41 protein-coding genes (1 of these 41 only partly in view) are annotated in these 53,585 nt (G+C 40.1%); 17 read left to right on the forward strand and 24 right to left on the reverse strand.

All coding sequences use genetic code 11. The annotated features are described in order from the left end of the window. The 3 genes from gltB to AC1M9B_RS08535 all read left to right on the forward strand — a co-directional run. On the forward strand, positions 1–2,578 hold the 3' portion of the coding sequence (gene gltB, locus AC1M9B_RS08525) for a glutamate synthase large subunit (RefSeq protein ID WP_481608955.1). It extends 1,898 nt beyond the left edge of the window; 2,578 of the gene's 4,476 nt are visible here — the last part of the coding sequence; its start codon lies off the left edge, out of view; it ends in the stop codon at positions 2,576–2,578. A 72-nt stretch (positions 2,579–2,650) separates the two neighbouring features. Next, positions 2,651–4,072, forward strand: a complete 1,422-nt coding sequence (locus AC1M9B_RS08530; protein ID WP_035263992.1) for an FAD-dependent oxidoreductase — start codon at positions 2,651–2,653, stop codon at positions 4,070–4,072. A gap of 281 nt (positions 4,073–4,353) precedes the next feature. Beyond that, positions 4,354–5,244: a metal-dependent hydrolase gene (locus tag AC1M9B_RS08535; RefSeq protein ID WP_481589148.1), complete on the forward strand. Its 891-nt coding sequence runs from the start codon at positions 4,354–4,356 to the stop codon at positions 5,242–5,244. 33 nt (positions 5,245–5,277) lie between these two features. On the opposite strand, the gene AC1M9B_RS08540 is transcribed toward AC1M9B_RS08535, so the two are convergent. The 14 genes from AC1M9B_RS08540 to AC1M9B_RS08605 all read right to left on the reverse strand — a co-directional run bounded on the left by AC1M9B_RS08540 (position 5,278) and on the right by AC1M9B_RS08605 (position 21,072). Beyond that, the gene (locus AC1M9B_RS08540) at positions 5,278–5,670 is read right to left on the reverse strand and encodes a Na+/H+ antiporter subunit G (RefSeq protein ID WP_481608947.1); all 393 of its coding nucleotides are present in this window, start codon (positions 5,668–5,670) and stop codon (positions 5,278–5,280) included. Positions 5,671–5,679: 9 nt separating this feature from the next. Next, a complete protein-coding gene (locus tag AC1M9B_RS08545) occupies positions 5,680–5,955 on the reverse strand; it encodes a monovalent cation/H+ antiporter subunit F (RefSeq protein WP_035263999.1) in 276 nt (91 codons plus the stop codon). Next, entirely contained in the window at positions 5,952–6,476 is a 525-nt protein-coding gene (locus tag AC1M9B_RS08550) for a Na+/H+ antiporter subunit E (protein WP_035264002.1), read from the reverse strand. The genes AC1M9B_RS08545 and AC1M9B_RS08550 overlap by 4 nt, the downstream gene beginning before the upstream one ends. Further along, positions 6,477–8,288 (reverse strand): monovalent cation/H+ antiporter subunit D, encoded by a 1,812-nt coding sequence (locus tag AC1M9B_RS08555; protein ID WP_481608948.1) that lies wholly within the window; start codon positions 8,286–8,288, stop codon positions 6,477–6,479. Next, positions 8,288–8,653 carry a Na+/H+ antiporter subunit C gene (locus tag AC1M9B_RS08560; RefSeq protein ID WP_092767259.1) on the reverse strand — a complete coding sequence of 122 codons (366 nt, stop codon included), beginning with the start codon at positions 8,651–8,653 and terminating at the stop codon, positions 8,288–8,290. The genes AC1M9B_RS08555 and AC1M9B_RS08560 overlap by 1 nt, the downstream gene beginning before the upstream one ends. Positions 8,654–8,656: 3 nt before the next feature. Continuing rightward, positions 8,657–11,494 (reverse strand): monovalent cation/H+ antiporter subunit A, encoded by a 2,838-nt coding sequence (locus tag AC1M9B_RS08565; protein WP_481608949.1) that lies wholly within the window; start codon positions 11,492–11,494, stop codon positions 8,657–8,659. 314 nt (positions 11,495–11,808) lie between these two features. Beyond that, a complete protein-coding gene (locus tag AC1M9B_RS08570) occupies positions 11,809–13,176 on the reverse strand; it encodes an ATP-binding protein (protein ID WP_481591464.1) in 1,368 nt (455 codons plus the stop codon). A 27-nt stretch (positions 13,177–13,203) separates the two neighbouring features. Further along, a complete protein-coding gene (locus AC1M9B_RS08575; RefSeq protein WP_481586744.1) occupies positions 13,204–14,697 on the reverse strand; it encodes a UvrD-helicase domain-containing protein in 1,494 nt (497 codons plus the stop codon). A 163-nt stretch (positions 14,698–14,860) separates the two neighbouring features. Continuing rightward, complete coding sequence (gene hisIE, locus AC1M9B_RS08580; protein ID WP_092767251.1) at positions 14,861–15,643, reverse strand: bifunctional phosphoribosyl-AMP cyclohydrolase/phosphoribosyl-ATP diphosphatase HisIE; 783 nt, start codon at positions 15,641–15,643, stop codon at positions 14,861–14,863. Positions 15,644–15,734: 91 nt separating this feature from the next. After that, a complete protein-coding gene (locus tag AC1M9B_RS08585; protein WP_481591463.1) occupies positions 15,735–16,820 on the reverse strand; it encodes a patatin-like phospholipase domain-containing protein in 1,086 nt (361 codons plus the stop codon). Positions 16,821–16,878: 58 nt separating this feature from the next. Continuing rightward, positions 16,879–18,498: an ABC1 kinase family protein gene (locus tag AC1M9B_RS08590; RefSeq protein WP_481591462.1), complete on the reverse strand. Its 1,620-nt coding sequence runs from the start codon at positions 18,496–18,498 to the stop codon at positions 16,879–16,881. 19 nt (positions 18,499–18,517) lie between these two features. Then, positions 18,518–19,174, reverse strand: coding sequence for a ubiquinone biosynthesis accessory factor UbiJ (locus AC1M9B_RS08595; RefSeq protein WP_481591461.1), 657 nt, complete (start codon positions 19,172–19,174; stop codon positions 18,518–18,520). A 19-nt stretch (positions 19,175–19,193) separates the two neighbouring features. Further along, the gene (gene ubiE, locus AC1M9B_RS08600; protein WP_179998846.1) at positions 19,194–20,138 is read right to left on the reverse strand and encodes a bifunctional demethylmenaquinone methyltransferase/2-methoxy-6-polyprenyl-1,4-benzoquinol methylase UbiE; all 945 of its coding nucleotides are present in this window, start codon (positions 20,136–20,138) and stop codon (positions 19,194–19,196) included. A 223-nt stretch (positions 20,139–20,361) separates the two neighbouring features. Next, positions 20,362–21,072, reverse strand: coding sequence for a DUF8198 family protein (locus AC1M9B_RS08605; RefSeq protein ID WP_481591460.1), 711 nt, complete (start codon positions 21,070–21,072; stop codon positions 20,362–20,364). Positions 21,073–21,267: 195 nt separating this feature from the next. On the opposite strand from AC1M9B_RS08605, the gene pap reads away from it, so the two are divergent. Further along, positions 21,268–22,722 (forward strand): polyphosphate:AMP phosphotransferase, encoded by a 1,455-nt coding sequence (pap, locus tag AC1M9B_RS08610; RefSeq protein ID WP_481591459.1) that lies wholly within the window; start codon positions 21,268–21,270, stop codon positions 22,720–22,722. Between the two features lie 64 nt (positions 22,723–22,786). Here pap and AC1M9B_RS08615 read toward each other — a convergent pair whose 3' ends face one another. Beyond that, positions 22,787–23,299, reverse strand: a complete 513-nt coding sequence (locus AC1M9B_RS08615) for a hypothetical protein (RefSeq protein WP_035264037.1) — start codon at positions 23,297–23,299, stop codon at positions 22,787–22,789. A gap of 187 nt (positions 23,300–23,486) precedes the next feature. On the opposite strand from AC1M9B_RS08615, the gene AC1M9B_RS08620 reads away from it, so the two are divergent. The 5 genes from AC1M9B_RS08620 to AC1M9B_RS08640 all read left to right on the forward strand — a co-directional run bounded on the left by AC1M9B_RS08620 (position 23,487) and on the right by AC1M9B_RS08640 (position 35,125). After that, on the forward strand, positions 23,487–27,155 hold the full coding sequence (locus tag AC1M9B_RS08620; RefSeq protein ID WP_481608950.1) for an exodeoxyribonuclease V subunit gamma: 3,669 nt from the start codon (positions 23,487–23,489) through the stop codon (positions 27,153–27,155). Further along, entirely contained in the window at positions 27,152–30,871 is a 3,720-nt protein-coding gene (locus tag AC1M9B_RS08625) for a UvrD-helicase domain-containing protein (RefSeq protein ID WP_481608951.1), read from the forward strand. Before AC1M9B_RS08620 ends, AC1M9B_RS08625 begins: the two co-directional genes overlap by 4 nt. 87 nt (positions 30,872–30,958) lie before the next feature. After that, entirely contained in the window at positions 30,959–32,728 is a 1,770-nt protein-coding gene (gene recD / locus AC1M9B_RS08630; RefSeq protein ID WP_481591456.1) for an exodeoxyribonuclease V subunit alpha, read from the forward strand. 605 nt (positions 32,729–33,333) lie between these two features. Beyond that, entirely contained in the window at positions 33,334–33,621 is a 288-nt protein-coding gene (locus tag AC1M9B_RS08635; RefSeq protein ID WP_035264045.1) for a hypothetical protein, read from the forward strand. A 40-nt stretch (positions 33,622–33,661) separates the two neighbouring features. Continuing rightward, a complete protein-coding gene (locus AC1M9B_RS08640) occupies positions 33,662–35,125 on the forward strand; it encodes a S8 family peptidase (protein ID WP_481608956.1) in 1,464 nt (487 codons plus the stop codon). Positions 35,126–35,189: 64 nt separating this feature from the next. Here the strand turns inward: AC1M9B_RS08640 and AC1M9B_RS08645 are convergent, their stop codons facing one another. Next, positions 35,190–36,485, reverse strand: a complete 1,296-nt coding sequence (locus AC1M9B_RS08645) for a serine hydrolase domain-containing protein (protein WP_092767411.1) — start codon at positions 36,483–36,485, stop codon at positions 35,190–35,192. 249 nt (positions 36,486–36,734) lie between these two features. Here AC1M9B_RS08645 and rpsO point away from each other — a divergent pair, with 249 nt between their 5' ends. From rpsO to AC1M9B_RS08660, 3 genes are all read left to right on the forward strand, one after another. Further along, positions 36,735–37,004, forward strand: a complete 270-nt coding sequence (gene rpsO / locus AC1M9B_RS08650; protein WP_035264047.1) for a 30S ribosomal protein S15 — start codon at positions 36,735–36,737, stop codon at positions 37,002–37,004. A gap of 242 nt (positions 37,005–37,246) precedes the next feature. Then, positions 37,247–39,334, forward strand: coding sequence for a polyribonucleotide nucleotidyltransferase (pnp, locus tag AC1M9B_RS08655; protein WP_481589200.1), 2,088 nt, complete (start codon positions 37,247–37,249; stop codon positions 39,332–39,334). Positions 39,335–39,440: 106 nt separating this feature from the next. Continuing rightward, a complete protein-coding gene (locus AC1M9B_RS08660) occupies positions 39,441–40,673 on the forward strand; it encodes a magnesium transporter CorA family protein (protein WP_481608952.1) in 1,233 nt (410 codons plus the stop codon). An 82-nt stretch (positions 40,674–40,755) separates the two neighbouring features. On the opposite strand, the gene AC1M9B_RS08665 is transcribed toward AC1M9B_RS08660, so the two are convergent. The 6 genes from AC1M9B_RS08665 to AC1M9B_RS08690 form a co-directional block, all read right to left on the reverse strand. Beyond that, positions 40,756–41,019, reverse strand: a complete 264-nt coding sequence (locus AC1M9B_RS08665; RefSeq protein ID WP_481586754.1) for an HP1242/YdcH family protein — start codon at positions 41,017–41,019, stop codon at positions 40,756–40,758. A gap of 76 nt (positions 41,020–41,095) precedes the next feature. Continuing rightward, entirely contained in the window at positions 41,096–41,422 is a 327-nt protein-coding gene (locus AC1M9B_RS08670; RefSeq protein ID WP_035264056.1) for a chaperone modulator CbpM, read from the reverse strand. Continuing rightward, positions 41,419–42,342, reverse strand: a complete 924-nt coding sequence (locus tag AC1M9B_RS08675) for a DnaJ C-terminal domain-containing protein (RefSeq protein ID WP_481593266.1) — start codon at positions 42,340–42,342, stop codon at positions 41,419–41,421. The genes AC1M9B_RS08670 and AC1M9B_RS08675 overlap by 4 nt, the downstream gene beginning before the upstream one ends. 153 nt (positions 42,343–42,495) lie before the next feature. Next, positions 42,496–43,371 (reverse strand): Hsp33 family molecular chaperone HslO, encoded by an 876-nt coding sequence (gene hslO / locus AC1M9B_RS08680; RefSeq protein WP_092767221.1) that lies wholly within the window; start codon positions 43,369–43,371, stop codon positions 42,496–42,498. 50 nt (positions 43,372–43,421) lie between these two features. Continuing rightward, complete coding sequence (locus tag AC1M9B_RS08685; RefSeq protein WP_481591452.1) at positions 43,422–45,302, reverse strand: monovalent cation:proton antiporter-2 (CPA2) family protein; 1,881 nt, start codon at positions 45,300–45,302, stop codon at positions 43,422–43,424. A gap of 110 nt (positions 45,303–45,412) precedes the next feature. After that, complete coding sequence (locus AC1M9B_RS08690; RefSeq protein ID WP_481591451.1) at positions 45,413–47,635, reverse strand: primosomal protein N'; 2,223 nt, start codon at positions 47,633–47,635, stop codon at positions 45,413–45,415. A gap of 152 nt (positions 47,636–47,787) precedes the next feature. On the opposite strand from AC1M9B_RS08690, the gene gspF reads away from it, so the two are divergent. The 3 genes from gspF (at position 47,788) to AC1M9B_RS08705 (ending at position 50,091) form a co-directional block, all read left to right on the forward strand. Next, positions 47,788–48,993 carry a type II secretion system inner membrane protein GspF gene (gene gspF, locus AC1M9B_RS08695; protein ID WP_035264068.1) on the forward strand — a complete coding sequence of 402 codons (1,206 nt, stop codon included), beginning with the start codon at positions 47,788–47,790 and terminating at the stop codon, positions 48,991–48,993. 58 nt (positions 48,994–49,051) lie between these two features. After that, positions 49,052–49,477 (forward strand): type II secretion system major pseudopilin GspG, encoded by a 426-nt coding sequence (gene gspG, locus AC1M9B_RS08700; protein ID WP_228143111.1) that lies wholly within the window; start codon positions 49,052–49,054, stop codon positions 49,475–49,477. A gap of 281 nt (positions 49,478–49,758) precedes the next feature. Continuing rightward, the gene (locus AC1M9B_RS08705; protein WP_481591450.1) at positions 49,759–50,091 is read left to right on the forward strand and encodes a hypothetical protein; all 333 of its coding nucleotides are present in this window, start codon (positions 49,759–49,761) and stop codon (positions 50,089–50,091) included. A gap of 63 nt (positions 50,092–50,154) precedes the next feature. Here the strand turns inward: AC1M9B_RS08705 and lnt are convergent, their stop codons facing one another. Continuing rightward, positions 50,155–51,714 (reverse strand): apolipoprotein N-acyltransferase, encoded by a 1,560-nt coding sequence (gene lnt, locus AC1M9B_RS08710; protein WP_481591449.1) that lies wholly within the window; start codon positions 51,712–51,714, stop codon positions 50,155–50,157. Then, positions 51,711–52,550 (reverse strand): HlyC/CorC family transporter, encoded by an 840-nt coding sequence (locus tag AC1M9B_RS08715; RefSeq protein WP_092767211.1) that lies wholly within the window; start codon positions 52,548–52,550, stop codon positions 51,711–51,713. Before AC1M9B_RS08715 ends, lnt begins: the two co-directional genes overlap by 4 nt. A 200-nt stretch (positions 52,551–52,750) precedes the next feature. Between AC1M9B_RS08715 and tusA the strand changes: the two genes are divergently transcribed. After that, complete coding sequence (gene tusA / locus AC1M9B_RS08720; RefSeq protein WP_035264077.1) at positions 52,751–53,008, forward strand: sulfurtransferase TusA; 258 nt, start codon at positions 52,751–52,753, stop codon at positions 53,006–53,008. A gap of 107 nt (positions 53,009–53,115) precedes the next feature. Then, positions 53,116–53,585 (forward strand): phage late control D family protein (locus AC1M9B_RS08725; protein WP_481608953.1); only part of this gene is annotated, 470 nt, incomplete at its 3' end.

The raw sequence follows: 53,585 nt of genomic DNA on the forward strand, positions 1-53,585 counted from the left end.
ACCAGCCAATGCAGCGATGGTAACGGGTGCTATCCACCATTACCTCATCCATGCAGGTTTACGTACAGATGCAAACATTATTGTTGAAACAGCTTTAGCGCGTGATCCACACCAGTTTGCCGTAATGCTTGGCTTTGGCGCAACAGCAATTTACCCATATCTTGCATATGACGTCATTAATGATTTAATTGCGAAAGGTGAGTTGTTAGGTGATCCGATTCATGCACAAGCGAATTTCCGTAAAGGGATTGAAAAAGGATTGCTGAAAGTCCTTTCAAAAATGGGTATTTCGACTGTTGCTTCATATCGTGGTGGGCAGTTATTTGAAGCTGTCGGTTTATCTGAAGAAGTTGTTAATAAATGCTTCACAGGTGTTCCAAGCCGTATTAAAGGTGCGACTTTTGTTGATCTTGAAAATGATTTGAAAAAATTAGCAGAAACCGCTTGGAAATCACGTAAGCCAATTGAACAAGGTGGTTTGCTGAAATTTGTATTTGATAAGGAATATCACGCTTTTAATCCTGATGTAATTAATGCTCTACATAAATCTGTACGTTCTGGGAAATATGAAGATTTCAAAGAATATGCTGAGCTTGTAAATAATCGTCCAGTGGCAACCATTCGTGATTTATTTAAACTCAAAACAGAAAATTCAATTCCACTGGATCAAGTTGAATCTGTAGAAGCGATTCTTCCGCGTTTTGACTCTGCAGGGATGTCTTTAGGGGCATTATCACCAGAAGCACATGAAGCGATTGCCATTGCAATGAATACAATTGGTGGTCGTTCGAACTCAGGTGAGGGGGGGGAAGATCCAGCGCGTTACGGCACAATCCGGAACTCAAAAATCAAACAAATCGCATCAGGTCGTTTTGGTGTAACGCCTGCTTACTTAACTTCTGCAGAAGTACTGCAAATTAAAGTGGCACAAGGTGCAAAACCGGGTGAAGGTGGTCAGTTGCCAGGTGGTAAAGTGAATGGCTTAATTGCACGTTTACGCTACTCTGTACCGGGTGTGACATTAATTTCTCCACCACCGCACCACGATATTTATTCAATCGAAGATTTATCGCAGTTAATTTTTGATTTAAAACAAGTTAACCCTCAAGCGATGGTCTCTGTAAAACTGGTATCCGAGCCAGGTGTGGGTACGATTGCTGCGGGTGTTGCAAAAGCCTATGCTGACTTTATTACCATCTCTGGTTATGACGGTGGTACAGCAGCATCGCCATTGTCTTCGATTCATCATGCGGGTTCGCCATGGGAGCTTGGTCTTTCTGAAGCGCATCAAGCCCTTCGTGTAAATGATTTGCGTGGTAAAGTTCGCGTTCAAACGGATGGTGGTTTAAAAACGGGTCTAGATGTCGTGAAAGCAGCTATTTTAGGTGCGGAAAGCTTCGGTTTTGGTTCTACACCAATGATTGCGTTGGGTTGTAAATACCTCCGTATCTGCCACTTAAATAACTGTGCGACTGGTGTAGCGACTCAGCAAGATCATTTGCGTCAAGAGCACTATATCGGCGAACCACAAATGCTCATTAACTTCTTCACCTTTATCGCTGAAGAAACACGTGAGTGGTTGGCTGCATTAGGTGTATCAAGTTTGAAAGACTTGATTGGTCGTACCGATTTACTAGAAATGCTACCTGGTGAAACAGATAAGCATGCTCACCTAGATTTAAGTGCTTTACTTGAATCACATCCAGCTGCTGAAGGCAAAGCTCAATATTGCGAAGTCGAAGGAAATGCACCATTTGATAAAGGTGTTTTGGCTGAGTCTATGATCGCAGAAATATTGCCTGCGATTGAAGCTGGTACAGGTGGTGAATACAGTTTTAGCATTGGTAACTGTGACCGTTCTATTGGGGCACGTGTTTCAGGTGAGATCGCTCGTCGCTATGGTAACTTAAGTATGGAAGCACACCCTGTTAAAGTGAATTTGACAGGTACTGCTGGACAATCACTTGGTGTATGGAATGCGGGTGGTCTGCATATCAAGCTTGAGGGTGATGCGAATGACTATGTGGGTAAAGGTATGGCGGGTGGTCGTATCTCAATTTTCCCACCGAAGGGTTCTCCATTCCAAACACAAGAAACAGCGATTATTGGTAACACATGTTTATATGGTGCAACAGGCGGTAAATTATTTGCTGCAGGTACAGCTGGTGAACGTTTTGCTGTTCGTAACTCAGGTGCGTTCGCGGTGATTGAGGGTGCAGGCGATCACTGCTGTGAATACATGACAGGTGGTATTGTGACGGTACTGGGTAAAGTTGGTCATAACTTCGGTGCAGGTATGACAGGTGGTTTTGCTTATGTACTTGATTTAGATAATGACTTTGTTGATCATTATAACCACGAGTTGATCGAGCTTAATCGTATTTCGACCGAATCAATGGAAGAACATAAAGAGTTCTTAAGCCGCATTTTAGATGAGCATATTAAGGAAACTGGTAGTGCTTGGGCGTACAAGATCCGTAACGAGTTTGATTACTACAGCCGTAAATTCTGGTTGGTGAAACCAAAAGCTGCAAACTTGCAGACTTTATTAAAAACAACTCAAGCTGATCCTCAATAATTCCACTACTGCAGATATATAGGCAGATGCAGCTGAACTAACAACAGACTGCATCTACCCACGGAGAGAGACATGGCAGAACGCCTTAATAATGACTTTCAATTCCTGGATGTCGCACGCCAAGATCCAGAGAAAAAAGATCTCAACGTCCGCAAAGCTGAGTTTGTGGAAATTTATAAACCTTTTACAGCCGAAGTTGCTAAAAACCAAACACATCGTTGTTTAGGTTGCGGTAACCCTTACTGTGAATGGAAATGTCCAGTACATAACTATATTCCAAACTGGTTAAAACTGATTGCTGAAGGTCGTATTTTTCAAGCAGCAGAGCTTTGCCACCAAACCAATACTCTACCGGAGGTGTGTGGTCGAGTTTGTCCTCAAGACCGTTTGTGTGAAGGTGCATGTACACTAAATGATGGGTTTGGTGCGGTGACCATTGGAAATGCTGAAAAGTATATTAATGATACGGCATTTGCATTGGGCTGGCGTCCTGACATGTCTCATGTCAAATGGACAGATAAAAAAGTCGCGATTATTGGTGCAGGCCCTGCAGGTCTAGGTTGTGCGGACATTTTGGTGCGCAATGGTGTTAAACCTGTCGTATTTGATAAGCGCCCAGAAATTGGTGGTTTGCTGACCTTTGGTATTCCTGAATTTAAGATGGAAAAGGACGTGATGAAACGTCGTCGTGAAATCTTTACAGGCATGGGGATTGAATTCCGTTTAAATACAGAAATTGGTACAGACATCACTATTGATCAATTGCTTGCTGATTATGACGCTGTCTTCATGGGTATGGGAACATACACATACATGAAAGGTGGTTTCGCAGGTGAAGATTTGGAAGGTGTTTATGATGCGCTTGATTTCTTAATTGCCAATGTGAATCGTTGCCAAGGTTGGGAGAAAGATCCTTCAGAATTTATCAGTGTGGAAGGTAAGAAAGTTATTGTACTCGGTGGCGGTGATACAGCTATGGACTGTAACCGTACTTCAATCCGCCAAGGTGCAACATCTGTCACTTGTGCATACCGCCGCGATGAAGAAAACATGCCAGGTTCACGCCGTGAAGTTAAAAATGCGCGAGAAGAAGGTGTTGAATTTCAGTTCAATCGTCAGCCGATCGAAATCGTGGGTGAGAATGGAAAGGTCACAGGTGTTAAATTTGTGACGACTCAACTCAGTGAGCCTGATAGTCGTGGTCGTCGCAGTCCTGAACCGATCCCAGGTTCAGAGGAAATCTTACCTGCTGATGCAGTGCTGTTGGCCTTTGGTTTCCGTACAAGCCCTGCAGAATGGTTTAATGATGTAAGTATTAATTTAGATGGTTCAGGTCGTGTCGTTGCTCCTGAGCATCAACAATACAAGTTCCAAACTTCTAATCCGAAAATCTTTGCCGGTGGAGATATGGTGCGTGGTTCTGACTTGGTCGTAACTGCGATTTGGGAAGGACGTCAGGCTGCTGAAGGTATTTTAGATTATCTTGATGTTTAAACGAAAACATGCCTTACAAAAAATCCTACTTCGGTAGGATTTTTCATTTATATGCATGACTTGTTTGACACTCTCTTGTTGAATATTCAAAAGTATCCAATTCAAGAACTATCTTAAGAATCATGTAATTAAATTAAAAAAGAGAATGGAGTTGTAATTTAATTTGCGACTTTATTGGCAAAAAATATAATTTATTTGTCTGTGTGGTTATTTTTGCAATATTAAATCTGATTTATTCTGACAGTATGAATAAGAAATGCTATATCCATATAGGCTCTAAAATGACAACTACACAAATCGCCAAAGATAAATCGTATTTAAATCGTCCAAAAGCGATTGGGATTACCGTACGACGTTTAAATTATAATCCTAAAGCCATACGACGCCATTTTTTCGCGAATTCTCCTGTCATGTCACACTTGTTGACGGCACTTTCTTCTACCTTTCCAATTGGTGAACAATTCTTTGTTCATAGTGTTCGTAATGTACGAGATAAAGTGAAAGATGAAAAATTACAAGCGCAGATTGCAGCATTTATTGGTCAAGAAGCGATGCATTCAAAAGCACATGCGGAATTTAATGACGCTTGGCGCCGTGATGATTATCAACTTGACAACTTTCAAGCATGGTTAGCGCGACGCGATGAATTTATTCGTACTACCCATCCAAAATTGCAGTTAGCAATTACCTGTGCTTTTGAGCATTTTACAGCGTTATTGGGTGGTTATATTCTTCGTCATCCTGAAGTCCTGTCGACCTTAGATGAAGATGCAACTAAGCTTTGGGTTTGGCATGCTATTGAAGAAATTGAACATCGAGCAGTTGCATTTGATGTCTATCAAGCGGTATACAAAGATACCAAAGTGCGCCGCAATATTATGCGTAGCGTAACCACAGGTTTCGCGAGTCTTACATTTTATTCAGCGACTCGATTATTTTGGCAAGATCGTCGAAAAAGCTTACCGAAGGTCAGTGGAAACTTATATGGTATTTACCTGATTTCTAAAATGATGATCGAGCTAATTCCAGAATATTTATCATATTACAAAGAAGATTTTCATCCTTCTGAAATTGACTATACGGATATCGTGAATCATTGGAAGGCAAAATTAGCTGAAGAATATCAAGTGGAAGGCTTCCAAGAGCATCCCCAACCTGTACTATATAGCTAACAAAAAAAACCTAGCGAAAGCTAGGTTTTTTTATTACTTAGATGATTCTTGATTAAACTGACGCATTCTTCTTTGGCGCTGCCAAGGGAGAGGGCGGTCTAGTGCTTCGGGGACATCGCCTGATGTAGAGCGTAAACGTAAATGTAATGCAGCTTGTGCAATTAAATTTGCCGATACAGGCGCCGTAATAAAGGCAAGTAATGTAATCAGTAGTTCAGCAAACCCAAAGCGACTATGAAAAGCTGAATAAATCATGGCTGCTATTAAAAAACTACCTAAGCCTAGTGTGCTTGACTTTGTAGGGGCATGCAGACGCATGAACAGATCGGGTAACTTTACGATTCCAATTCCACCTACAAGGGTAAAGAAGGCACCGGTAAGAAGGAAGAATGAAACTAAGATTTCCATGATGAGCTGAGTATTCATATTGTTCTCCTAGTCCACCACATGGCCTGTCGTAAAATAACGAGCCAATGCTGCTGTGGATACGAATCCAAGCATTGCCACCAACAATGCACCTTCGAACAATGAAGTACTTGCCCAAAAAATTCCAAGTACCACGACCAAGCAGGTTGCATTCAGAAATAAAGTATCTAGTGCGAGTAGTCGATCTACCATAGAAGGACCAATGACTAAACGCATTAAGCAGAGCAGCATTGAAATCGTAATTCCAATCAAACTAATTCCCAATGCATAAAGTAAGATCGTCATGCTGAATCTCCTTGTTTCACATGGAAAATCGCCATAAGTGGTGCTTCATAGCGTTGTTTGATTTCCAAAATATCGGCTTCGGGATCATCTGAGTTAATTGAATGAACCAAAATGTCACCGCGTTCTTGGTCGATTCCAGCACTTACTGTGCCAGGTGTAGTCGTAATGATCATTGCCAATAAGCTGTTGACCTGATCATGATCAGTATCTAATGGAACACGATACCACTTGGGATGAAGACGGTCAGTTGGTCCAAGCACTTGCTTAGCGACACGGATATTACTGATGATAATGTCCCAAAGTACGACCAAAATTAATTTGCACGCTAAATCCCAATGAATATTGGGTGTGCGAACGATAAAAGGTTGTACCAATTTTGGGATGACTAAACCAATCACAATGGCAACTAAAATATCAAAAAACTGAGCGCTTTGTGCCAGCATTAGCCAACTTATTCCCACAATCACAGAAACAAAAGGATGCGGGAAAACTCGATCGAGTAGAGAACTTTGTTGTTTCATTTATTGCTCCATCGGTTGAAGTTTAGATTGAACTTCTTCAGGCTGAAGCTGATTCAATTCTTGCTCTTTGATTTGACGGCGCTTGAACTCTGAGATGTGTTCGCCCTCAAGTGATTTTTCACTTATAACATGTGGAATATAATGTGCATTTGGGTCTGCAAACTCTCCGCCGTATTTTGTTTCTGGAAGATAATTGGGATCAAATGGTTGTACACTAATTACTTCACCACGTTCATCCATTTTTAAAACAGCAGTAATATATTGTTCTGAATCATTTAACTGATTTGCAGTTTGTTGAATATACTGTGTGACTGGATGAGCAAATATCACATAAGCGATTAAACTTATAATAAAGACAAAAATTGTGGTGTCATTACGTGGAGGTGCCTTGCTTGGTAACTTTTGATATTCATGATAAGACTCTTGATTAGGGTCATTTTCTGGTACAGTTGAACGCCATAAAATAACGAATCCTAAACGAGTGAAAGCTATGATACTAAGCAAGCTCACAATCAGAATAACAATAATAATGAGCAATTGATAGCTAGATACAGAGGCCGCTTGAAGGATAAATACTTTTCCAAAGAATCCACTGAAGGGTGGAAGCCCTGCCATCATGAGTGCAATAATGAAGAAGCAAATCGAAACTAGCGTCTGCTGTTTCATGATTGGTGCGATTTTTAGATGATCTTTGAATGCACCACGCTGCGAAGTAATCCAACCGCATAGCAAGTAGAATGCAGCGGCAATAATCGTACTATGCACGAGGTAATATAGCGCTGCAGCCCAAGCATCTGCAGTCATCAGAGAAAGGGCGATTGCAATCGTTCCTATAGACGATAGGATCATGAAACCAACAAAACGACGCATTCGCTCTGCACCAATCGCACCAATTACACCATAAATAGTCGTAATTAAACCAATTGGAAGCAGCCAAGTGCTGAGAATTTCTCGCGAAAGCTCATCGGTGAATACGGTTCCATTCACACGTAAAATGGCATAGATACCCACTTTGGTCATGATGGTGAATAATGCGGCTACAGGGGTCGTGGCGACGGCATAAGTTTTAGGTAGCCATAGTCCGACAGGGAGGATTGCAGCCTTGATACCAAAGACTACAAACAGCATTAATCCGCCTGCAACTGCCATATTGTACTGATCACCTTCAAGTGTACGTACAATTCGACCCACATCAGCCATATTCAGGCTACCAGTATTACCATAAATCATCCCTAAGCCAATCAAAAAGAATGCAGACGCTAATAGGTTGATCGTTACATAGTGAATACCAAGTTGGAAACGTGCTTTGCCTTGACCATGTAGAAGCAATACATATGAAGCCATCAATAGCACTTCAAAGAAAACAAACAAGTTAAATAAGTCGCCTGTTAGAAATGCACCACATAATCCCATGAGTAAAAAATGGCTCATTGCATGGAAATAGCGTCCACGTTCATCCCATTCTTTACTTGCAAACCAAATAATTGGTGTCGCAAGAGCATAGGTGAGCACGAGCATAAAGGCTGCCAAACGATCTACTACAAGTACAATGCCAAAAGGAGCTGACCACTCGCTTAAACTATACACATAGATCTGACCAGAGTTCGCCTGAATTAAGTAAATGATTGCAGTCGCTAAACCAAGAAAAACCGATGTTAAACTGATTCCACGACGCCAAGGTTGACGCCAGTCATGCGCTAAAGATCCTGAACCTGGATTACCCAATAGCACTAAAATAAATGCAGTAAATGTCGGAATTAAAATACTTAAAATTGGCGAGTGGGTGAGCCATAAATCATAAAAATTCATCATTAAGGCTCATCCTCTCTTGGGTCTGTATTGATTATTTCTTCTTTAGAGTCAACATGATCAGTACCCGATTCATAACGACTTCTCAATGCTAGTTGCACGATAAAAGCAGTTGTGGCAAAACCGATTACAATTGCCGTTAATACAAGTGCTTGAGGTAATGGATCTGTAACTTGAGTGGCATTGGTTAAAATCGCAGGTGAATTTAATTGAATCCGCCCCATTGCAAAGAGAAATAAATTGACTGCATACCCTATCATGGCCAAGCCTAGTACCACAGGGAAAGTGCGGGCACGTAAAATCAGATAAATACCAGTGGCAACCAATAATCCAATAGCGGAGGCGAGTAAAAATTCTAAACTAATCATTCTTTACTCCTTCGGTACAGGGCCGGTGATGCTTGAGTTGCGTGAGTCGCCTAAAACGGAAATCATGAGCATTGTTGCACCAACGACTGTGACATAGACACCAACATCAAATGCTGCAGCAGATGGCAAATGCATTTTTCCGAGAATGATCGGCTCTACATAAATATGAGCACTGGTCAGGAATGGTCGACCCCAGAACCACGCAGCGACCCCAGTCAGACCAGCAATAGTTAAGCCAGTACCAATCCAAATTTCATAAAGACGCCCAGACTTTGCTCGTAAGAGTTGTTCAGTGTGATCTTGACCTAGTGCAATGTACTGAATCACAAGCGCCATTGATGTAATGAGACCTGCGATAAAGCCACCCCCTGGAAGATTATGTCCGCGTAAGAAAATATATAAGCTGACGACTAAGGCAATCGGAAGGACCCAAGATGCGGTCATTCGGAACATCAACGGTGATGGATTAAAGCGATAGGTTAAGCCTTGTGTAATGGTCGTACCATGAGCACGCATTCCATCCATTAAACACAGTGTCCCAATCGCAGCAATACCCAGTACTGTGATTTCACCAAAGGTATCAAATCCACGGAAATCGACTAAAATTACGTTCACAATATTTGAACCACCACCAAGCGGTAGAGATTGTTGAACAAAGAACCATGAGATTGAATTGTGATCACGCGTTAGAATCATCCAAGTGATCCAACCGATTCCTAGGCCTCCGATGATTGCAATCACCGCATCTCTCCAACGACGAGTGCGTGAAGATTCATAAGGCGTAAGTTGTGGTAAGAGGGACAGACTCATCAGAAGTAAAACAGTTGTGACAACATCGACTGTGATTTGTGTGAGTGCCAGGTCTGGTGCTGACATCGTAACAAAGACCATCGTCACGACAAGACCGATTGCTCCACTGATAAGAACGGCTTTAATGCGTTCATGGTGAAACCAAAGCATCATCCAGCACGCTGAAAACAGTAATAACCAAAGCACGATTGCAACCAATGGTGCATGCGTCAGTTCGCGTGTACCTGCATAAATACCTTGACCAATGAGAGGCATGGAGACTAAAGCAACAGCAAAAATTAATATCCACAATAAATAGTTTTGTAGAGAACCTGTTTCTGTTGCTCTTTTTAATTTTCGCGAATTTAAGAGCAAATGTTTGAGAAAGAGATCAAACAGGACTTTACCTTGAAGTTTGCCAAGTATTGGATCAAGGTCAATGTCACGAATTCTACTGTTCTTCGCAAGACTAAAATAAAAAATAATACCGCCAATCAATGCAATCGCACTCATCAATAAAGGCACATTAAAGCCATGCCAGATTGCTAGATGTACGCCTTCAAAAGCTGGAAGGTTGGTGCTTGCTCGTGCACCAGCATTGACGATATCGCCTACTAAGAGCGCTGGTAATAGACCCACTGCAATACATAATGTAGCTAATAAAATTGCAGGTGCACGCATACCAATTGGTGGTTCATGCGCATCTTTATTTGGAATCGCTTTGCCTAAATCACCATCAAAAAATACGCCATGAACTAAACGAACAGAATACGCGACAGCAAACAGACCTGCGAGTGTTGCAATAATTGCTGCGAAGATACCTACACCACCCGAGAGATTCGCTAATAGTTCAGTAAAGAACATTTCTTTGGATAAGAATCCATTGGTCAGTGGTACACCAGCCATTGAGGCTGCTGTGATCATGGTTAAAGTCGCTGTAAATGGAAGTAACTGCCATACCCCACTGAGTTTTCGTAAATCACGTGTACCTGTTTCATGGTCGATAATACCAGCGATCATGAATAATGCTGCTTTAAAGGTCGCATGGTTAATGATATGAAAAATAGCTGCAGCCACAGCGAGTGGTGAACCAATCCCAAGTAAGCAAACGATCAAGCCTAAATGACTAATGGTGGAGTAGGCAAGCAAACCTTTCAGATCTTCCTTAAAAATGGCAAAGAACGCGGCCATACATAAGGTAAATAAACCAATGAATGTGACGAGGTTATGATACAAAGCAGAACCAACAAAGATCGGCATTAAGCGCGCCAGTAAGAAAATTCCGGCTTTCACCATTGTCGCTGAATGCAAATAAGCTGACACGGGTGTTGGGGCAGCCATTGCATTTGGCAACCAAAAATGGAAAGGAAATTGAGCACTTTTGGTGAATGCACCTAAAAGAATAAGGAGCAAGGCTGGCACAAATAAATGACTCGATTGAATCTGCGTCGTCATATTGAGGATTTGATCAATTTGATATGTGCCAGTGATTTGACCTAAGAGAATAAAACCACCGAGCATAGCTAAACCACCCATACCCGTGATGGTTAAGGCCATTCTTGAGCCACGCTGTGCTGCTTCGTAGTTACTCCAATAACCCACTAAAAGGAATGACGAAATACTGGTCATTTCCCAAAAGACAAGAAGAATAAGTAAATTATTGGAAAGTGAAATGCCGAGCATGGCGGCCATGAACAGCATCAGTAAGAAATATAGCTTACTTAGAGAGTTTTTATGATTTAAATAATAATAAGCATAAATATAAATGAGCGTCCCAATCCCTGTAATAAGGAGGGAGAAGATCAAGCCTAATGCATCAAGTCTAAAGCTTAAGTCGATACCAAACTGTGGTAACCATGACCAATGTTCAGAGATGACTTGACCTTGAAAGACGTCTTTGGCTTGAGTCAGCAACAAGATAAAACTTGTTAAGCTGACTCCAATTGCCCCTAATGCTGTCGCCCCGCGAGAGATTTTTTGCAGCCAGAGGACAAGAAAAGTGCCAAGTATTAATGGTAACAATATAATAATCGGTAGCACACTCGTATCCATAGAGTTGTAGGCCGGAACCTATGATGAGTTTTATCTTTCAAAAGCTTGAGGATGGCAAAGAGTCATCCAACTACTTAAACTTTGAAAGCCGAACGAATTTTAAAAACAAAAACAAGTTGTGTTGCGCAACTTGGAAAGCTAATGCAAAGAAATAGACACTTTTTGATTAAAAAATGAATGAGTAGATTTTATTACATGTATAAAATTACATCAAACTTTTTAGCTACACAATTCAGAATTATAGCGAAAAAAAGCTTAAATTTCTGTTTAAATTGAGTGAGTCATACCCGATTAATTCATCTATTTCCAATCAATTAGGGTAAGGAAATACTCGATAAGTCACCAGCTTGGAGATACTCAATGAAGCGCTGTTTTTCTGACGCTGATAAATTTTTGAAGTGTTCAAACAAACGCAAGCCATCAAGCGTATCAGTAGTTCGATTCACTTCAGAGATTTGGCCATCTTGTAAATCATTAGCCATGAGTTGAGCAAATAGTTCATCATATTGTTCCCTGATTTGGTTTTGTTCTATTTCAACAACTTTTCGATTTTCTAATTTAAAATGTTGTAGATCTACGTCATTGTTTAAAATCAATTCAGAGCATGCAGATGCGATAATTTGAATTTGTGGGAATGCTTCATGCAAACGGCTGAGTACGTTTTGCACAAAATCTTCATCCACTTGAGCATCAATATTGTCAATTAATAGAATGCCTTCACCATCAAGGCATGGGTCAATACTATGAGGATTCAGGAGACAAAGTCGTCTGACAATATCACCTACTAAACACAACCATTGACGATACGAATTAGATAATTGCGAAAAAGGAATTTCTTGACCATTTTGTACCAGCATCAATTGGATCTTGGGCGTGTATTCAATATAAATGTCACTGATCGACGGGAATAATGTCTGGATGGCTTTCTTGAGTGCTTTGAGTGATGGTAGTTGCATCTCTGCTTCAAGATTCAATAATTTTGCAACTAAATCCTCTTGGTCATGATGAGAGGATAATTTTTGATTGGTTTGAATTTTTTGAAAAACTTGTGCTAATCGTGCATTTTCGATGTCACTAATTTCACGAAACCATTCGAAGAACCGAGCAAATGTTGTATAAGGGAGTGCTGCAAGTTCGTAGGCTGCATGTGTTTGTAATACAGCAGGATTATTTTTGCTTAGCAAATTCACTTCGTTGATAAAGCGATCAGAAGGATAGTAGGCCACCATAGGCATGCCTTGAGCAGGATCTTGTTTGATCGCTTGTTGATAAAGATGAACGAGTGATTCTAATTGAGTCGTTAGCGCTTTACTATGACCTACACCTTTGCTAGTTAATGTTTTATAGAGTTGCCATTCGCACAAACCCTCTTCATTGTTTTGCACGGTCGCAGCCTGTTCAATAGATCCAATATCCGTGGGATATTGAACACAAATATCTATTTTGGCTTGAATGTGTTTGTGCTTAATATCCGAATCAAGCATGACTACACCAGCAGTTCTTAAATCTTTGGCACGTGCAGCAAACCACGTTAAAGCTTGATAAATATTTTTAATTATCGCAGTTTTACCAGAGGCCTGATCACCTAAAATAATAGATATTGGTCGTTGAGTTGGATCAAATTTAATTTTTATATCTGAAAAATGATAACAGTGACGTAACTGAATAGATTGAACTTTCATATTTTGCCTGCAACTTATCGTAGGGGATTATGCTGTTGCTTTCGTTTTAATCGTGGATTTAAGTTTGAGTTGTTGTATTAAATCATAAATATGATGAATATTTAAGCTGCTTTTTGCTCGTGTACATGCAACATAAAGTAAACGTAATTCTTCATCGCTAATTTTATGTTCTAGTCCATTAATTTTAAATTGGTAATCATCTTCTAAATGCACACGATTCCATTCTAAACCTTTGGCTTTATGAGCGGTTGAGATTACATAGTCCGCTTGTTCAATGGGTGTGATTTTGGCAAGAGCTCGTTTGAGTGGATCTGTACCATGTTCATCAACCAATTTAACCAAAGGCTTGATGTCGCTACCATCATTTGTTTCACAATATTCATGCACATCATGCCAAGAGTTAAACCAAGCTAACTCTGGAACGTCCGTTACTCTTTTACCTTGTTTAAGTAAGCTTGCAGCGTCAACAAAGCGATTTAATTTCGCATGATCGGCTTGCAGGCTCACTTTGTCCCCTTGAACTAATCCTGAGAGTAAAAGTTCCATTGCGCGTGCGTTAGTACGGCACAAAATCGCATCTCGCATTTTGGTATGAGGCTTGTTGACGACTTTTGATTGGAGTTCGGGGTTGCCAATCAACGGAACAGTCTCATTGAGTGCGCCTAATAAGTGATTAGCAACTTCAGCGATATCATCACCAAAACGGAATGAAGTGGTTAGGCGCGATTCGGGTAAAGGCATTTGTTGCATCGCATTGACTGCCCCACGCCATGCATAAATTTGTTGATGTGCATCGCCGACATAGATGACTTGCGTACTTTTTTGCTTGAGTAAAATCCCTAGCATGAGTGGGTCAGCATCCTGTGCTTCATCAAACAATACATAGTCTGCGGGTATAAAAGGATCTGATAAAGCCCATAATTTGAGATAGATATCATGCCCAATGCCAGCCTGATGATTAGGGTCGATTGATTCTAACCAACGACGTTCGACTGCAGGATAGAGGTGTTGCTGTAATACCGCAATATCGTCAGCATGTAGCCAACTTGGTGCTTGAATATGTCGGGGTGCAGGATATTGCGAGCTTGTTGAACAGAAATAACTAACAGCATTTGCAACTAAGCCCGCCAAACGACTAGGCATAAGCGCATATTTTTCGTAACGCCCCCCCATGAGTCGGCGTAATGTGATGGGTTGCAAACGGTATTCTTTGGCAATAAAGCTCGGGCTCAAGCGTGGGAGTCTAAGTTTATCTGTCACTCCACGTGGAACGCTTCGAAATGCTAAAGAGTGGAATGTACGACAATCCACGCGCTGATGAAATTTTTGTTGAGCCTCGCTGGCAATCGCTTTGTTAAAGGCAAGATACATACCGCGACGCTGTTGCATCGCATCACTGACTAATTTAAGCGTTGTTGTTTTACCTGTACCTGCATAGGCAATCACTTTGAAGGATTGACCAGATTGCGCTTGTTGAATCGCAATTTCTTGTTCTAAGGTAGGTTTGACAATGACAGACACAGGTTGATAAATCTTCAATGGTTTTAAAAATGATCAGTGAGTATAGCAAGAATTTACAAAGGGGAGAGTTCAATCTTCTTCTTTTTGGATGGGGAGTCTTCGGCGACTTAAAAAGCCGAATTAAATAAAAAAGCCATGTTTGAACATGGCTTTAAAGAGTAAATTAATGCGTGCGATTTGCTTTTTCAACAAGTCCTGACAGACCCTGACGTCGTGCAAGCTCATTTAAAACGAGTTGAATATCAAGATCGAAGTAACCCAGCATCACTATGGTATGGAACCAAACATCAGCAACTTCATAAATTAAATCATTTTGGTGATCCAGCGTCGCTTCTTGTTTGAAATCTTTAGCAGCTATTACCGTTTCAAAACTTTCTTCACCAATTTTTTCAAGTATTTTATTGAGACCTTTATGATAAAGCTTTGCCACATAAGAAGAGTCAGGATCTGCAGATTTACGTTCTGCCATCATTTGACCAAGATAATGTAACACATCGACTTGCTCAGCTTGAGCTGTTGATGCATTCATCACTTTACTATGCGCATTCTCAGACTTTTCGCCATAAATTTGGTTCGGATCTTTCAATTGAGCGTCTACAATTTCCCAACCGTTTGATGTTAAGCGGCGATAAAAACATGATTCACGTCCTGTATGGCAAGCAATGCCACCATGTTGCTCAATTTGAAGAACGATCACATCAGCATCACAATCTAAACGAATTTCATGCACAGTTTGGAAGTGACCTGATTCTTCGCCTTTATGCCACAATTTGCTGCGTGAACGAGAGTAGTAAACAGCTTGATTTTTTTCTGCTGTAAGTGCCAAAGACTCACGATTCATCCAAGCCACCATCAACACTCGACCTGTTTGATGATGCTGAGCAATGGCAGGGATTAAACCTTGTTCGTTAAATTTTACTTCATCGAGCCATTGCGTATTGTTCATAAGGATTTCACCAGAATTAAATGAGACACTACAAAATTGTAGGTCATTAGTTTAAGCGAATAAATCTTTGTAGGGGAGAGTAGAAATTAATTTATTTAAGATCTTGCATGTATTCTTCAAAGTTTTGCTTATGGATCATTTCTAGGAATGCATCCCCTAATCGTTGACTTTCAGCTACAGACTGTTTCCAAAGCTCGATTCGTTTTTTTTGATCAAGCCCTTTCAGTGTGAAATCTTTGCGATCAGGAAGACGTCCTAAAGGAAGTGATCTTAAATAAGACTCAGAGGGTGAAATCAATACGGTTCGTGCTTGATATTCAGCATTAGATCTACGTTTTTTGAGGAACTTATCGAACCAACCTGGTGTTATTTGATCTGTAAAATGAGGGTAGAGGACAATCCCATGACTCGGTAAAGGTAGATCAATATGATAATCGATTAGCCCGCCATCACGATAAGCAGCGACATCTGCACCTTCGATATTTCTGACCGCCGGCATCACAAATGGAATGGATGCAGATGCCATTAACCAATCTTCTAAATTTTTTTCAGTCAACGCATAATCAAGATGTTCGAATTCATTTTTGATGAGTGAAAGTCGTGAAGCGTTGTGTGGTTGGGCAATTGTACGTTGCATGAAGTGCCCAATTTTAGCTCTCGAAAAAGTATTGAGACCGATAATGCCAGCAACTGCACGGGCAAGCATAAGAGGATGATCACTTTGAAATTTTTTCGATGACTTTACTGACAAAATAGCCAAATGGTAGTCGGGATGATCAATAATTTGATTGGTTTTACCTTGAAGGAGGGCTTTAAGCATGCCGCGACAGACGTCTCCAACTTCAAGAATATTCATCTTAGGTCGAAATTCAAGATGGGTATATAAGTCTGCTAATTTGGATGTGCCTGCTTGTGCACCATGCGCTGCAATACTTGCAAAACGCCAACTCCCAATGGATGAGCCAATTAGAGTCCGCTTTTTGGGTGCTTGAGCAAAGAACTCACCAAAAACAGCTAGGTCCAATCCTTGAATTCCAATACCTTTGGGACCACCTGCTGCTCCAGGAACAAAATCAACCGCACTGGCTTGTAGACCTTGTTCTTGAATGATCTGTTTTGCTTTATAACCTACATGAATATTCAAGCAAGGTTGAGTGGTCTTGAGGATATGTGTCATAAGCAATTCAGCGACTAAAACCTATTGATGTAGCAAGTTTTGACATGAGATAGTGAACTTATTTCACCATACGCCACATAGCAATAAAAGATGCCAACACAATTAAAATCATGGAAATAAACCATGGTGCGATCACAGCGATTGAGAGCAGAATTGCGATTACACTTCCGAAAATCCAACTACGCTTTTGCTGATGCTCCATTTGCAAGCGCAGCGTTTGAAGTTCATTCAATTGTTTAGCATGCCATGCAGACTGATTTTTTAAACCGTTAAGACTGTCAATCAGTAAAGTCGGTAAATCCTGAGCGCCCAATAACAAGTCTGGGATTTTTTGTCCTAATTCTTTAATATTTTTTTGAGGATTCATTTGGGCTTTAACCCAATCCGTTAGAATTGGCTTTGCTAACTTCCAAATATCTAATTCAGGATAAAGGTCTGTACCTAAGCCTTCAACATGTACTAAGGTTTTAAGCAATAACATCAGTTGTGGTGGAATTTCTAGATGAAAACGTCGAGCGATGTCCATCACTTGGATCAATATGCCTGCGAAATCTAACTCATGCATCGGTTTCGAAACCATAGGTCCTACTGTACGACGCATTTCACGTGCTAAAGCATCTTGATCCGTGCCTGGTGGAATCCAACCTGCTTGATGCACAATCTGAATCAATTGCATGAAATCACTGTTCATGACTGCCAGCAACATACGTGCTATCGTCATTTGATCGTGCTTGGAAAGCTCGCCCATGATGGCGCAATCGAGCGCAATAAATCTTGGATTTTGCGGATTAATCGTTTCTACGAAAACATTACCCGGATGCATATCTGCATGGAAAAAATTATCGCGAAACACTTGAGTAAAAAAGATTGTTAAGCCTTTTTCTGCTAAGTCTGCACGATTCATTCCTAAACGATCAAAGGTCGCAGTATCTGAGATAGGCACACCAGTGATACGCTCTGCCACCATTACATCCGGACTATCCATATATACTTCAGGCACATACATCATGCTTGAGCCAGTAAAATAATGGCGCATACGTCGTGTATTTTCGGCTTCAAGAGTCAAATCGAGTTCATTTAAAATGATTTGACGATAATCTTGAATAATTTCTGATAGATGTAAAGCACGGGCAGCTTCTAGCCTTTTTTCTAAATAGTGACCAAGCCATTCTAAAATTTCAAAATCTTGAATAATTTGAGCACGTATATTCGGGCGAGTTACTTTCACGACAACTTCACGCCCATCGTGAAGAGCAGCGGTATGTACTTGAGCAATTGAAGCAGCAGCTAGCGGCTTATCATCGAAGCGCTCAAATAATGTGGAAACATCTGCTTTAAGTGATTCTTGAATTCTTTGCTTAGCCACACCAAGATCGAAAGGTTTAACACGATCTTGTAATAACACCAATTGTTGTAATATTTCTGGTGGAATTAGATCGCGACGCGTAGAGAGGAGCTGCCCTAATTTAATTGCGAGTGGCCCCATTTCTTCTAAAGCTTCTTTAAGCTTTAAAGGATTTTTACGTTCTCGACTAGAAAGTGCAGCAGGATGCAAACGTATAAGATTCAGCAGGGGGCGAACCTTTGCAGGAATATCTTCCGCAGGTACCAACGTGTCGAGTCTATAGTGCGCAGCTATACGCCAAAGTTCGATTAAACGTCTAATGTGCGGAATCATATATGCAATTACCTGAAATCTACGAAGGGTTAAATTTTGATTTTAAAAGCTGAATTTTTGCTTCTAGTCGATCAATATCTTGATTAAGCTGGCGAGTTCCGTGGAGAAGATCGTCCATTTGCCAACGTGGTGCGAATAGTCCAGTATCTTCTTTTAAAAAGTCTTCCGCAAAAAAAAGATGAGATTGAAGTGACTTAATTAAATGTTGTGGTGCTAATTGAACTTTGCCGATTTGACTTGCAAGATTAGGTCCGATCCAATCACTCAATTGCGAAGCGAGGTCTGGCTCAGCATTTTGTATAATTTTTTGAATGTCTTGCAGAAGGCGATAGTCACCTTGAACGGGGATATTGCCAATGTCATGTGCTAGAAATAGTTTGCACAAGTCGACCACATTATTAACATGCAATGTGGAGTCTGCTTCAGTAATCGTGTGAGCTTGCTCCCAAGGCCGCTGTTCGAAAATAGAGGGTTGAGTGCTATGACCTGTTACTGTTGGTTCTAAACGAACTTTATTTTCATCAAAAAACACATCAACGGAAAGCTGTGGCGCATCGATCACAACACGAAGCATTTTCCCTTGTAATTGGTTAAATTGGATACGAGTAATCGCATCCAAATTAATCCAATGATGTATGGTTTTTTCAACTGCACCCAGTGCTAAGATTGACCACATGACGAAGTGCTACCTGCGGTTAGAGTTTAAAACCACGGTGAACTGCAACAATACCACCTGTTAAATTGTGATAATCGCAGTTTTGGAAGCCCGCATTTTCCATCATGCTTTTCAATGTGCGTTGGTCTGGGTGCATACGAATTGATTCAGCAAGATATTTATAGCTTTCAGCATCATTTGCCACAATTTTACCCATGATTGGTAAAGCAGTGAATGAGTACAAATCATAGAGTTTTGAGAAAGGCTCAAAGACTGGTTTTGAAAACTCTAATACAAGTAAGCGACCACCTGGTTTAAGTACACGATACATTGCTGCAAGTGCTGCATCTTTGTCTGTTACATTACGTAGACCAAAACTGATGGTGAGTAAATCAAAACTGTTGTCTTCGAAAGGCTCGAGGGTTTCAGCATTCGCCAGTACAAAATCAACGTTGGTACAACCCGCGTCGATCAGACGGTCGCGACCTACATTCAGCATGGATTCATTAATATCAGATAATACAACATGCCCAGTAGGACCAACTTCACGACTAAATACTTTCGCTAAATCACCAGTACCACCAGCGATATCTAAAACGCGTTGCCCACGGCGAACGCCAGACATATTAATGGCAAAACGTTTCCACAAACGATGAATACCAAATGACATTAAGTCATTCATAATGTCGTATTTTGCGGCAACTGAATGGAAAACTTCAGCGACTTTTTGCGCTTTCTCTTCAGAATTTACGGTTTTATAACCGAAGTGTGTCGTTGGTCCAACGTTTCCAGTATTCGCACCACGTGGCAAATTATATTTCGGCACTGAAGAATGTACTGGCGTATCTGTCAGTTGCTTTTGTAGCGATTGTTGCTGACCTTGAGGTGCGCCAGTTGGTAATGGATCTGTTAAAAAAGGACTCACGTTGTCTTTATTATTTGCCGGCTCAACCTGAGCATGAGGCTGTTGATTTTCATTAGACATTCGAGTCACTCCTGAACACAAATAATATTAAATCTGAATTAAACTGCATAATGACAGATTCTTCAGTTTTTTTCAGTCTAGATTATGCAATTGATATGAATAATATACAGAATTAAAGCGAAGTTTCATCCATGAAATGAGAAGATGTTCTTTTATTTTCGATATTCTGACCAGACGCTTTTACGCTTTTCGGCTGATCAGAATCTTGGCTGATGAATTTTAATTAAGCGATTTGGAAGGGATTTTCTTTCCCTGTGTGGACATTATTCACAATGATTCGCTCTTTTTCTGTAAAACTCCGAATGAAGGTCGCAGCCGATTTCATTGGTTTCATAGCGACAAAGCCTTCACCAATAAAGTCATACATCAGTTCAAAATTATATTTGCTTGCTGCACCTTTACACATTTTAAACGCTGTGTGCATGATGAATGAACGCATGTATTTGTCCAGACTCAGACCGAGCTCATCCAACAGATTGAGTTGTTCATGGCGCGCTTGCTCTTGATCTAAAGCCACTAGAGTTTCACGCATCATTTCATCAGTAATGGGTTGGTCTTTTGGATAATGTTGGAGTAAATACTGTGCAACTTGTTCATCCAGTTGCATCGCCAAGACCGCCAGTCCTACAGATTTTAACCCAGTTTTAATGGCATTTTCTGGAATGATTTTTTCAGCTTTGTGTGCGTATTTTAGTAAACGTTCGATTTGCAATGCTAGGTCATCAAATTCAGGGCCACCATAAAGACGGTTAATAAAATATTGAGCCATCAGCTTATTTTTGTCTTCAGCGAATAACTCAGCATGTGTGTGAAGTATGCGCTGTTTTAGCCAATTTTGAGCATCATTTAACCTTTGTTTAAGTGCCGGATTCTGATGATAATTGAGTTGTTTGTATTGTTCTAAAAGTTGATCTAATGCAGCAAGTTTGGACATGTTCTAGCTCAATTAAAAGGACTGAAAAAAGCATAATAGGTTGGATTGCGCTCGACTATGACTGTTGAAATCTAAAATAAAACCTTTCAGGTCAGTCATGGATGAAAAGACAATTGCAATAAATTGTACCTGAAGATTTAAGTTGATACTGTTCCTTGCGTATACTGTCGAAAATACAATAATTTTGAGTGGGCTATGTCTGAACCAAAACAACAATTTGATAAAAATACTGATCAACCCGAAGATAAGAACAAAATATTTGACGCAGATCAGATCAATTTAGACTTAATTGAAGCGCAATATGCTCTCAAAGATACACGTGGTAAGAAAAATGCCAAAAGCTTAGTGGTGTTGGTAAGTGGCATTGAGTTAGCAGGTAAAGGAGAATCGGTTAAGCAATTAAGAGAATGGGTTGATCCACGATATTTGAAAGTCAAAGCTGACCCTCCTCACCTTATTCAGCCGAATATCCCATATTGGCAACCTTATGCACGTTATATTCCTGCTGAAGGACAAATGATCGTCATGTTTGGAAATTGGTATAGTGATCTTTTAGCCACATCCTTACATGTTTCAAAACCATTTGATGAAACCATGTTCGAAAATTATTTGCAGCAAATGCAAAGCTTTGAGCAGGATTTAAAAAATAATCATGTTGATGTCGTGAAAGTTTGGTTTGATTTATCGTGGAAATCATTACAGAAGCGTTTAGATAAAATTGAACCTTCGGAGCAGCGTTGGCATAAATTGCATGGGCTGGATTGGCGCAATAAAAAACAATATGAAAATGTACAACGATTGCGTCAAAAATTTACCCAAGACTGGGTCATTATCGATTGTGAAGATGAAGTATGTCGTGATCAGAAATTCGCAGAAGTTGTATTAGCGCGACTGAAAGATTTGCCAAATCATCCTCAAAAAATGCGCCAAAAATGGCATCAAGCGGATATCCCAGAAATTTTAACGTCCCCCAATGAAGCAGTACTTGAAAAAGATCAGTATAAGGCTGAACTCAAGAAACTGACCAAGAAGGTCGCTGAAGCATTACGCGCAGAAGGACAAAAAACGGTGATCGTTTTTGAGGGGATGGATGCCGCAGGTAAAGGTGGTGCGATCAAGCGTATTGTGAAAAAGCTCGATCCAAGAGAATATGGAATTTATAACATTTCTGCGCCCGAAAAGTATGAATTGGCGCGGCCTTATCTCTGGCGTTTTTGGAATAAACTGCTTGAAGATGAAAAAATCTCGATTTTCGATCGCTCTTGGTATGGTCGTGTATTGGTGGAAAGAGTTGAAGGTTTTGCAACGGATGTGGAGTGGAAACGTGCATATGATGAGATTAATCGCTTTGAAAAAGATCTAGTAGATACGCAAACAGTCGTTATTAAGTTTTGGTTGGCCATCAGTAAAGAAGAGCAAGCCAATCGTTTCAAAGCACGAGAGGAAACACCGCATAAGCGTTTTAAAATTACGGCTGAAGATTGGCGTAATCGCAAACGTTGGGATGATTATTTATTGGCTGCAGCAGACATGCTCCACCGAACAAACACCGAAGATGCGCCGTGGTATATCATTGCTACCAATGATAAATATACTGCACGCCTTGAAATTTTGAAGGCAATTTTGAAACAATTAAAAGTAGATGTTTAGAGCTGGTGAGAGGTATAAATAAAGCCCTTACAGGGCTTTATTTATACGTATAAGGTTTTATGGGTTAAGCGTATTTCACAACATTTGCTTGTTGTTTTTGTTGAATGCTTTTGGCAAGTTTATAGCTTTCTTCAACATGAGCCTCAGCCACTTTTTTCATGACAATATAACCCAAGCTAGCTGCAATAATTGAACCGCCCAATGGAATAAACTTAGTCACTTGCTTGGTCAACACTTTGGCTGCCATATTGTTCAGCGAAGCTTTAGCGGCAGTACGAGCCACGACTAGACCAGAAAACTCGAAACCGCGTTTGCGTAGTTCGTTCCAATGGATTTTTTTGGTTTGAGGATCAAAAACGCTGATTTGTTCAGGAGCTAAGCCAAAGCGAGCATTAATTTCTGGAATTAAAATTGACAACATACCTACGTCAATCACAACATCTAAAAAGGGCACAGGAATGACAGCAACACCTGCTGAAACATAAGAGCGTTTTTTGACGAGTTCAAGACATTCATCTCGAATTTGTTCTAAATTTAAATTTGGGTCGATTGTTTCTGGAATTTTATCAATTTTCATTTATTTATCACCTAATCAAAGTCTATGGTTCTCGATCCATCACATGATGAACATAGCGCGAGATGAAAGTTTTATTAAAGTCATAAAGTAAAAGTGACATAGTCAGATTAAGATGTATAGTAATTTATGTTTATGATTTTGTTCACACAACTTCATAACGTGTTCGTTGTATGGTGAAAGGGACCTTATGGGAATTCATGTAATTCAAAGTCAGCGCATTGAAGTTTTGGTACAAGGCATCATCACAACTCAAAAGCGTCCCACGAACAACCCATTTGCAGTCCTACAGCAACAACATTTTGTGGTGCCTTCTGCGGCAATGCAAGAGTGGTTAACCCAACGGTTATCTGAACACCAAGGCATCAGTGCAAATACATTTTTCCATCAACGTATTCGTGGCTTTCAATGGTATGCCTACCAGCAAATTTTGAGTGACAAAGATAAAGTACGTAAAGCGAATATTCCACGTCTGATTATGAAGTGGCGTATTTTCCAAGCACTCAAACCTTTTATACAGCGTGCGCATAATCAGCTTGAGGTTGAACATCCTTTATTCCCATTAATCACACGTATCTATGACAGCGCAGCACGTATTGAACAGTCAAATGAACAATATCGAAAAAAAATGAGCATGTTGTATTGGGTGTCTGATCAAGTGTCAAAATTGTTCAGCAATTACATGATTTATCGAGCAGATTGTCGCCGAGCATGTGAATATGATTGTCGTTGTCCTGAAAATTGGATTCAGGTATGGGGGCGTAATGAAGCACTCAATATTGAACAACAATTACAATATCTAAACGATCAAGATTCCAGTTTTAAATTTTCGCAGGCACAACAATTAGAGGCTTGGCAACGTTGGTTATGGCTCAACATTTTTCATGAAGACTTTGTTGAAATGCAAAGTATTGATCATGATTTTTGGGGTGTACTTCGTGATGAACAGCAACAGAAAATAGCCCTCAAAAAACTACCACAGCAACTGATCGTTTTTACACTCTTGGATTTACCACCAAGTCAATTACAGTTTTTGCGCCGTTTGGGTCAGTACATTGATGTGTTGATTTTGCATTACAATCCCTCACAAGAATATTGGGCGGATAGTGTCGATCCGAATTGGAAAAAACAATATGACTTAAAGCTCAAAGAGCGATATATCGAAAAGTTTCAGCAAAAGCATCAAAGAAAACCAGCTGATAATGAAGTTGAGCAGTTTTTTGAGAATTTTAGTCTGAGCTTTAATGGGCTGGCACGTGAGTCCAGACATCCCTTATTAACACGAATGGGAAAGCAGGCACGTGATCACTTTTCTCTGTTGTCTAACCTTTCCTCGGGTGATGAGGGGCAATGGATAGATGCTTTTGTGGATGAAGCACCGCAGCATTTACTGAGCCAATTGCAATCAGATATTTTACATTTGGTTGAACCTCAAGCTCAAAGTTATGTATTAGATCCAGCAGACGATTCAATCCACATTCATGTTTGTCATTCCGCTGTACGACAGCTTGAAGTCTTAAAAGATCAATTGATCCGATGGCTTGCTCAGTCAACAGCAGAAGCACCACGCCGTCCGAGTGATATTTTAGTTCTTGCGCCTGATCTGAAGCAAATTGAGCCTTTGATACGGAGTGTGTTTCCGCAAAAAAATACTGCAACAGGTGTTTATCTGCCAGTAAAGCTAGCTGGTATCACGCAGTTAGATACAGTATTGGCATGGCGTTCAGTGTTAGGGCGAATTGAACTGATACAAAGTCGATTTACCATTGATGATTTTGCTGATTGGTTGAACTTAGCAGCGACCCAGGTGAGATATTGCTTAGACATTAACGGGGCTGAGCGCATCTTATCGTTGTTGAGACAAGCGGGATTTCGACGAGGTTTGGATGAGCAACATTTGCAAAAAACATTGGCGGAGTATGATCAAGACTATCGGTTCAGTTTTAAGTATGCCTTAGATCGTTTGGCGCTGGGTGTGGCTGTTCCAGTTCATGCGATGTTTCAGGAGACCTTAAGTTCTCATGTAGTGGACTCGGGTGATTTTCACTTAATTGCCACGCTCATTGAAATATATAAGCACTTTGTAGAGCGTCGAGATTGGCTCACGACGATTGAAATCGAAAATGATCAAGAGACGTCAGAGCATGTTGAATTTTGGCTCAATCGTTTAATTTTAGAAGTTAATGAGTTTGAAAGCGCTGGTGTAAGCTCGTTAGAGATGATTAAAGAGATTATTCAAAAGCAAATAAGAATGCTAACGCTGGCAAATTTCTATGAAGAACATGATCAAGCCATTCTTAAAAACATACGTTTGCCTTTGAGCTATATTCTGACTGAAATCCAAAGCACCCTTGAATCGCAACTTGATTATGCATTGCCAACTGGACAAATTACATTTAGTCAAATTGGTTTGATTCGGCCAATACCGTATAAGTTAATTGTCATGATGAATTTAGATGGCGGGAAGTTTCCAAATCGGGAGAGCCATTTACCTTTTGATTTAATGGATTTACTCAAGCCAATGATTGGTGATCGATCACGTTTAGATGATGATCAAGGTGCTTTTTTAGACGCTTTGTTATTGGCCAAAGATAATCTCTGGCTATTCTATAATGGTTTTGATGTAGCCGATGGTGAAGTGCGAGATCCATCAAGTAGTGTTCAGGAATTGCTCCAACATCTCGCGTGGATCATAAAAACATCAGATCAATCTTCCTCGAATACTCTCATTGATATAGATGGCATTCAAGTTCATCAAAATTTGAGCACACTCTATACGGTGCATCCTTTGCAACCCTTTGATCCTGATGGTTTTCAGCAACAGCATCAGCGCTATGACGATGAATGGTATGCCGTGGCTTCTAACCTCAATCGTCAGGATCAACGTGGTCATAGAGCGGCTTGGATTAATACCTCGCTTGAATTGAATCAGGACATCATGGTCTTGGATGCTGAACAATGGATCAAAGATATCTGTTTTCCTGCGCGTCTTTATTTAAAAACCTTAGGCGTATCTAATTTAAAGGATCAGGATTTCCCTGAGGTGAATGAGCCGTTGTTATTAGATGGATTGGCGCGATACTCTATTCGTGACTTTTTACAACAGCAGCCAAATGTTTCGAAGCTTCAGACTGAATTACTCAGTGACCAGCTTCCTGTCGGCAAATTACAAGAAGTCAGTTTGAAAATGAGTCTGTTAGAGCATCAACAGTTATTAAAAAGACAAAAGTGCTATGTTGATGAGCCGACCAAAATCACTCAGCGCGTCATAGCAATAGATGATATACAGCTTCAAGTGACCGTTCCTCAAGGGGATGAGACGAGTTGGGTGAGTGTTTCAACATCCAGTGCACGCGCACGACGACGAGCACATGTGTGGTTAGAATACTTACTTTGGTTAAGTTATCGAGACTTACCAGATCACCTTGCAACTGAAATGCAGCGCATCCAAATCTTTAGCGATAAAACCATTATGTGTACTGGCCTGACGACGAAACAAGCTCAGGATATGCTTTCCCAATGGATTCAGGCATATAAACAAGCTCAGATAGAGCCTCTCGTTTTACCTGCAGCATTGCTGATGAAACTTGCTGTAGATGGAAAAGCATTAGAATGGGTCACTGATGAAAAGGGTCATCAGCAGTTAAATAACTTCGATAAGCTATTAAATGAGTGGAATAAAAGCGATGCCTTTCTGAATTATAGTTTAAATGACAGCGAAGAAAGTCATTTGCACCGAGATTGGCAGTATATTTTGCAAGATTTAGATGCTGAGCACCTATTAAAACAAGCGTGTGATCAGTTTGCTTATGTCTTATATCAGCCGATATATATGTATCAATCGGAGGCTGAAATATGAGTCAAAAGCCTACAGTCTCGTATCAGCCAATTGTGGATATGCATTTCACTGGATTGCATTGGATTGAGGCTTCTGCGGGGACTGGAAAAACGTATACGCTCTCCAGCCTCATGGTCAGAATTTTATTAGAAGAATATTTACCAAAGCAGATTATTGCGACGACATTTACACGCAAAGCAGCGGCTGAATTGAAAAGTCGAATTCGTGCACGTTTAATCGAGGTACTTGGACTTTTAGAGTCATGTCGTGAGCTAACTCAAGATCAAGTTCAGGCGCGTGCAAAATTAGAATCAGATATTTTATATCAAGTGATTTTAAATCAATTTTCTGGCTTGATTGCACATGCATGTGCACGTTTAAAATTGGTGATAGATCAGCTTGAAGAACTCTTTGTTGGTACCTTGGATAGCTTTAGCCAAAAGCTTCTTCGTGAATTTGCATTTGAGAGCGGTAAAATTGAACGAATGCAAATCACCAATGATGCAAAACAATATACGGTTCAGTTAATTCATGATGAATTACGGGCATGGATTCAACAGCAGCCTCAATCAACTGTAGATTATTTGCTGCTTAAGAAAAAAATTAAGTCACAAGATGCTTATATCGATTTAATTGAAACGAGTTTGAATTTTTCCTCTGCTTATTTCAAAGCAGTGCCAGCGCCGACCATAGATGTAGACGCTTTCAGAACTCATGCAGAGCGCTTCATACAGATCGAGCTTGAAACGCTAGATTCATTAATAGACTTTTATGATCCTGAAGGGCAGTATTATGCTGTAGTCGCAAAGAAGTGGCGCGATCAAGATAAATTAAAAATTACACTCACGCAGTTGTTGCCTGAATTCCTTGATCAAGTTAAATCCCAAGGCATTGAAGTCATTTTTGCGTCGCATCTCAGCACTCATCTTAGTCAGTTGAATGAATTGAGAAAAAAAGTTCTCAATAAATGTCCCGTCGATGTTTTGGCGGCATTTGAGCAACATCCTATTATTGTTGAACTTGCTGAGTTTTTTAAACACTTTGATAAGCTCAACCAACAACTCGAGCATTTGGAGAGTTATTTACAATATTATTTAGCGCAGCAAGTAAAACAACGTCTGCCAGAATTGCTACAGCAAAAATCCGAAACCACATTTTCACAGCAAATTCGAACTTTGGCCGAAGCACTGCAGGGAGCGCAAGGTCAGGAGTTTGCAAAGTACGTTCACGCGCGTTACCCACTTATTTTAGTGGATGAGTTTCAGGATACCAACCAAGATCAAGATGATATGTTGGCGCAGATTTGGAGACATCCAAGTCGTGTGAAGCAGGGTTGTATGATTATGGTGGGAGACCGTAAGCAAGCGATCTACGGTTTCCGCGGTGGAGACATGCTCACGTTCCTAAAAGCATATCAAGATGTTGAAACTAAAGCAGGGCGTTTTTACCAACTTGTGCATAATCATCGCTCAGTGAAACCATTGGTCGAAGTCGTCGATGCATTGTTTCAACAACAAATGGATTTTGGTGAACAAGTTGAATATACGCCTGTTACAGCAGGTACTCGATCGCATCCATTATTGATCCAATCCGGTTTAGAAAATTATGCTCCGCTTCGTTGGGTTCAAGTAAATGATAAGGAACACGAGTTAGAGCAGGTTGCTTGGAAGATACGGGATTTGCTCAATCAGGCTGCCCAAAGTCAGCTATATTTCGAAAAGCAGGGGCAACGTATTGAGCTTCAGGCAGATGATATCGCTGTTTTGTCTCGTAACAATCCTGATTTAGATAAAGTTCATCATCACTTATTGATGTTAGGCATTCCTGTAAATCGACCTTCACGAAAAAGTGTCTTCAAAAGTGGAATTGCTCGAGATGTTGGTGCAATTTTGACAGCCATCATGAATCCATTTGATGAAGCTAAATTAAAGAGAGCTTTACTTACACGATTGATGGGTTTTAATTTACATCGCTTTTTGCAACTTCAAATTCAAGCAGATGGATTAAGTTTATTTATCACGAAATTTGAAGAAATTCGTGAAATGTGGATGGGTCAAGGCTTTTTAACGGCATGGCAAAGTTTCCTCACAGAATTCAAAGTTTGGACAAACTTGGTTGAGCAATTCAGCTATGACAATGAACGCGAAGTGGTCAATCTACGACACATTTCAGAGTTGTTGAGCCAAAACAGTGATGAGTTAAGAGGTATGCACACCCTTTATCATTGGTATATGCGGCAGCTTTCAAATCCGATGGAAAGAGAGTGGGAAATTGAAAGACAGTTGAGTAATCAAGCGGGCGTTCACCTTTTAACTATTCACCAATCTAAAGGATTGGAGTTTAAGATTGTATTCTTGCTTGGCGCAGATCGTAAACTGTCAGATCGAAGCGAACTTAACTTTTCAATTCGTGAAGTGCAGGATAATGGAACTGGAAAGTCCGTCGCACAACGTGTCGTGGCGTTAAAGCGTGAAGAATTATTGGAACCATTAGAGGTTGAGCAACATGACCAACGTGCTTTGGCAGAGCATCGACGATTATGGTATGTGGCCTTAACTCGAGCACAACACCGCGTTTATTCAATGATGAGTGATCAAAAAGGGCAATCTATTTATGGTTTGGCGTTTTGGCGTGGTCATGGTGCGAACCAATTTCAGCATGCTTTCAGTTTAGATGAGCCATGTTTAGAGCAATGCCCTGAGAAAGTAATCGCAAAAAAAGAACATCATACTGTTCAAATGATTGCGCAGAAATATCCTCAAGTTCATTTTTATCCTAGAGCCAAAACCAGTTTTAGTTATCTCGCACAACATTTGAGTCATCAACAAATTAAAGATCGTATGGCGGCTCAAGATATGATCGAACATCATGCGAGTGATGAGGTCAATACTGTGACGCTCATGACTCCATATCAATTTGAGGATTTGGATCATCAACAACCTTTGAGTTGGATTCGTGCTCATTTTCCGATGGGAACATTAGCTGGAAATTTCCTACATGAAATTTTTGAACATATCGATTTTCAAGATCGCCGAGATTGGACATTAGAAATTCGCCGCCGTTTTAAAAATGCCTATTCAGGTTTATGGGAGCAATTATTCGCTAAATTTCAATCAGATTTTCCTCAACATCATGATGCCGAGCAACATCTGTTAGAAATGATGGCTGAATGGTTAGCAGAGGTTTTAGAGACACCTATTCAACCTGAATTTCGACTCAAACAATTAGTACCTGAAGCACATTTGGCTGAATTTCCATTCTATTTGGCTTTAGCAGACCGAATATTTGGTATTCAGCGTATTCAGCAATTATTTTTAGAGTTTGGGCTTAATATGCCCGAATTCAATGCTGCAAATTCAGCACGTTACCTCAATGGTTCTATTGACTTGGTTTATTATGATGGGAAGCGCTATCACATTGCCGACTATAAGAGTAATTATCTCGGAAATCATGTGGAAGACTATTCAGCTCAAGCTATTCAGCTGAGCATGACGCATGCAAGTTATTGGCTACAAGCAGCCCTATATTTGGTGGCATTACATCGCTATTTAAGTATTCATATTGATGACTACAACATCGATCGAGATCTTGGTGGTGCCAGTTATTTATATTTACGTGGGATGAATGGCACTGACCAATATGGATTTAATTATTGGCGTCCTAGTTCAGAATTTATTCTAAGATTAGATGCAATATTGGGCTATTTTGCTGAGGATAAAAACAGCAAAATAGCATGAATATTTAAATGAATTTATTATTAATCATTAATTTATCTTGTGGATAATATTGATGATAAATGTGTAGATAACTATGAGGATAACTGTGTGGAAATTAATCAGAATGAAAAAGTTGATGTTCCTCAATGGGTAACAACTTGGGCTGAATATATCCTAAATCAGTATCTTTCATCAGATGATTTAAATGAACAATCCATTAACACCATTGAACAAGTTCTGATGGCATCTACTGTCGGCGATAGTTGTATTGATTTGAAAGGGGAGGTTATCCAAGATCTGAGTAAGTTGCTCGTGAGCGCAGAGCTTGCAGAACAACAGGTCGCGCCTTTTGTTTATGATCAGAACTATTTGTATTTATATCGCTATTGGCAATTAGAGCAGCGTTTAGCTCAACAAGTTTATCGTTTAAAGCAGCAAACGATAGTGCCTGTAGATTGCACAAAATATGAAAAATTATTAATCGATCCATTTCAAAAGCAAGCCTTAGAAATAGTATCAAGGCAAGCGCTGAGTATGATTACAGGTGGTCCGGGTACAGGGAAAACGTATACTCTAGCGCGTATTATTGCCGTATTAAATGAGTCGAATCATCAGTTAAGAATCGCAATGGCTGCACCGACAGGGAAAGCTGCACAGCGAATGAAAGAAGCATTGCAAAACTCATTAAATGACGATGCAATGCTCAATATGGGTTTGGATATTGCCCACTTAAAGCAGCAAAATACGTTAACGATTCACCGTCTTCTGGGTTTAGGGCATAGCGCTCAACCTAAATACAGTCTGAAAAAGCCATTACCCTATGATGTGGTGGTGATTGATGAAGCCTCAATGCTCGATCTCAATCTCGCGACGATGCTTTTTGAAGCAATTCCAGACCAATGTCGTTTGATCTTGTTAGGGGATGCACAGCAGTTGGCCTCGGTTGATGTGGGGATGGTATTGGCGGATTTACAACAAGTAAAAGCGCTTAATGACCATCACGTCAATTTAGTGACCAGTCGAAGATTCAAAGCAGGTGCAAAAATCGGTGATTTGGCAAGGTTCATCCAGTCACATCAATGCTCACCACAAAGCTCGAAAGTTGAGCTATTGGCTAAATTTGAGAAGGAGATTTGTAGAGCATCTGAAATCCAACAGATTAATTTAGCTGAGCTTCAAGAGGATCTTGTTCAACTAGAGTATTTGAATAAAGAATATTCAGATCAAGATTTAAAAGCCTATTACCTTAAATTAAGCTCGGGGTTTACGGATTACTTTAAAGCACTCAACCTTTATGTCAGAAATGGATATCAGCAGCAGGATGTGGCTGAAATTATTCAAAAATTTGATGATTATAGGATCTTAGCTGCAGTGAGACATGGACATTTGGGATTGAATCGTTTGAATGATGAAATTGAAAGGGAGCTATTTCAGCACATGCGGATATCACGACACGACCTTTGGTATATTGGTCGCCCTGTCATGATGACATATAACGATTATCAACTCGGGCTTTCTAATGGTGATATTGGGATATGTCTCAGACATCGCCAGTTTGCTGATCAATATGAAGTATATTTTCCAAGTCTTGACCAATGGTTTCCAGCATCACGTTTACCAAAGTCAATGCAAACCTGTTATGCGCTGAGCATTCATAAGTCGCAAGGTTCTGAATTTAAACACACTGCAGTTGTATTAGATGAGTTTGCGTCACGTCTATTGAGCCAAGAATTATTGTATACCGCGATTACGAGGGCAAAAAAAGCAGTCAGTTTATTGGTGGATACTGATGCTTTATTTGAGGCAATAAACATTAAAACAATAAGAAAAACAGGTTTATTGAATAAATTAAACACTTTATTTATATCTAATATTTAACGATTGGTTGAAAATAGAAAACCTTTGTAGGAAATATCTTACAAGGATTCGAGAAATTGGCGCATAGAGCTTCGTACAATTTTTTGCGATGATTGCTTGCATAAAAGGTTCAACACGGAAAGTTGAGCAATATCGCATAATTACAATAATTTATAGTCGAGAGACTGCGAACTTACAATGATGTAAGTGATAAAAGAGGAAACTTACAGCCGCTAAGCCTTGTAGTTTTGGGAGAGACTACAGGGCTTTTTTATATACATATAAGATTAAATTGATTACATAATGTACGCAATTTCTTACATAAAGATCAGAAAACTGCGACTTGTGTTGCATAATGAATCTGGCAAAATAGTCATATAAGGAAATGAAACCTTAAGAACAAGGACCGTATTAATAATAAATGTGTGTGCAGCACTTACAATAAAAATATAAATAACAGAATCATAACTAAAATATAAGAATCTACAGCGCAAAAAAGGCCCTATGACTTGTCATAAGCCTTTTTTAACCGTTTATCTCAATCTTAATTTTTAGGCATCTTTATACTTGTTTTGACTTAACGATTCTATTAAAGTGCGTAAAAAATATCACTTTACAAAAAAACCATGAAAAAATTCATAATTTTAATCATTTTGGTGAGTGTTGTTCTGTTTGGGTTGTATAAATGTTTTAAGCCTGCAGATCAAAACACTTCCTCAGTCGCTCAGATTGATTCTCTATCTGCTCCTGAGAGTGGACAGCAAACGCCAATATCGCCTAACGAAGATCAAGTCGAAGATTTAAATGAGTCTGAGAAGATGCCTGTTACTGATTCTCCAGATTTAGTAGATCCGAAGAGCGATTTTTCGATTAAGCCTATTGATCCAGAAACTGATCCAGCCAATCAAGTGTAATTTTTTACCCTGCGCACTAAAAACATAACAACGGAGAATAATTATGTTTAAAACTTTATCATTAAGCGCATGTCTGAGTGTTTTGATGGTCGGAACTGCGATGGCTCAGATGAGTCCTGTAGCAGCTAACGCTCAATTGAACAATCAGGCAAAACAAAAAGTGTCGAAAGGTGGTATTAATCTGTCGGCATTACTGAACAACAGTTCAAATGATTTAATCGTTGAATATCATGTTGACACTAATCATTTAGAAAATAATCGCACTCAACTTCGTGAACATCTTGCTCAAAAGAAGCAATCGATTCAATCGCGGTTTATACGTTTAGGTGGTATTCAATTACTACGTGATTATAATGCTTTACCATATAGCTTTCATCGCGTTCAAAAGCGTGACACGCTCGTAAGCTTATTGAATGACCCGAATGTAAAAGCAGTTTATCCAAATAATGTTTCTTATACGACAGCATCTCAAAGTCTACCATTAATTGGTCAAGTACCTGCGGCTGCGCAAGGCTATACTGGTGAGGGGACAACAATTGCTATCTTAGATACAGGTATTAATTACCGACATTCAGATTTTGGTAATTGTACAGCGCCAGGTGTACCATCATCGACTTGTAAAGTTTTAGAAACTGTCGAGGTTGCTCGAGAAGACTATCAGTTAGATGTTAATGGACATGGAACTAACGTTGCAGCAATTGCTTCTAAAGTTGCACCAGGTGCAAAAATTGTCATGCTTGATGTCTTCACTGGTAGTACCTCTAGAGATGGGGGGCCGGCATACGATTATGATCTAGTGGCTGCCTTGAATTGGGTGGCGAACCACTCCCAAAGCAAAAACATTAAATCTGTAAACTTAAGCATTGGTAATGGACGTAGTTATTCCTCAACTTGTACTAGTTCCGTACTTACAGATTCTTTTTCGAAGTTGAGAGGCTATGGGGTATTACCAGTTGTTGCATCTGGTAATGATAGCCATCTGAGTGGTATATCCTATCCAGCATGTACTGCGGGTGCGGTCAGTGTAGGAGCGGTTTATGATGCTAATGTAGGTTCAATTGGATTTAAAAATTGCTCTGACAGTGCAACTTATAGCGACAAAGTAACGTGTTTCAGTAACTCGAGTCGTAATTTAACTTTATTGGCGCCTGGTTCACGTATTACCGCTGGCGGATATACAATGGATGGTACTTCAATGGCTGCACCTCACGTCGCTGGGGCTGTTGCTGTGTTACGTGCGAATAATGCTTTCCCGAATGAATCATTGGATCAAATTGTTGCACGTATGACGTCTACGGGAGCTTTGGTTACGGATCATCGTAACTCAATTCGCACACCTCGTTTGAATTTAATTGCTGCGTTAAATGGTGCTCCATCTACTCCAGCACCACAACCCCCTGTTGTTGAGCCACCTGTAGTGACGCCAACTCCTACGCCAACACCAACTCCAGCACCACAACGTAACTGTCGTACTTTCTTATTTGTGACAATCTGTAGTGGTTAATTAATAGCTAATAGATTAAAACTTTAAAAAAAGGCATCTAAATGATGCCTTTTTTACATTGATATTAAACACGTTCAGTTTCAGATTGATCAGTTCCAAATAACGCGCGTCTTTTTTCCTTAGGAATACTTGGGCATTGGTTGGATATTTGATATAGCACTTTTGCTAAAGCGGCTAAATGTGTGCCTAACACAGATTTCCCTGTATTTAAGAACGATACACTGATATCCCGTTGAGGATCTGCCCAACATAAAATATTCGAGAAACCTAGATGACCAAAAGCTTGTCCAGTATTTGGGCCAAATACACCGATTGGATTACTGCCTAACATCGGACCAAGTGCATAACGCATAGGTGCTAAAAGGTTACGGTCTATTGTTGTATTGGATGTAGGGAGTGTTGCTCTGAAAACCGTTTCTGAATTGATAATTTGCTGGTCTTGATAACGACCACCATTGAGTAACATTTCAAAAAAGCGATTGGCTTGTTCAGCACTGGTGTAAATATTTCCTGCTGGACAGACGGTATCCATAAAACGGGGATCATTGGTGACATCCACTGCCAGTTGCAGTCCTCCGCCTAATACACGATTGAGATATAGGTCAGTCCCCAAGACAGGGTGAATCCCAGTTGGATAATTTTTTGCAACTAAATGACGTAGTTCTGGTTTTAAACCATAGTTGAAGAAAGGTAAATTCATTGGTTTTTCAATATGTTCGTGCAAGTAATCACGAATATCTTGTCCTGTTACACGTTCAACCAATTCTCCTAAAATATATCCAGCAGTTACAGCATGATAAGAGAGTTGCGAGCCTACGGGTGCAATCGGTTTTGCTGCATAAAGATGCTCCAGGATCCCTTGACGATCAAATAAAAGCTCTGGAGTGACCTCAGTTTCAATTTTAGGAATACCGCCACGGTGTGATAACAAATGAAATATGGTGGCGCGTCGTTTACCGTTAACACCAAACTCTGGAATATAGCGACTCACTGGATCAAGTAAGTTAATTTTCCCTTGTTGATCTAACAAATGCACTAACATGGCATTAACGATTTTAGAGGCAGAAAACATACAGACCGGTGTTTCTGGTGTCGCAACTTTAGAAGGGTCTGTTTGATAGTTTGGACCAAGTTCTGTGTAACCAATACTGCGATTAATTAATATCTGACCCTTGCGACGTAAACACATACTGATCATTGGATGATTGCCAGTACGATAAAGTGCTTCAACACTGTGCCAAATTTTATCAATTTGCTGTTGCGTCATTCCCCCAAGTTCTGGCGCAACTTCGTCTTTATGACGAGTGATCGTAGTTAAATCTTTTGGTGCTATGCACGTATTTGTAGAGAGTAATTTCACGTTCATTCCATGTTTCATTGTTTTTATAACAGGCAAGTTTGCCCTGCCAAAAAACAAAAGTCAGTATCTTTAACGACATGAATTGATGATTGTTTCTGCCAGAAGTTATTGAGCGGATAATTTTGCTTTTTGAGGGGGGTTCCTTTAAAATAGCACGCTGCTGTAGTGATGCACGGCAGTCAATTCCGCTTTGAAGAGCGTCATTGATTTGTATCAAATACTTTTAAATAAGCATCTCGGAGAAATCGAATGGCTTTAACAAACGCAGATCGCGCAGAGATCATTGCTAAATTTGCTCGCGCTGAAAACGACACTGGTTCACCAGAAGTTCAAGTAGCTCTTTTATCTGCTCAAATCAATGACTTACAAGGTCACTTCAAAGAGCACAAACACGACCACCATAGCCGTCGCGGTCTTATCCGTATGGTTAACCAACGTCGTAAGCTTCTTGACTACCTTAAAGGTAAAGATGCTACTCGTTACAGCGATTTGATTGCTGCTTTAGGTTTACGTCGTTAATTCGATTTAAACTTTATTTTCGGATTATTGCATGTTGAATGCTGTATTGCTGAAAACTAAAGGCGATCTAGTTTCGACTAGATCATGGGGAAGGGGCGAATAGTTTCGCTCCTTCTTTGTGTTTAAAAATAGTGTTTCTAGTGAGGTCGGCTTCTAAGCTTTGTCATTTAAAACCTGTGTTGTGAATGCCAAACCTTAGGGGTCTCCACTAGAATAAAATCAGGAAAAAATAGAACATGTCGATGTTTAATATTATTCGTAAAGAATTCCAATTCGGTCAGCACCAAGTTGTGCTTGAAACAGGCCGTGTGGCGCGTCAAGCAAATACAGTAGTGATTACCATGGGTGGTGTGACTGTATTGGTTGCTGTTGTTGCTCAACCAACTGCGAAAGCAGGTCAAGACTTTTTCCCACTGACTGTTAACTACCAAGAAAAACAATATGCTGCAGGTCGTATCCCAGGTGGTTATGGTAAGCGTGAAGGCCGTGCATCTGAAGCTGAAACTTTAATTTCACGTTTGATCGACCGCCCAATTCGTCCGTTGTTCCCAGAAGGTTATTACAACGAAATCCAAGTGACTGCAACAGTTGTATCATCTGACAAAACTATGGAAGCTGATATTGCTGCAATGTTAGGTACCTCTGCTGCACTCGCAATTGCAGGTACACCATTCCGTGGTCCAATTGGTGCTGCACGCGTTGGTTTAATTAACGGTGAATACGTTCTTAACCCAAGTCATGAACAACTTGCTCAATCTGACCTTGACCTTGTGGTTGCAGGTACAGAAGCTGCTGTTCTTATGGTTGAATCTGAAGCGAAAGAACTTTCAGAAGACCAAATGTTGGGTGCTGTATTGTTCGGTCACGACGAAATGCAAATTGCAATTCAAGCGATCAAAGAATTTGCTGCAGCTGCTGGCGCGAAGGAATCTGACTGGGTTGCTCCAGCGAAAAACGAAGACCTTCGTAGTCAATTGAAAGCAGCTTTTGAAGCGAAAATCTCTGAAGCGTATACGATTGCGGTTAAGCAAGACCGTTATGCAGCACTTGATGCACTTCATGCTGAAGCGATTGCTCAATTCGTTCCAGAAAATGACGAAACAGGTATTGCTGACGAAGTTAACGAATTATTTGAAGACCTTAAATATCGTACAGTTCGTGACAATATCTTGTCTGGTAAACCACGTATTGATGGTCGTGATACTAAAACTGTTCGTGCAATCGACGTACAAGTGGGCGTATTAGATCGCGCTCATGGTTCTGCATTGTTTACACGTGGTGAAACTCAAGCACTTGTAACAACAACTTTGGGTAACACGCGTGATGCATTAATGGTGGATACCCTTGCAGGTACGAAGACTGATAACTTCATGCTTCACTACAACTTCCCTGCATACTCTGTAGGTGAAACTGGTCGTGAATCTGGTCCTAAACGTCGTGAAATTGGTCATGGTCGTTTGGCACGTCGTGGTGTTCAAGCAGTTCTTCCACCAGCTGATCGCTTCCCGTACGTGATTCGTATCGTATCTGACATCACTGAATCGAATGGTTCGTCTTCAATGGCGTCTGTGTGTGGTGCTTCTTTATCACTTATGGATGCAGGTGTTCCACTTAAAGCGCCAGTTGCAGGTATTGCAATGGGTCTAGTGAAAGAAGGTGAACGTTTCGCAGTTCTTTCAGACATTCTAGGCGACGAAGATCACCTTGGCGACATGGACTTTAAAGTAGCAGGTTCTGCAAACGGTATTACTGCACTTCAAATGGACATCAAGATCGAAGGTATTACTGAAGAGATCATGGAAGTTGCATTGAATCAAGCGTATGCAGGTCGTATGCATATCTTGAATGAGATGAATCAAGTGATTTCACGTGCTCGTCCTGAAATCTCAATGCACGCACCAACATTCCAAGTGATCAGCATCAATCCTGATAAGATCCGTGACGTGATTGGTAAAGGCGGCGCAACTATTCGTCAAATCACTGAAGAAACCAAAGCAGCGATCGATATCGAAGATAACGGTACAGTACGTGTATTTGGTGAAACTAAAGCAGCGGCAATGGCTGCAGTAGCGAAAATCCAAGCGCTTACAGCAGAAATTGAACCAGGTACAATTTACACAGGTAAAGTCATTCGTATCGTTGAATTCGGTGCGTTCGTCAATATCCTTCCTGGTACTGATGGCTTGCTTCACATTTCACAAATCTCGAACGAGCGTATTGCGAATGTGACAGACGTTCTTACTGAAGGTCAAGAGGTTAAGGTACAAGTTGCGGATGTTGATAACCGTGGTCGTATCAAACTTACAATGAAAGACATTGAACAAGCTTAATCATTTAAGCTAATTCTAAGCCTTGTGTGGTGCTTCGTTTAAACGAGTGTTACACAAGGCTTTTTTTATGGCATGATCAAAATGTTCTCATTTAAAAATAACTAAAATGCAAAAGTTTAATTATTATTATCATCAAGGTGACGGGTATATTTATCTGAGTGAAGAATTATCGACTGATGTTGATGCAGAATTTATATGGTTGAGTTTTGAACGCCACGAATTGATTCAAAATACAGAGACGTGGCAACGATATATTTTTGAGAACACTGGAATTCTGTTGAACGAATTTCATCTTAAAGATATTCAAAACATTGAGCATCCTTGCGTATTTGATGCATTGGATGATTATGATTTATTGATATTTAAAAAATTAATCACCCCAGATGACCACATTCAAATTCAGAATGGTCATTCAGCTGAACAACAAACTGCGGACATTGTTACAACGCCGGTAAGTTTTGTCATGACATCAAATGTTTTAATCACAGTGCATGAACGAGGTAATCGTGTATTTGAAACATATCTTGAAAGAGTGCAGGCGATTCAAACACGACCTATAGAGCAACAAAATATTCCACGAAAATTAGCACAGAGCCCTGTAGATATTGTGCTTAGATTACTGAATATGATGGTGGATGGCTATTTAGGTTTACGTGTGGCACTAACCAAACGTGTGGAATTTTGGCAAAGAGAACTATTACAAGGAAATCAAAAATTTAATCGATGGAATCAACTGCTGCAAGAGATCACGGCTTTTCAACAAGTTGAAAATTTGTGTGAAGAACAGGTTGAATGCCTACAAGAATTAAGAGATGAAGTTGTCGAAAATTATCATCATATTAAAGCTAAACGTAAGGCAGAGAAGCAAAATTTAATGCTCGTCCGAATGGATGATTTAATTAGCCATATTGAAAGAATACAAAAGCACAGTGTTCGGTTAAACCATGCAGTACAAGCCGCTATCGATTTGCACTTTTCAGCAGTGGCCAATCAAACCAATGAAAATATGAGAATTTTAGCAATTATCACCGCTGTATTTGCACCACTGACTCTTCTTACAGGTATTTACGGAATGAATTTTGAATTTATTCCAGGATTAAACTCACCGCATGGCTTTTGGTATATGCTCACAGCCATGTGTGTGACAACACTTTTGTTAATTTGGTATTTTTATCGTAGACAAATGGTCGGGCGCGGTGAAAAAAGTGTGATGGAATTGTTGGCTCAACAAAACCAGCAGCAACAACTCGGTTTGTTTGCATTTTTGGAGTATGAACCGATTCAAAAAACATTGAAAGGTACGCTCCGAGAAATGGGACGTTGGACTCGATTAAAATAGTCAACGTCACATAAGGCACTTATGCTTTAAGTCAGAATGATAAGTGCCAGATTCACCGTTATTTTATAATATTAAATTGAAATTACTGGGTAAGGTTCATCTGCGCTTGTTTGAGCAAACGATACATTTCATCTTTTAATTTAAGTTTTTTTCGCTTTAGAAACTCAATATCATCATTAATTACATTAACTGGATTTAGTTCCAAATGCGTAATTTCATGATCTAGCGTTTCATGTTCCTCGAAAATTTTAGCGAAGTGAGGGTTTTCTTCTCTTAAAGGCTGAATAAGTTCACGGAACTCAGGGAAAAGGTTTTTCAGCTTTTTATTGCATTCTTTAACTTTCATTGATGGTTTAATCCTTTCATTCTAATCAATAAAAAATAAATGCATGTAACAGTACATGCATTTATGTGGGCTTGCTTTATTTGAAGTATTTCACTTGCTTGCGCAATTGTTGTACTTCATCTATCAGATCCATCATCATGGCGACGGCAGGGAGACTTGCTTCAAAATCCCGTTGCAAGCGATAAGCTCTCCGTGCTCGAGTAAGTTCTTCACCAAAAAATTGATGGATTTTTTGCTCAGAACGAGCTGGTAGAATTTCATATTCAAGTAATTGCAAAACCCATTCAGGACTTTGTCCGCATGCTTGGGCAAAATGCTTTAAATCAAAAATACATTGGTCATCAATGATTTCAGCCTCTAAATATCCATTTTTGTACACTTCTCGGTACTGAATCGTTGTCATGATTCACCTCCTTCATCACGAGGGTTGAAATGTGTAAATGCTTGAGCAAATTGCTCATATGCCTGTTTTTGCTGCGGGGATTCTGCTCTTGGATAAACAATATTCAGGATTAGATAAAGGTGTCCCGGGGGGGAAGAGGGAATCCCTTTTTCTTTAATACGGAGTTGTTTGCCATAAATTGTATGTTGAGGAATGCTGACTTTGATCTTTCCAGAGGGGGTTTTTAGCTCGATGTCTTGGCCTAAAGCAGCTTCCCAAGGACTAATGTTAATGTGATAGTAAATGTCTGCCTGATCGACATATATGCTGTCAGTGGTTTGATAATGGATCTGTATATAAAGATCTCCATTTTCACCGCCCGATAAACCAGCTTGTCCTTGACCTTTGAGTCGAATTTGTTGACCGTTTTTCATCCCTTTCGGGATTCTAATTTCAAGGGTTTTTCGCTGAACTTCAGGTTGTCCATATGCATTAAAAGTGGGTATACGCAATTGGATGGATTGAGTGACACCTTCAAAAGCGACTTGTAAGGGCACTTCTATACTGGCATGTTGATCTTCACCACGAATCGGCTGGGATTTATATTGGTGTGAGCGCTGTGCATAACCTCCACCAAAACCTGTTCCAAAACGCCCAAACAAATCTTCAAAGCCAGAAAATTCATGATTTGTATGGTTTTCACTATCCGAGAAAGGAGACTGACTATTCAACTGATCGAGTTGTTGATCGTACTCTTGTTTTTTTAAAGGATCACTTAATGTGTCATAAGCCGTATTAATCGCCTGCATTTTTTTTTCGGCATCAGGTGCTTGACTGATATCGGGATGGTATTTCCGAGCCAGTTTTCGATATGATTTTTTTATTTCCTCAGGACTCGCATCGCGATCTAGTCCGAGTTCCTCATAATAATTATTTGCCATTAAGCAAAAATAACCGTTGATTAACTTTTAATCATTATGAGCAGACTTTCGAAGACTACAATATGTTCAGATGGTGAATAATTGTTTCAATTTCTTACAACAAAAAAAATCAGCAAGTAAAACTTGCTGATTTTCGAAGAGAACTGTTTAGGATTAACTGAGGTGCTCGCCGAATAGACCAAGAGCTTCTTCAGCAGTAAATCTGTATTGAGTGTTACAGAATTGACAGTCCATGGTAATAGGGTTCTGTTGTTCTAAAATTTCACGCACAGATTCAGCACCCACCTGAATTAATGCTGTAGAGCAACGCTCTTTAGAACATGTACAGCCAAATTGAAGTTGTTCAGCTTCAGGTAGTCTGACTTCTTCTTCATTATATAAGCGATACAAAATTTCTTGCGCATCCAGCTCAGTAAGTTCATCTGTTTTTAAAGTTTCAGTGAGCATGGTTAGACGAGGCCAGATATCTTCATCAACCTTTTGCTGCTCTTCATCATTGTTACGCGGTAATAATTGAATCAAAAGACCACCAGCGCGTTGAGCAGTACTAGCTAAAACGATCTTGGTTGGGATTTGGGCAGATAAATCATAATACTGCATGAGGCATTTAGCTAAATTCGGCTGATCTAAAGGCACGATACCCTGATAGCGTTCGCCAAATTCAGGTTCAATATTAATAAATAAAACTGGACTGACCAAAGTTTTCAGAACGATGCTGCTGTCTGATGCTTCTTCAAAACGTGGATCAGCTTCATATTCAGCTAATCCGCGTACTTCACCGAGGTGATTACATTCAGCCATAGCCCATTTTAAGGTGCCAGAAGCTTGAATTTGGAGGCTAATACGTCCCTTAATTTTAAGTGTGCTGGCCAACAATGCAGTCGCACTGAGCATTTCGCCCAATAAAATTTGAATCGCAGGTGCATAGGCGCGTTGCGCTAAAATTGTTTTAAGCGCATCTTCAAGATGTACGACTTCACCACGAACAGGGCTGTTATCAATAAAAAAACGTTGACGTAAATCAGACATAAAATTCTCCAAATCCCTGTCTAGATGGTGACGATATTGTAAATCACAAGTTAAAATTCTTCATCTCGACAAACATTAATTTGGTTTTGCGAGTGCTTAGCGCGTCGTTCTATAGAACTTACTTCAGAATCAATGGTTTCATCTAAACTTTCTGAAAGTGGTTGATGTTGTTGAGCATCATTTTCAAAAATTTGTTCGAGTTCCGCTAAGAAATTTCGATAGCTTTCAAAGACTTTTTGATCATCCGTATAGATGCGTTGTTGCTCAGCTAATAGACGCTCATCATAGTCTCTAAATATTTCAATACTATGTTGAGCATGTTCTTGACTTAAACCTAACGCGGTTAAGGTGCGAAATGCCATACCGAGTGAAGATAGAAAAGTTTCACGCCAAATATGCTCAATGCCTAAGTCTTTAAGTAAATGCATATGATGTCGATCACGGGCACGGACGATGAGTTTGAGCGTTGGATAATTCAAACGTAAATGGCGAGCAATATTCATCGACATTTCCACATCGTCTACAGCAAGTACAAATGCCTTAGCATGCTCGATGCCTGCAGATCTCAATAAATCAGGGGAGGAGGCGTCTCCATAATAAACTTTACCACCGTACTTTCTCACAAAATCAATTTTTTCTAAATTATTATCAATGGCTGTAAAGCTGACATGATTGAGATAAGCAACGCGCGCCACTATTTGTCCGACGCGTCCAAAACCTGCAATTATTAATGTTGAATGAGTGTCTGGTAATGGGACATCTTCAGCGCTATCAGTCTTTCGATCAAGATATGGAATGAGCCATCGTTGTGCAAGCCAGAAAATGACAGGGGTGAGTGCCATCGAAATTGCAATGATCAGAATCGTAGGGGATAACACTGCTTGAGTAATTAAACCTTCGGTATTCGCAACAGCTAAGATCACATAAGCAAATTCTCCTCCTTGAGCAAGACAAATGGCAATCAATACACTGGTTTTGCATTGAAATTTAAAATATCGCGCGATTGCAACCATGCTTAATATTTTTATGATGATCAGCACGAATGCCCCACCAAAAATGAATAGCGGCTGATCTACGAGGAGATCAATCGGTGTCATCATGCCTACGCTCATAAAGAATAAACCGAGTAATAACCCTTTGAAGGGTTGAATGCTCGATTCCAGTTCATGGCGAAACTCAGAATCCGCGAGTAATACACCTGTCAGAAAAGCACCGAGCGTGGTGCTTAATCCGAGCATATCCATAAACAGAACAACCGCTAAAACAATGAAGAGTCCAGCAGCCGTAATGAGTTCCGTTGCTCCACTCTGTACAATGAATCTAAAAAATGGTCGCATCACATAGCGACTAAATAAAAATAAGCCAGTAAACGTTGCAACAACAGCGGCAAAATAAGCAATACCATGATGTGTAGACTGATTTCCCGCGAGTAGGGGAATCAGGGCGAGTAAAGGAATAGCGGCAATATCTTGAAACAGTAAAATAGAGAAAGATTGCTGACCATGTGCGGTATTCAGCTGCTGCTTTTCTGCAAGTAATTGCATGACAAATGCTGTAGATGATAAAGCAAGGGCAAGACCAATTACGACACTAGCAGCAAGATGCTGTTGGAAGAACAGCCAAATGGTTGCGACAAGAATTATACCTGTGATCAAGACTTGAGCACTTCCAATCACAAATATAGAGTGACGCATATTCCACAAGCGCTGAGGGCGTAATTCTAGGCCTATTAAGAACATCAAAAAAATCACGCCGTACTCAGCTAATTTCATTAATGTTTCGGCATCATTGGTCACATTCAATGCACTTGGACCAAGTAATATTCCTGTAAACAAATAACCTAAGACTGTCGCAATACCAATTTTTTTTCCGAGCGGAACAAAAATTAATGCGGCAGCTAGAAAAATTGTGATTTGTAACAACAATGGCATTGGCCTTCCCTAAAGTGGAATGTTGGACTGATGAAATTGTAATCGTGTCTGCTTTAGCTGTGTAAATTTAATTCAGGTCTTCGACTTTGATAATTTAACTCTATTCATGATTAGCTTAGCTCTTGAGGATCTATATCAATACTGAGCTTCATCGTTGAAGGTTTTTGTTGAAGCACAAATGGCCACCATTCTCGTATATAGAAATGCATTTTTGCACGATCTGATGACAATAAAACCACATGTGCCTGATAACGCCCAGCCTTTCGCTCCATTGGCGCAGGAATTGGACCCCAAATCTCAATCAGCTCACCAGTATGTTGTTGGAGCGATTGTGTCATATTGGTTAAAAAATTGAGATTTTCTTCCTGACTACGCGATTCACAACGTATTAATGCTGCATAGCGCATTGGAGGGAGTAAAGCAGCTTGACGATCATGAAGTGTTTCACGAGCAAAAGCACGATAGTCTTTATCAATGAGCGTGTTGAGTAGAGGGTGATCAGGTCGTAAAGTTTGTAGATAAACCTCACCTTTTTTTTCACCTCGTCCTGCACGACCTGCAACTTGAACAATCAATTGGGCTGTTCGTTCCGTTGCTCTGAAATCAACACTGAGTAGGCCACTATCAATATCTAAGATTGCAACTAAGGTTACATACGGAAAGTGATGACCTTTGGCTAACATTTGCGTACCAAGTAAAATCATCGGTTTACTTTGATGAATTTGCTCGTAAATTTTTTGCCAACTCCCGACACGGCTCGTGGAATCACGATCTACTCTGACCACAGGAAAGTCTGGAAATAAAAGTTGTAAATTCTCTTCAACTTTTGCCGTGCCCATTCCAATAGGCTTCAAGGTGTGTTGCTGACAAGAGGGGCATTGATCAGGCAGTCGATTAATTGTCCCACAGTGATGGCAATGCAGGTGCTCATATGGTTTTTTATGAAGCGTAAAATGTGCATCACAATGGGGACAATTGGCTTGCCATCCACAGCTTTCGCAGATCAGGACAGGTGCATAACCACGTCTGTTTAAAAAGATCAGTACCTGTTCTTCTTGATTGAGTCTTTTTTGAATTTCTTTAATGAGTTGTTCGCTTATACCATGCTGTTTTTGAGCAATCTTTAGATCAATTAAATGAATTTTAGGTAAGCTTGCACCTGCGGCACGTTCATCGAGTTTCAGAATCGTTAATTTTTTTTGCTCCACCAAATGATATGAGTCAATACTTGGTGTTGCTGAGCCAAGGACAATGGGGCATTGCTCTAAATAAGCGCGATAGAGAGCAACATCACGTGCATGGTAGCGAAAACCTTCTTGTTGTTTGAATGACAGGTCATGCTCCTCATCTAAGATAATGAGCCCTAAATTTGGCATGGGGGTGTAAATCGCAGAGCGTGTACCAAGAATAATGGAGGCCTTCCCTGTTTGAGCATATTGCCAAGCTTGGAGGCGCTTTGTGTCATTCAGTCCGGAATGCAACAAGACAATATTGCAGTGAAAGCGAGATTGAAATCGACTGATAGTTTGAGGGGTTAAGCCAATTTCTGGTACCAGTACCAATACTTGCTGACCTTTTTGTAAAACCTCTTGCATGACTTGCAAATAAACTTCAGTTTTTCCGCTTCCAGTTAAACCATCGAGTAAAAATGCTTGATAGCGATTTTGTGCTTTTAAAATGGATTGAATTGCTTTTTTTTGATCATCATTTGCAGTCAATGGCATTTGAGCCAGCTGTACAGGTTCAGGACTAAAGTCCTGCTGAATCAATTTGCATTCGACGATTTCTTTCTTTTCAAGCGCTTTTAATGTTGCTGTTTCCACACCACTCAAATTCAGTATCGTCTCGGCAGTCCCTTGAGGGTGTAGCTTTAAAATTTTATAAGCCTCTTGTTGTTTTAAAGATCGAGCCACTTTCTTTTCAGCGTCTAAATTTAAAACTTTCCAAGAGTGAGCTAATAAATTATAGGGTTTGCCCTGCCTTAAAAATGTCGGCAAAGTGGTATGCATGACTTCCCCAATGGGGAATTGATAATATTGAGCAGACCACTGCGCGAGCTGAATGATCGTAGCATTGAGTATGGGCTGTAGATCCAAGATTTCAGTGATGGATTTCAGTTTGATTTTCGGATCTAATGGCGTTTCCGGTGCGATCTTTTCAAGTACGATTCCGACTAAGTTTTGACGACCAAACGAAACAAGAACACGGCAACCTATGTGTATAGTTTGGTATTGTTCTGCAGAAACTTCATAATCAAAACAATCATATAGATAAACTGGCACCGCGATGCGCACTCGATAAACAATTTGGCTTAATTCTGAAATATTTGTCATATATAGTCGTCAATCAATATGGTGAAAACTTATCGTGGATAACCAATGCTTGTGATAGAGTGTTCAAGTTGTTGCAAGTGATCAATATGAATGAAGAGAACGGTCTAAGGCAACTCTTAAGACATCATAATTAGGAAAATTAGAGCATTATCATGCCCGCATATCAATATACTGCCATCGATGCTTCAGGAAAGCAGCAAAAGGGTGTGCTAGAAGGTGATTCAGCCCGACAGATTCGACAACAGCTTCGGGATAAACAATGGATTCCAGTACAAGTTGATGCTGTAGAACAAAAAGACAAGCATCGAACTGGTGGTTTTTTTCAAAAAAAATTTACAGCTTATGACTTAGCTTTGATGACTCGCCAATTATCCGTATTAGTTGCAGCGGGGATCCCACTTGAGGAAGCATTAAGAGCAGTTGCCAAACAAAGCGAAAAAGCTCACGTGCAAAATTTGATGTTATCTGTAAGATCAAAGGTTTTAGAAGGTCATTCCTTGGCTCAAGGGATGCAACAATCTGGCAGATTCCCTGAACTTTATATTGCAACGATTGCTGCTGGTGAGCGATCAGGACACTTAGATCTTATTCTCGATCAATTGGCTGATTACACTGAAAATCGCTTTGCGATGCAAAAGAAGATTCAAGGTGCAATGATTTATCCTATTATTTTGATGTTGATGTCTTTCGGTATCGTAATGGGACTCATGACCTATGTAGTACCAGACATCGTTAAAACTTTTGACCAAAGTAAAGATGCGCTACCTTGGATTACGGTTGCTTTAATGAAAGCCAGTGATTTTATACGTCAAGCTTGGCCATTTGTATTGGTTGCATCGGCGTTGGGATTCTTTCTATTGGTGCGTTTTTTAAGGACTGCCGCAGGGCATTATGCTTTTGATCGTCTCACGTTGAAGTTGCCATTATTTGGAAAACTATCACGAGGTATTAATGCCGCCCGCTTTTCAAGTACCTTATCTATCTTAACGCAATCTGGTGTTCCTTTGGTCGACGCGTTGAAAATTGGTGCAGCAGTAAGTAGCAATTGGGTTATTCGAGATGCAGTCAATGTCGCGGCTGAAAAGGTCACAGAGGGTGGAAATTTGGCTACGCAACTTGAACGCTGTGGTTATTTTCCACCGATGATGGTGCAAATGATCAAAAGTGGTGAAGCCTCGGGTGAGTTGGATCGAATGTTAGAAAGAGCTTCGACGATGCAAGATCGAGAAGTTACCACATTAATTTCGACATTATTGGCGTTGTTGGAGCCACTAATGTTGGTGTTAATGGCTGCGATTGTATTGGTGATCGTGATTGCTGTCATGTTGCCAATCGTCAACATGAACAATATGATTTAAACAGATTCAATAAATTCTAATAATGAATGAAATAGCGAGTGAAAATATGCGAAACAAGATGAAAATGCGAAAACAATCTGGTTTTACCCTGATCGAAGTGATGGTAGTGATTGTGATTTTAGGTGTGCTTGCAGCACTGATTGTGCCTAATGTCATGGGGCGTGGTGAGAAAGCGAAGGTTGATACCACAATCATTACGCTGAAAGGTGTTGCAGGTGCATTAGATCAATACAAATTAGACAACAACCAATATCCATCCATGCAAGATGGTGGCTTGGATGCCTTGGTCAATCAACCAGCTTCAGCAAAAAATTGGTTACCTGGTGGTTATGTGAAGGGTGGTTATCCTAAAGATAGCTGGGATAATGATTTGCAATATGTGATTCCCGGTTCGGAAGGTCGTGCATATGATCTTTATTCATTCGGCGCAGATGGAAAGCAGGGTGGTGAAGGAAATGATGCTGATATCTTTTACACACCATAAATGAAAATCATTATTAAAAACCATTTATGGTATTAATCACTTCACTTAATCGAATTAATAAATATTGAGTGAAGTGATAATCTTTATTATTTATGGATATTGACTTAAGGTATTGATAATTAAATTATTTGTAAATAATTGGTTTTTGAGATTTATAATAAGAATTATTCCCATATTTAATGGTTACAAGAAACAGAAAATATGAAGAAAATTAGGCTTTTTATTTTAATTATTCCCTGCATAATGGAGCCAACAGCTTAGCTTGATAATAAGGGGGAATGATGAAAGCATTAATATTGTCAGATGAAATCAATTTATTTCATTGGACTGTGCTCAAGTCTGCACTGCTTATTTTGAGCTTATTGCCTATCAGTCATCTATTCATTGATCTTTGGTCAAATGCAGACGCAAGCAGTCAAATCATGATCGGATTTATGGCGATTAGTGTATTTAGTGCGATTACGATTTTAAGTTTTTATAGTGCACTTAAGGCATCTGTTTTGACGCTGTCTGATGTATCTTCAACATTTGAAGCGCTGCTCATTAAAATTTATCGATCTATTCCGATGTTGAGTTTGATGGCAATGCTGTCTTACCTCACAACACAAATTTAAAAAAACCGAGCATATTTGCTCGGTTTTTTGATATAGAACATATATTTGATTTGAAACCAAGTGTTATCGACGAGATTTAAAACTGACATCGACAACACGTGGTCTAAAGAACCAACCCATCACCAATAAAATCAATGACAATCCCAATATTGGCCAATCACTGAATCTCGTATACCAAGTTTGCCCTTCCATTGCAGGTAGATCACCACGAAGAACCGCTTGTTGATCAATTGGGGCTTGGCTGACGATTTCCCCTTTGTGGTTGATAAAAGCAGTTACACCTGTATTGGTTGCACGAATAAACCAGCGTCCATTTTCTTTTGCCCGCATTTGTACCATTTGTAAATGTTGCCACGGACCAGCCGTACCCGTAAACCACGCATCATTTGAAACGGTGACGAGGAAATCACTATTTAGTGCATTGCGTCGGGTTAGGTTCGGATAGGCAACCTCATAACAAATCGCAGCAGCTAATTTGTGGTTGTGAATTGAAAAAGGAGCTTGATCCTGCGGACCACGTGAAAAACCGCTCATTGAAGGATCATTTTGAAGCGCAGGTAACACCCAACTTAACAGGCCAGACAGCGGAATATATTCACCAAAAGGAACGAGACGCTGTTTTTTATATAAGCCTGTAGCTTCATCACCAGATGCCATCATGGAGTTGTAATAACGCGGATAACCCAATGCCTTAGATTCATTTAAATCCCAATATGGAATGCCTGTTACCCAAGCTGTGTTGGTACTTTTGGCTTGCTGATCCATTGCATCTAAAAATAGTTCAATATCTGATTGAAACATTGGGATAGATGATTCAGGCCAAACCACCAAGTCACGTCCCCATTCTGATCGCGTTAATTGTGCATAGATTTCAAGTGTCTTTACTTGATACTCAGTTAACCACTTTAAATCTTGAGGAATATTACCTTGGATTAAAGAAACGCTCAGCGGTGCTGATTTTTTTTCTTCTACAAAAGTTAAATAGGATGCGCCCCATGCACCTAGCAATACAATTGAAACTGGAATAGCCCAAAAGTAGCGTTTTCGTAGGAGTTCAACAAGTGCAGATGCAATGAGAATGACCACGAAAGAAACTGCAAATACACCAAATAAAGGTGCATAGCTATCTAAGAAACGCTCGGTAAAAGCATAACCTGCAAATAACCAAGGGAAACCAGTAAATACCCAAGTTTTTGCCCATTCAAAGAATACCCATAAAGGGGCAAAAGTAAGTGGTGTTTCTGGAAAGAATCGACGATATATCCAAGTTTGTATTGCAGTAAATAGCCCCATCACCAAGGCCATAATCGCAATCATGATGACACTTAAAAACGCAGATGTATCACCATACACATGGATAGAAGTGTATAACCAGAATGCACCAACAAACCATAAACCAAAACCGTAAGTCCAACCGATGAGGAATGCTTGTTTAGGATTTCGCTTACTGAGTGTGGCATATAGCAATGCTGGCGATAATATTGCCAGCCACCACCAATAAAAAGGTGCAAGTGCGAGACTAAAAGTCGCACCTGCTGTTAAAGCAATAAGGAGTGGATAAATGAAAGGTAATGATTTTTGTTTTTCTGAAGGACTCAATAATTTTTGAAAATAGGCTCTCATTTACGCACAGCTCGAATCAGATGAATAGTACGGACATCTGCTTCCACAATGGTAAATTCCCAATCTCCCAATTCAATCACTTGGCCTTGAAGATCGCTGACTAAACCAATTTCTTGCAGTAATAGTCCACCCACAGTTTCCACTTCATCATCAGAAAATTCAGCATTTAAAACATTGTTAAAATGTTCAATTGGTGTAAGTGCTTGAACTAACCACGTGTTACTGCTGTTGCTGGTTTGATCTGGAACAATGAAATTGGCTTCTTCATCGACATTGTCATGTTCATCTTCAATTTCACCCACAATTTCTTCAAGAATATCCTCAAGTGTCACTAAACCCGAAGTAGAACCGTACTCATCAATCACAATCGCAATATGTGTTTGAGTGTTTTTTAGCATTCGGAGCACTTGATCAGAACGCGCGCTTTCAGGCACAAAAATCGGTTGGCGCATCAGCGAATGTACATTTACTTTCGAATCACGATCTTTTAAGAAAGGTAAGAGGTCCTTTGCCAAAAGGATACCAATGACGTTATCAGGTTGATCTGTTGAAAATACAGGGAAACGTGAGTGCGCTGACTCGATGAGAACATCAAGAATATCCAATAACTCATCATCTTCTTGTAAGCTGACCATTGAAGTTCGTGGCGTCATGACTTCACGAATTTTAGTCGCTGGAAGGTCAAAGATTCCCTCGAGCATCGCTACTGTATCTGGTTCGAGTAGTCGACGTGAATCTTGTACAATTTTTAACAGTTCATCTCGGGTTTCTGGGGCTGTGCCTAACCATTTGCGTAAGCCACGCATACCCCACGATGTACCTGATTCCTCTTGCATGATCTTTCCTAAAGACTCTTCAATTGAAAAAATAAGTTTTAATCATACCGAAGAAAATACGCTTGTCTATTGGTAAAATTTTGATTCCTAATGATCTATTTGATCATAGACCACTGTATTTGGAGTCTTTTTCTGAATTTGGGAGTGAAAAGATTGAATTATGATAAAATAATCGCCCAATCTTTTTAGGGCGATATTGAATGTCTGATTCTCAAGTTCAACCTCAAATCCAGTTGAATACACGTGGTTTACGTTGTCCAGAACCGGTGATGATGTTACATCAAGCCATTCGTAAATCTAAGTCTGGTGATGTGGTGGAAGTATTTGCAACAGATAATTCAACTTCTTGGGATATTCCTAAATTCTGTATGCATCTTGGTCATGAATTGCTGTTGCAAGAAGAACGTTTAGATGACAATGGGAACAAAGAATTTCATTATTTGGTAAAAAAAGGTTAGCCCGTCGTGAATTAACGGTTGAAACAATTCATATCGTTTAAAATTGATTTTTTCGTGTACAATTTGGGTTAAGAATATCTAAATAATAATGATTAACTCATTTTGACATGAAGAATTTCATCAATAATATTCAGCGTACGATTGAACAGCTCGGTCTAACCGCCCAAAACAGAGCCCTCCACATCCAATTCAGTCATTCACAGCTGAATAGCCAAGTCTTCCTCCAACGCATCGATGGCAGCCATGCCCTTAACGAAGGCGTGCAAGCAGAACTCATCTGTCTCTCGACCAATGCCTTAATTCCACTCAAACAATTCATCGGCACACAAGTGGCCGTCGATCAAGTCACCGATCAAGGCACCCTGTTTAGAACCACTGGCATCATCACCGAAGCCTCACAAGGACAAAGCGATGGGGCACTGACCCTCTACAAACTCACGCTTAACGATGCAACTTCACTTTGGCACAAACGCCGCAACAGCCGCATATTTATGAACAAATCCGTGGTCGAAGTGATGGAAATCCTCTTTGAAGAATGGCAAAACAAAAGCCCACTTTTTGCCTCTAGCCTCAGCCT

The organism is Acinetobacter sp. ANC_7513, from assembly GCF_056779915.1.

Coding starts and splice junctions, on each gene's coding strand:
- hisIE (WP_092767251.1), bottom strand. CDS start 15,643: ATGAACAATACGCAATGGCTCGATGAAGTAAAATTTAACGAACAAGGT.
- AC1M9B_RS08625 (WP_481608951.1), top strand. CDS start 27,152: ATGAGTCAAAAGCCTACAGTCTCGTATCAGCCAATTGTGGATATGCAT.
- gspG (WP_228143111.1), top strand. CDS start 49,052: ATGAAAATGCGAAAACAATCTGGTTTTACCCTGATCGAAGTGATGGTA.
- AC1M9B_RS08670 (WP_035264056.1), bottom strand. CDS start 41,422: ATGACAACGATTCAGTACCGAGAAGTGTACAAAAATGGATATTTAGAG.
- AC1M9B_RS08605 (WP_481591460.1), bottom strand. CDS start 21,072: ATGTCCAAACTTGCTGCATTAGATCAACTTTTAGAACAATACAAACAA.
- lnt (WP_481591449.1), bottom strand. CDS start 51,714: ATGAGAGCCTATTTTCAAAAATTATTGAGTCCTTCAGAAAAACAAAAA.
- ubiE (WP_179998846.1), bottom strand. CDS start 20,138: ATGTCTAATGAAAATCAACAGCCTCATGCTCAGGTTGAGCCGGCAAAT.
- AC1M9B_RS08585 (WP_481591463.1), bottom strand. CDS start 16,820: ATGACACATATCCTCAAGACCACTCAACCTTGCTTGAATATTCATGTA.
- AC1M9B_RS08715 (WP_092767211.1), bottom strand. CDS start 52,550: ATGCAAGAGGAATCAGGTACATCGTGGGGTATGCGTGGCTTACGCAAA.
- gspF (WP_035264068.1), top strand. CDS start 47,788: ATGCCCGCATATCAATATACTGCCATCGATGCTTCAGGAAAGCAGCAA.
- AC1M9B_RS08615 (WP_035264037.1), bottom strand. CDS start 23,299: ATGAAAATTGATAAAATTCCAGAAACAATCGACCCAAATTTAAATTTA.
- AC1M9B_RS08590 (WP_481591462.1), bottom strand. CDS start 18,498: ATGATTCCGCACATTAGACGTTTAATCGAACTTTGGCGTATAGCTGCG.
- pnp (WP_481589200.1), top strand. CDS start 37,247: ATGTTTAATATTATTCGTAAAGAATTCCAATTCGGTCAGCACCAAGTT.
- AC1M9B_RS08690 (WP_481591451.1), bottom strand. CDS start 47,635: ATGACAAATATTTCAGAATTAAGCCAAATTGTTTATCGAGTGCGCATC.
- AC1M9B_RS08540 (WP_481608947.1), bottom strand. CDS start 5,670: ATGAATACTCAGCTCATCATGGAAATCTTAGTTTCATTCTTCCTTCTT.
- AC1M9B_RS08595 (WP_481591461.1), bottom strand. CDS start 19,174: ATGTGGTCAATCTTAGCACTGGGTGCAGTTGAAAAAACCATACATCAT.
- AC1M9B_RS08545 (WP_035263999.1), bottom strand. CDS start 5,955: ATGACGATCTTACTTTATGCATTGGGAATTAGTTTGATTGGAATTACG.
- AC1M9B_RS08635 (WP_035264045.1), top strand. CDS start 33,334: ATGAAAAAATTCATAATTTTAATCATTTTGGTGAGTGTTGTTCTGTTT.
- AC1M9B_RS08530 (WP_035263992.1), top strand. CDS start 2,651: ATGGCAGAACGCCTTAATAATGACTTTCAATTCCTGGATGTCGCACGC.
- AC1M9B_RS08675 (WP_481593266.1), bottom strand. CDS start 42,342: ATGGCAAATAATTATTATGAGGAACTCGGACTAGATCGCGATGCGAGT.
- AC1M9B_RS08620 (WP_481608950.1), top strand. CDS start 23,487: ATGGGAATTCATGTAATTCAAAGTCAGCGCATTGAAGTTTTGGTACAA.
- AC1M9B_RS08685 (WP_481591452.1), bottom strand. CDS start 45,302: ATGCCATTGTTGTTACAAATCACAATTTTTCTAGCTGCCGCATTAATT.
- AC1M9B_RS08555 (WP_481608948.1), bottom strand. CDS start 8,288: ATGATGAATTTTTATGATTTATGGCTCACCCACTCGCCAATTTTAAGT.
- rpsO (WP_035264047.1), top strand. CDS start 36,735: ATGGCTTTAACAAACGCAGATCGCGCAGAGATCATTGCTAAATTTGCT.
- pap (WP_481591459.1), top strand. CDS start 21,268: ATGTCTGAACCAAAACAACAATTTGATAAAAATACTGATCAACCCGAA.
- AC1M9B_RS08705 (WP_481591450.1), top strand. CDS start 49,759: ATGAAAGCATTAATATTGTCAGATGAAATCAATTTATTTCATTGGACT.
- AC1M9B_RS08560 (WP_092767259.1), bottom strand. CDS start 8,653: ATGATTAGTTTAGAATTTTTACTCGCCTCCGCTATTGGATTATTGGTT.
- tusA (WP_035264077.1), top strand. CDS start 52,751: ATGTCTGATTCTCAAGTTCAACCTCAAATCCAGTTGAATACACGTGGT.
- AC1M9B_RS08570 (WP_481591464.1), bottom strand. CDS start 13,176: ATGAAAGTTCAATCTATTCAGTTACGTCACTGTTATCATTTTTCAGAT.
- AC1M9B_RS08665 (WP_481586754.1), bottom strand. CDS start 41,019: ATGAAAGTTAAAGAATGCAATAAAAAGCTGAAAAACCTTTTCCCTGAG.
- AC1M9B_RS08660 (WP_481608952.1), top strand. CDS start 39,441: ATGCAAAAGTTTAATTATTATTATCATCAAGGTGACGGGTATATTTAT.
- hslO (WP_092767221.1), bottom strand. CDS start 43,371: ATGTCTGATTTACGTCAACGTTTTTTTATTGATAACAGCCCTGTTCGT.
- AC1M9B_RS08535 (WP_481589148.1), top strand. CDS start 4,354: ATGACAACTACACAAATCGCCAAAGATAAATCGTATTTAAATCGTCCA.
- AC1M9B_RS08565 (WP_481608949.1), bottom strand. CDS start 11,494: ATGGATACGAGTGTGCTACCGATTATTATATTGTTACCATTAATACTT.
- AC1M9B_RS08550 (WP_035264002.1), bottom strand. CDS start 6,476: ATGAAACAACAAAGTTCTCTACTCGATCGAGTTTTCCCGCATCCTTTT.